We start from the raw sequence: 57,671 nt of genomic DNA on the forward strand, positions 1-57,671 counted from the left end.
GAAAAAAGGTCTTTTGTCTAAAAACTCCTTTGTCTAAAAAGTCCGATTACAGTTGTCTTCCGAAGCGGCTTCCGAAGAAATCACCTGCTTTCCAGCTTGGTCGCTGCGGGTTATTGGCCACCTGGTAACTGATCAGGAAGTTCAGCTGCACGTACTTCTGGCCGGCTTTGAAATCAAAGGTGTCGTTAAAGTTATCCTGTGGCTTGTGGTAGTGTACGGCACGCCATTGCTCCACTTGCTTGTTCAGGTTATTCAGTCCGTCTTTGGTCTTGTTGCCATACTTGATGTGCAGGGCAGGTATACCTTGCATCACGAAGCTGTACTGGTCGCTGCGGATAAAGCGCATCTGCTCCGGCTCCGGGTCTTCCTCTACCGTCAGGCCCAGGTGGTTCGCTGCGGCGGCTACTTCGTTTTCAAGCGAGGAGTGGTTTGCTCCCAGACCTACAACTGACAATAGCGGCGCAATGATGGTCGGCATGTCGGTGTTGATGTTGGCCACAATCTGCTCCACCGGCACAGTTGGGTAGCGAGCGAAATAAGCCGAACCCAGCAGACCCATTTCTTCAGCAGTTACCATCACAAACAGGACAGAGCGCTTCGGCTTTTCAGGCAACCTGGAGTAGATCTTGCCAATCTCGAGTACACTGGCCACACCGGAGGCATTGTCGTGCGCACCGTTGTAGATGGAGTCTCCGTTCACGGCGCGACCTACACCCACGTGGTCGAGGTGGGCGCTGTGCACAACATACTCGTTTTGCAGCTGTGGATCAGAACCGGTGATCTTGCCGATCACATTATGGCTTTCAAAATCCTTATAGGTAGAGGTATAGCTGGTGCGTAGGGTATGGGCGAGTGGGGTAGAGGCGGGCTTGCCTTGCTGCAGTTGCTCGCCTAGTTTGGCCATTTCTATACCTGTGCCTTTGAGAAGCTGCTCGAAGGTGCTGCCGTTGATACTGGCCAGCACCCGGATTTTATCCGATACATAGTTGCGCGAAACAGCCACTTTGCCATTCGGGTCCATCACGCTGTACGTGCCGCCCTGCAAATTTGGCACACCCGCTTTTGGGTTTGTGCTTGCCACAATCACGCCCACGGCGCCTTTCTCAGCAGCGATCTTCAGCACCGTCATCATGTCACGACTGTAGGCCGACACCGTGGAAGGGAAGCTGGCAGGAGCGCCCCGCAGCACCACCACAATCTTGCCTGTCACGTCTATACCTGCGTAGTCGTCGTAGCCCAGGTCAGGTGCGCTGATACCGTAGCCAGCAAACACCAACGGGGCCTCTATACTTACCTTAGGCTCTTCGGCATGCGGGTATACTGAGAAGTCCTTGTTGTAGGTCAGTTGCATCGCTGAGCCCATTGAGTCGGCGATTGTCATGCTCGCCTCTTTGCCGGGGAAAGACTGGCGCAAACGCACCAGTTGCAGGTAGGTGCCGTTCTCACCGCCGGGTTCTATACCTGCCTTCTGGTAATGCTCCACTACATAGTCCACGGCCATTTGGTAGCCTTCGGTGCCGGGCTTGCGACCCAGCAGGCGGTCGTCGGCCAGGTACTTGATGTGGGCTTTTATATCGTTTGGCTTTACTTTTTTGAGCGATTTCTCGACAGGTTTATCAAGTGCCAGCGACTGGGCGGAGGCACTTCCGTGTAGCAGAAGGCCACAGGAAAGGGCCAGGAACAGAAAGCGTTTCATTCAGATCAGATTGGTTGTTTCACCAAATATAAGAGAAATGCGGCACAGCGCCTATGCTATACCTGTCCTAAAGGTATAGTAGGACAGGTATAGCGCTAGTCTCTGCGGCTTTTTCGGCGCTCGATCTTTCTTAAAATGAAGGTCAGCGCGGTCAGGAACATCAGAAACAGAATCAGACTCAGGGTTTCCATACCTTATGCAACTGTTGGTTGAGGTATGCACAGCTGCCTACTCGTCTTTTCTCTCCTCCTGGTGCACGAGGTAGCTGGTGAGCTTGTCCCATTGCAGCCCCTGGAAACCGGCCCAGCCGCCTTCTGCTATCAGGGTGTTCAGCACGGAGCGGTCACCGGATTCCTCTCCCTGGTTATTGATGTATTCATTCTTGCCTATCTCGGAGGCAATGAGTGTGGTGCCCTGCAATTCTACCCGAAACGTACTGCTGGCCTCTTTGGTGAAAAAGTGCTCTGTCACTTCCTCTTCGTCTGCCGGCGGATTGGGTTTCTCGCTGGGATGCACTGTAAACTCAGCCAGGTTATCCTCTGTGCGGATACTGGATATATTCACCCAGTTCTCGACATTGGAAGCAGGCAGCGTAATCTTCACAAAATAGCCAATCTCCGGAATTTCCGCCGTCGTTTTCCGCCCCCGTTCATCGTGCAGCTCAAAAGTGGAATTGATGCCCTCCAGGTTTGACCAAAGGTTCACATTGAAAAGCTTCTTTTTTGATTCTTCAAAAGCTGTCCTCGCAGTGGTCATATCCGGGTAGTTCTGCTCGTTCTGGTAGACTTTGTCCTTGGACTCTTCGCCCTTCAGCACTTTTACTTCTTCTTTTACCTTATCGACTACTTTCTTGATGCCCATAACTTTCGTTCTATTGTTGAATGATTGGATGCTGTTGCAGGTCTCCGGACCCACATGCCCCACATAGGTATACGGGGATTAAAGAATCACCCACTGTTGATCAGGATTGATAAATCCCAAACGCTCTACCTCAGTCGGCCTATACCTTACGCACAAAAGGGCGGGAAGTATAAGCTGTACCTGCACGAGTTTCTACGCTATACCTGAAGCCACAGGTATAGACACAAAAAAACAAGCCCCTCCGCCAGGGGCAGAAGGGCTGTTAGTAAAGGATATATGTATAATGAGCACTTTGCTCGGAGTTCAGCTTTTGGGTATAGCTGAATTTAACTTAAGAACGAACCTGTTTCGCAGTGGCTTCTTCTTCGATCAGCGGTGCCACGTCTTCGTCCTCTTCCAGCGACCAGCCTGTTTTGAGACCGATGATGAACCAGGCCAGGGCCAGCACACCGCCGGCGAAGATCGTATCACCGATCACGCGCAGCCAGCGCAGGATATTCATGGTGTCTGTTTGCATGAACTCCATAGAGCGGGCGTACCACAGACCGTGCTCCACGCTTGCCCAGGTCTGCATCAGACCGATTGGCAGCACACTGATGAGTACCATCAGGATCAGGCCGATGTTGATAGACCAGAAAGCGAAGCTGATCACACCGTCTTTCCAGCGGCGGCGGGCAGACAGACCTTTGAGTACAAACAACATCAGACCGATACCCAGCATACCGTATACCCCGAAAAGGGCGGTATGGGCGTGAACCGGAGTCGTGTTAAGCCCCTGCATGTAGTAGAGTGCAATGGGTGGGTTGATCACGAAACCGAATACACCGGCACCCACCAGGTTCCAGAAAGCCACGGCCACGAAAGAGTAGATCGGCCACTTGTAGGCCTTGATCCACTGCGTAAGCTTGCTGATCTGCAGGTTGTGGTAGGCTTCGAAACCGATGAGCACCAACGGCACCACTTCCAGGGCACTGAAGGTCGCCCCCAGGGCCATTACCGCAGTCGGTGTACCGCTGAAGTACAGGTGGTGGAAGGTACCGATAATACCGCCGAAGAGGAAGATGATGGTCGAGAAGAGCACCGTAGCCGTTGCCATTTTGGTGTCGAGCAGGCCCATGCGCACAAACAGGAAGGCGATCACTACGGTGGCAAACACTTCGAAGAAGCCTTCTACCCACAGGTGCACTACCCACCAGCGCCAGTACTCGGCTATGGCCAGGTTCGTGTGCTGACCCCACATCAGGCCAGAGGCATAGAAGATGGCGATGGCAGCCGAAGAGATTAGGAACATACCCAACAGGTGACGTCCATCTACGTCTTTTTTAAAGGCAGGCAGGATGGCACGCACCATCAGTCCCAGCCACAGGAACAAGCCCACCAGCAGGAAGATCTGCCAGAAACGACCCAGATCCACATATTCGTAGCCCTGGTGACCGAACCAGAAGTTTTCGGTGTAGCCCAGCTTCTGCATGATGCCGTACCACTGTCCGGCCAGTGAACCCGCCACAATGATCAGCAAGCAAACGAAGAGGAAGTTTACACCCAGTTTCTGGAATTTAGGTTCGTGACCCGACACGGCAGGTGCTATATATAGGCCAGTGGCCAGCCAGGAAGTGGCGATCCAGAAGATGGCCAGCTGCACGTGCCAGGTACGGGTAATAGAGTAAGGGAGGTACTCCGCCAGCGGGAAGCCATACAAAGCCTGTCCTTCTACGCCATAGTGCGCCGAGACAACCCCGAGCGTGACCTGAACGAGAATCAGGGCCGTCACTATCCAGAAATACTTCAATGTCGCCTTCATAGAAGGCGTAGCCGTCAAGCCTAATAAGGGGTCCTGCTTCGGCAGTTTGGAGTGGTCGATCTCCTCTTCACGGTTAGAGGCATAGTAATAAGCCAGCATGCCCACACCCGCGATCAGGATGATCACAGAGAACCCGGTCCAGATAATAAGGTCGGAGCTAGGCTCGTTGGCCACCAGTTTCTCGGCGGGCCAGTTGTTGGTGTAGGTGATCTTTTTGCCCGGGCGCTCGGTCACGCAGGCCCACGAAGTCCAGAAGAAGAAGGTGTTGAGCTTCTCCATACGCACCGGGTCTTCCACGGTGTTGTCTTTCATGGCGTAGGCGTCGCGGTGCTTGGCCAGTGCCGGGTCGTTCATGAACAGACCGGTGTAGTGCTTGCCTACTTCCGCAATGGCCTCGGCACGCAGGTCTGATACGGTCAGGATACCTGTTTCCGGGTCGTAGGTGTTAGCACGGATCTGCTTCTGCAGGCGAGCCTCCAGCATGGCCTTTGTCTCTTCGTCCAGGTCTTCATAGAGCACGCCTTTTTCCTGCTGCGCCCAGTAGTCCAGGAAGTACATGGCTTCCTTGTGCAGCCAGTCAGCACTCCAGTCAGGTGCTATATAGGCACCGTGGCCCCAAACCGAGCCCAGCTGCTGACCGCCCGTGGACTGCCATACGTTCTGTCCGTCTTTGATGTCATCCCCGGTAAAAAGGACTTTTCCGGATGTGGTGACCACCTTGTTCGGTATAGGTGGTGCTTCTCTATAAATCTCGATACCGTAGTATCCGAGAACGGCGAAGGAGCCGACGATCACGGCAATAAACCCCAGCCATAGGTTTCTGTATTTCATAAAAGGTAAAGGTTTGAGTGGTTATAGTTGAATTTGAGTTGAAAATCAATAGCTGAGGTTCAAGCCATGAGCCTTAGAACATGTAGGTCAGGTTAACCATGGAGCGTCGGTTGCCTTCAGTATGGTGGTGCGCCTCGGTGCTGCTCACAGGTAACTGTATGGTACCGCCTACCGCGATGTTTTTCACATACACGCTCATGCCCAGGTTGGTGAAGAAAGAGTCGCCACCTTTCTGCAGGTTAGGAGCCCCTTCGTAGCGGTCGCCTTCGGCATGTTCATAATACACACCCGCACTAGGCAGCAGGGAGATACCCTTCACATTTTGCCAGTAAAACAGGTTGGAAGAAGCGCTGACACGGTTGCCGAAGCGGTAGCCGTTGCTGTTCTCGCTATTGAAACGGTAGGTCACATCATTACTCAGGCCCAGTTGCTTGTAGCGGACGGTGTAGATACCATTTGCCAGGTAATCGGTGCTGCCAGTGCCGGGTTGCATGTTTGGGGCCAGCTGCTCACCATGCTCCTGGTTGCGGTAGGCACCTGTGGCAAGTTTCACGCCGCCACCTACCTGTAGCGTGTGCTTCAGGTTCTTGTCCATTCTGTCGCCGGTGTTGATAAGCGAATAGTTGGCCATCAGGGTCACATCCCCAAAGCCTCTGCTTTTGATGGCATGGTGACCACCGCTCTGTTCATTGAGCATGTAGGGCACAAAGGCGAAGATCTGCACGTTCTTGACCGGCACAAAACGGCCCCACAGCTCGGCTGTGGCAAAGCGCTCGTCGGTTACCTGCACATGATGACCATGTGTGGCAGTAGTGGTATAAGAGCGTGTAGTATAGCGCAAACCCACAAAGTTTTTATGGAATTGAGGCAAGATGCCCATATAGCTGCCGCCCATGGTGCAGCCTTTGTCGCAGGCCTGGCTGCTGATGTTGATCGATAAAAGGGCGATGACGATTAATAATATCTTTTTCATGAATAGTTCTCTTTGAAATTTTAAAATAAACAGGAGGGTGCCGGAGTGGCACCGGGATCAGAGACTAAGCGATGAATCGCGGAGGGTGAAAAATGGAAAAATCTGGTGAGGTATAGACACCTGCCCGGTATAGGGAGTGACCGCTGGTTTCTTCTGGTGTCATGGCAGGCGGCGCAGGAAGCAGCTCTGTATCAAAAGCAATCAGGTCGATCACGCTATGCTGCTGGCGCTGCGACTGCTGCTCACGCTCGCTGTCTTTTTTCAGCTCTTTGCGGAGGTGGCATTTTCCATTGCATTCGGAGCCAGGTATAAACCTGTTTTCGCACAGTTCACTGGCGATGTAGGCCTTATTCAGTTGATATACCAACAAGATACCCTGCTTGCTCAAGGGCTGCACCAGCACACAGATCACACACATTATAATAGCAAGCCGTTTCATGGCATCTTCTCTTCAATTCGATTTGAACTGTTGCAAAGGTCATACAGGGGAGTGGCGAGAAAAATGACATAGATCACTAATAAAAGAGATAAAGGTCTTCTATTGTCAGGCCAGGTTGGGATACTTTTGTGCAAGGTCAAGGCGGTAAGACACACCAGACCCTGGCCACTCTTATATAATAGCAGAGACATGAAAGAAGCAGAAAAATCACAGCAATCCGACAACTCCCTTCCCAGGGAGATCGACAAGGCTTTGCTCACCACTGATCTTCCTGCCCTGGCACTTGAACTGAAGGGGGAGGAGAACTGGCAGAAGAGCGGGCGAGGGTCCAGGACGATCTATAAGTCAGAGGCGATGCGCATCCTGCTGAATGTGATGCAGGCGGGCTCCGAGATAAAGCCGCACCAGGCACCCGGTCCCATTAGTGTGCAGGTGATTGAAGGGAGTATCCGATTCAACACAGAAACTGAAACGGTAGTGTTGACCAAAGGACAGCTGCTGACGCTTCAGGAGCATGTTCGACACCGCGTAGAGGCACTCGAAGAAGCAGCTTTTATCCTCACTGTGTCTCCGCTCACATCAAAAAGATGACAAATGTCATTATTAAAAGAGATTAAGGTCTTTTATTTCGGAGAGGGGTGACTATACCTTTGTATTGTAAATGAAAGCCGAATAGTACTGCTTGGCAGGAGATCAAATACTTAAAAAGAGCAGGTAAGCAATCCTGCCAATAAGAGGTCTGACCATCTCCGCTAATCAGGTGAACATCATGAAAATTTAAAATCTAAAACCAACCATCATGAAATCTATTAAATCCGTTGCTTTCCTTTTCCTGGCTGCTATGGCACTCTATAGCTGCTCTTCTGACAACACCACAACTACTGAAACCAAGCAGGAGTCGGGCCTGGCCCATCAGGCACCTGCGGCGCCGGTAGAAGATGACGGAAAAGGTATAGGACCAGTTAAATCAGTTGAAGTGGGAGCAGACATAGACCAGGCATTGGCCTCTGAAGGTCAGTCTATTTTCGAAGGCAAATGCTCTGCCTGTCACCAGTTGTCAGATCAGAAAGTTGTAGGTCCGGGTATGGCAGGTGTCACAGAGCGCCGCAAGCCGGAGTGGGTCATGAACATGATCATTAACCCGGAGGAGATGACTAAAAAAGACCCGACTGCCAAAAAGCTGCTGGCTGAGCACTTAACGCAGATGACCAACCAGAACATCAACGAAACCGACGCCAGAGCCCTGCTGGAGTTCCTGCGTCAGAATGACAAGAATTCTTAATCTGAAACTACACGCAAATCATAATCATCATGAAATCTTTATTCAATAAATTCAAAAATGTCGCCCCTGCAGCCGCCTTCATCATGGCGGTAGGCGGTGGAGCCGTGCTGCAGGGTTGCAGCAGCGGTCCGGGCGAAGGAAGCGCTACTGCTGCAGGCGTCTCCTCTGATGCTGCGCAGGCAGTGTATGTAGCCCCTGGCAAGCACGACGAGTACTACTCTTTCCTGTCAGGCGGTTTCAACGGACAGATGTCCGTGTACGGTCTGCCTTCCGGCCGATTGCTGAAAATTATCCCGGTGTTCACACAGCACGGTGAAAACGGCTACGGCTATAGCGAAGAGTCTAAGGCGATGCTGATGACATCACATGGCTTCGTGCCCTGGGATGACTTGCACCACCCGAAACTGTCACGCACCAACGGTATGACCGACGGTCGCTGGTTGTTCGCCAACGGTAACAACACCCCGCGTGTGGCCCGTGTCGACCTGACTACCTTTGAGACCGTGGAGATCATGGAGATTCCGAACTCTGCCGGTAACCACTGCTCGCCTTATCCAACTGATAACAACGAGTATGTGATCGCAGGTACGCGTTTCTCTGTGCCACTCGACATGAAAGGCGGTACGGCTGACGTGAGCATGAACGAGTATGCCGACAAGTTCCGTGGCTCTATCTCCTTTATCAAGGTAGACAAGGACAAAGGCGACATGGAGCTTGACTTCCAGATCCTGGTACCAGGCTTCGACTATGACCTGGCTAACGGTGGCAAAGGCCCTTCTTCTGACTGGGTATTCTTTACAACCTATAATACGGAGCGTTCTGGTACGCTGAAAGAGCTGGGTGCTTCGCAGAACGACCGCGACTACCTGGCCGCTGTGAACTGGAAGCTGGCTGCTAAATACGCCGCAGAAGGCAAAGCCAAGGAAATGCCAGCTTACTACTATCACAACAAAATGGACAAAGACTCGCATATGGCGAAGTCTACTATCAAGAAGTCTGTTCGCTACCTGCTCCCTGAGGACTGCCCAGGTATGATGTACCTGATCCCGGCTCCTAAGTCTCCGCACGGTATCGACGTGGACCCAAGCGGTGAGCACATGGTGGTAAGCGGCAAACTGGCTGCAACAATCCCAGTGTTCTCTTTCTCTAAAATGCAGAAGGCGATCGAGGACAAGGCGTTTGACGGCGAGATCAACGGCATCCCCGTGTTCAAGTACGAGTCTGTGCTGAAAGCTGAAGTGCCAGAGCCAGGTCTTGGTCCATTGCACACAGAGTTTGACGGCAAAGGCAACGCCTATACCTCTATGTTCGTGTCTTCTGAGATCGTGAAATGGAAATTGAGCGACTTCACAGTAGTGGACAGAATGCCGGTGTACTACTCAGTTGGTCACTTGATGATCCCTGGTGGCGATACGCACACGCCTGACGGCAAGTACCTGGTGGCCATGAACAAGATCACCAAAGACCGCTACCTGCCAACTGGTCCTGAACTGGCGCACTCAGCTCAGTTGATCGACATCAGCGGCGAGAAAATGCGCATGCTCCTGGACTTCCCGACCGTAGCTGAACCGCACTACGCACAGGCTATCAAAGCCGATAGAGTAGCGCCGAACAGTGTGAAATTCTACGACCTGGCCAAGAACACACACCCATACGCGGTGAAGAAAGAGTCTGAGGCCAGCGTGACCCGTGAAGGCAACGTGGTACGTGTGAAAATGACTGCCATCCGAAGCCACATGACACCAGACAACATTGAAGGTGTGCAGGTAGGTGACACAGTATATTTCCACGTGACGAACCTCGAGCAGGACTGGGACGTACCGCACGGCTTCGCAGTGATGGGCGCCAACAACGCCGAGACGCTGATCATGCCAGGTGCTACCCAAACCCTGAAGTGGGTACCGAAGAAAGCCGGTGTGTTCCCATTCTACTGCACAGACTTCTGCTCTGCGCTGCACCAGGAAATGCAAGGTTACATCCGCGTATCTCCTAAGGGATCAAACGTGCCGATTACATTCTCTACAGGCAAGAAGAAGCCTGCTGCTTAACCAACAGGTATAAGCCGGGCATAACACAAGCGGAGGTTGCCCGGGGCAGCCTCCGCTTATTTTTAAAATTTTCACCTTCGAGTAGGCCTTTGCATACTCATAAAATTTAAAAGGATGAAAGCTTACCATAAAGTGCTGATGATGATAGCTTCGCTGTCTCTCGGTTTGTTGTTCCTCTTCCCGATGTGGAAGATCTATTTGAAAGCACCGCAGTATCCGGAAGGACTGGAAATGCACATCTGGATAAATAAGATTGCCGGTAACACGGATGGAGCTATTCAAAACTTTAACATTCTTAACCACTACATCGGAATGGAGCCGATCCATGCCGAATCTTTTGCCGAGCTCAAGATCATGCCTTATATCGTCATCTTTTTTATGGTGACAGGTATACTGGTAGCCTTGCTGGGCAAACGAAAGCTGGTGCTCTCATGGGCAGTGCTGCTGATGATCGGCGGAGCGGTGGGAATACTCGACTTTTACTTGTGGCTGAATAAGTTTGGGACCAACCTCGATCCGACAGCCCCGATCAAAGTGCCGGGCATGACTTATGTGCCACCATTGCTGGGAAATAAGACATTGCTCAACTTCGATGCCCTGTCACTTCCTGCCTGGGGAAGCCTTGGAATTTTCCTGGCGATTACGATTTCTGCACTGGTATACTTCTTAAGCCGTAACAAGGAAGCTAAGTATAAAAATCACAAAGTACTGGTATGAGACGCTTAATCCAAAATATGCTGCTGGTGGCCATGGTGCTGACTTTGCTGACTGCCTGCCAGGTAGAGCCAAAGCCGATAGCCTACGGTGAAGTGAACTGCGCCCACTGTCACATGACCGTGTCGGACAACCGCTACGGAGCCGAACTTGTCAACGATAAAGGCAAAGCGTTTTACTTCGACTCAGCCGAGTGTCTGGCGGCATACCTGCACGAAAACCCTGAGCTGGCCAATGATGCCGCCTATGTGTTGGTAACCGACTTCACCCGACCCAATGAACTGATTGACGCCCGAAGCGCCAATTTTTTACAGAGCAAAGAGCTCCCAAGCCCGATGGGCATGTACCTGACTGCAGTTTCGGATCAGGCCACAGCCACTAAAATGCAACAGGAAGTAGGCGGCCGCCTGCTTAACTGGGAACAGGCCATGACAGCCGTAAAAAACAATGAAAAACCTGAGTAAACATATTACAGTTTGGATGGCCTGCACTTTGGTGTGGTTGCTGGGAAGCCCTGTGGCACTTAGCGACACCCTAAAGGTATGCAACACCTGCGAGTTCCACTCCGTGAAGGAGGCCGTGAACCAGGCGAAAGCCGGTGACGTGGTGCTCGTGGATGGTGGTGTGTACCTGGAGTCAGGTATAGAGATTACCAAGCCTATCAGCCTGATCGGGCGCAACAATCCGGTGATAGACGGCCAGAACAGCGGTCAGATCATCACCATTAAGTCCTCCAACGTGAAAGTGGAAGGCTTCACCGTGCAGAACGTCGCCGTGAGCTACATGCGCGACGATGCCGCCATCCGCGTGGCCGATCATGAAAACATACAGATACTGAATAATACCGTCCTGAACACCTACTTCGGCATATACCTGCAAAACGCCGACAACAGCGTGGTGAAAGGCAATGTGGTGAAGGGAGTCAATACCGGCAAGATAGAATCGGCGCTGGGCAATGCCATACATGTGTGGCGCACTGACGGTGCCGAAGTGAGCGGCAATAAAGTGGAAGGTCACCGTGATGGCATATACTTTGAGTACGTGACCAACAGCCTGATCCACGAGAACATCAGCGAGCGCAACAACCGCTACGGCCTGCACTTTATGTTCTCGGACGGCAACGTGTATACCCGCAACATCTTCCGGAAAAATGGGGCCGGCGTAGCCGTGATGTATACCCGAAACATTCGGATGGAGCACAACACTTTTGAAGATAACTGGGGAGCAGCCGCCTATGGCCTTCTCCTGAAAGACATAACGCAGAGCACGATCCTTAACAATACATTCCGCAGAAACACCACCGGCATTTACATGGAGAGCTCCAGCCGGTTGTACATAGAAAACAACGATTTTGACCGCAATGGCTGGGCGATTCGTCTGCTGGCGAGCTGCATCCAGGATACGTTCAGGCTCAACAACTTCACCGGCAATTCATTTGATGTGAGCACCAATGGCAGCCCGACCATGAACCTGTTTGAGCATAACTACTGGGACAAATACAATGGCTACGACCTGAACAAGAACAGGGTAGGGGATGTGCCTTACCGCCCGGTGAGCCTGTACTCCATGCTGGTTGAGCGGGTGCCGCCTTCAGTCATGTTCATGCGAAGTTTTATGGTCGATCTGATGGACAGCATCGAGCGGGTGCTGCCGAGTTTTATACCTGAGAGTCTGGTCGATGAACGGCCTTTAATGAAGAAAGTGAATCATGATAGCGATAGAAAACTTGTCCAAAACCTACGGTAACCTAACCGTGCTCAAAGACCTGACGGTACGCTTTAGTGGTGGCCGTGTGGTGTCCATTATCGGGCCGAACGGCTCGGGCAAAACCACTATGAGCAAGTGCATACTGGGCATGGTGCTGCCCGACAGCGGCGACATCAAATTCAATGGCGAAAGTGTGATGAAGAAGTTCGCCTACCGCAGCCAGATTGGCTACATGCCCCAGATCGGCAAGTACCCTGAGAACATGAAGATCCGGCAGGTGATTGAGATGGTGCGCGACATCCGCAAAGACGCCGCCGTGATAGACGAAGAATTGATAGGCCTTTATGGCCTCAAGGCTATGTATGAAAAAAGGATGGGCTCCCTGTCGGGCGGCACGAAACAAAAAGTGAGTGCGGCACTGGCTTTCATGTTCGACCCGCAGGTGCTTATCCTCGATGAACCAACCGCTGGGCTAGACCCCATTTCGGCGGAGATCCTGAAGTGCAAAATTCTGAAGGAAAAGAAAAAAGGCAAGCTGATCCTGATCACATCGCACATCATGAGTGAAGTGGAGGAGGTGGCCGACGAGGTAATGTGTCTGGTGGACGGTTCTCTCAAATTCCATGAGACGATCACCAGCATCAAGCAGCACACCAACGAAGAGCGCCTGAGCCGCGCCATTGCCAAAATTATGAACGAGGAGGACTAAGCCATGAACAAGATCATCAAATACGTACTCTACGACATCGTCAGGAACAAGATCATCGTTGCCTATACCTTGTTTCTGCTGTTGCTCTCCATCGGGTTGTTTAACCTGGGGGGCAGTCCTGACAAGGGCCTGCTGAGCCTTTTGAACCTGGTGCTTTTGACAGTGCCTTTGATCAGCATCGTCTTCGGCACGACCCACTTCTACAACTCCTACGAGTTCATGGAGCTACTCGTATCGCAGCCCATCCGGCGCAGCAAGATTTTCATGAGTGAGTACCTGGGCGTGGCCCTGTCCCTATCAGCCGCCTTTTTAATAGGCGTAGGTATACCTGTGCTCTTGTTTGCGCCGGGCGCCACGGGGTTATACCTGGTGCTGACGGGCGTCTTCATCACCTTCATCTTCGTGGCGCTCGCCTTCCTGGCCTCGGTGATCACGCGCGACAAGGCTAAGGGGATAGGCATCGCTTTGATGCTCTGGTTCTACTTCGCCCTGATCTACGACGGCATCGTGCTCTTCATCCTCTACTCCTTCGGCGACTACCCGCTCGAGTACGCCACCCTTGCTTTGACGGCGCTCAACCCCGTGGACTTGGGCCGGGTGATGGTGCTGCTCAACCTGGACGTGTCGGCCATGATGGGCTATACCGGAGCCTTGTACAAGAGCATCTTCGGCAGCCTGTGGGGCATAGGCCTGGCCTTTGCGGTGATGGTGCTCTGGGTGCTGGTGCCGGTGCTGGCCTCCAGAAGAGCTTTCACCAAGAGAGATCTGTAATTAATGTGAAACACCCGCTGCCTGGTTAAGTGATCAGACAGTCTTTTTAACAAAAGAGCGCAGGCCCTGAGGACCTGCGCTCTTTTGTTTTTGGTAACCTGCATTTGTTATCCGTATTGATGAAAGGGGGAAAAGGGATGATACGCTGCTGTTTGCGGTATATACTTACCCAAATTGAACTGAAAAGTAAGGTCTTCGTAAACAAGGGCCAAGAATGTTTAACCATTACTCACCTTAACTATCCAAAACTATGACAAATCAGCTCTCTTCACTAAACAAAACGCTACATGATCTTCTGCCAAAGTCTATCAGGTATAGCGTGGTAGCCCTGTTCTGTGGCTCCCTACTTTTTAGCTGTTCATCAGGTGATAACGAAAATAACGCTGCTGAGTCACAAGAACAAACCGGATTGGCCCACCAGCAGGAGCAGGCTCCTGTAGAGGATGATGGCAAAGGTATAGGCCCTGTTTCTTCCATTGAGGTAAGTGAAAACATTGATGATGCCCTGGCCGCAGAGGGTAAGTCAATTTATGAAAGCAAATGTTCTGCCTGCCATACCCTTACAGACGAAAAAGTAGTGGGTCCGGGCCTGCTGGGTGTGACCGAAAAACGCAAGCCGGAGTGGATCATGAACATGGTGATCAACCCGGAGGAGATGACCAAAAAAGACCCGACCGCCAAAAAGCTGCTGGCTGAGCACTTAACGCAGATGACCAACCAGAACATCAACGAAAAAGATGCCAGAGCCCTACTTGAATTTATGCGACTCAATGACCTGCAGGCACAAGGAAAGTAAACTAAACCCTTATAATTATGGAAGTACTCAACCAGAAATTTAAGATGATAGCATCCAGGCTAGGCTTTTTGTCTATGCTAACTGCGGGTGTGGTACTACAGGGATGTGGAGGAGGTGACGCAAATCAAAAATCAGGCACTGTTGACTCTGATGCCGCCACTGCAGTTTATGTTCCGCCAGGGGAGCACGATGAGTATTACTCTTTCTTGTCGGGAGGTTTCAACGGACAGGTAGCAGTCTATGGTCTTCCTTCGGGCAGGCTGTTGAAGGTGATACCTGTTTTCACGCAGTTCGCCGAAAACGGCTATGGGTATAATGAAGAAACAAAGCCAATGCTGATGACCTCGCACGGTTTTGTGCCCTGGGACGACCTGCATCACCCCAAACTGTCACGCGCCGATGGCATGGCCGATGGCAAATACCTGTACGCAAACGGCAACAACACGCCCCGTGTGGCCAAAGTGGATTTGACCACTTTTGAGACTGTGGAAATCATGGAAATTCCGAACTCAGCCGGTAACCATTGCTCGCCATACCCAACCAACAACAACGAGTATATTCTGGCCGGTACCCGCTTTAGTGTGCCGATAGATACAGAAAAAGGGGGGGTAGGTGATGCCAGTCTGGAAGAGTATAAAGATAAATTCAGAGGTTCTATCTCCTTCATAAAAACAAACGAAGACAACGGCCACATGGAACTGGACTTCCAGATTCTGGTGCCCGGCTTCGACTACGACCTGGCTAATGGAGGCAAGGGACCGTCTGGCGATTGGGTGTTTTTTACAACTTACAACACTGAAAAGTCACGCACGTTGAAAGAACTAGGTGCCTCGCAAAACGACCGCGACTACCTGGCCGCCATCAACTGGAAACTAGCTGCCAAGTATGCCGCCGAGGGCAAGACGCATGAAATGCCAGCCAACTATTACCATAACATAAGAGACCACAACTCGCATATTGCCAAGTCTCATGTGATGAAAAAAGTGCGCTACCTGCTGCCAGAGGAGTGCCCGGGCATGATGTACCTGATCCCAGCGCCTAAGTCGCCGCACGGCATCGACGTGGACCCAAGCGGAGAGTACATGGTGGTGAACGGAAAACTGGCTGCCACACTGCCTGTATTCTCTTTCTCTAAAATGCAGAAAGCGATAGAAAACAAGGACTTTGACGGTGAAGTGAACGGTATACCAGTGTTCAAATATGAGTCGGTGTTGCATGCTGAGGTACAGGAGCCAGGCCTGGGACCATTGCACACCGAGTTCGACGGAAAAGGCAATGCCTACTCCACTATGTTCGTATCGTCGGAGGTGGTGAAATGGAGCCTGGAGGACTTTCAGGTAAAGGACAGAATGCCGGTGTACTACTCACCAGGCCACCTGATGATACCAGGGGGAGACACACGCGATCCGGATGGTAAATATCTGGTTGTGATGAACAAGATCACGAAAGACCGCTACCTGCCTACCGGACCGGAACTGCTGCACTCTGCCCAGTTGATTGATATCAGTGGTGAGAAAATGCGCATGCTCCTCGACTTCCCGACGCTGGCAGAACCACACTATGCACAGGGTGTCCGAGCTGATAAGATAGCACCTAACAGCGTTAAGTTCTACAAGCTGGACGAGAATACACACCCAGAAGCTGTGAAGAAAGAGTCTGACGTGAGTGTAACGCGGCAGGGCAGAAAAGTGAAGATAAACATGACCTCTATCCGAAGCCACTTCACCCCGGATAACATTGAAGGCGTGCAGGTAGGTGACACGGTGATTTTCCATGTCACGAACTTGGAGCAAGACTGGGATGTGCCGCATGGTTTTGCCATCATGGGGGCCAATAATGCCGAAACCCTGATAATGCCAGGCGCCACCCAGTCGCTGAGGTGGGTGCCGAAGCAGCCCGGTATTTATCCGTTCTACTGTACGGACTTCTGTTCGGCCCTGCACCAGGAAATGCAAGGCTACGTGCGGGTATCGCCAAGGGGATCTAATGTTCCTATCAAGTTCTCGACAGGAGAAAAGAAACCGGTTCCTCCGGCTCAGGCAAGCGTGAATTAAGATTAGCTGATTGTGTAAGACAGCGGAGTTTGTTAAAACCAGGCTTCGCTGTCTTTTTATACCTCCACCTTAAACAGGAAAGTATGCACACATACCTGAGAACACTGATGGTAATAGCCGCTTTGTCGCTGGGCACCCTGTTTTTCTTCCCGATGTGGAAGATCTACCTGGAAGCGCCGCAGTACCCCGAGGGGCTGGAGCTGCACATCTGGATAAACAAGCTGGGCGGCAGCTCTGACCACGTGCTGCAGAATTTCAACATCCTGAATCACTACATCGGCATGGAGGCCATTCACCCGGACTCTTTTGCCGAACTCAAGTACATGCCTTACATCGTCATCTTCTTTATGGTGACGGGCGTGCTGGCAGGGATTCTCGGGAAAAGAAAACTGGTGCTGTACTGGGTGATTCTGCTGGCCATAGCTGGTGCAGCTGGCATTGCAGATTTTTACCTCTGGCTGCATAAGTTCGGCACCAACCTCGACCCGACTGCTCCCATCAAAGTGCCGGGCATGACCTATATCCCGCCGTTGCTGGGCCACAAGACGTTGCTCAACTTCAATGCGCTTTCGCTGCCCGCCTGGGGGAGTCTGGGCATCTTCCTGGCTATCGTCATAGGCGGACTCGTATACCTTTTAAGCAGGGGCAAAACTTATTCCACTTAAACCGTAAATCTTCGACATGCTACACAAAACCACCCTTTACACACTGAGCCTCCTACTCCTGCTAATAGGAGCCGCGGGTTGCTCGGTGGAGCCAAAACCTGTGCCATATGGTGAGGCTAACTGCGTCCATTGCCAAATGACCGTGTCTGACAACCGGTATGGCGCTGAGCTGGTAAACGACAAGGGCAAAGCTTTTTTCTTTGATTCGGCGGAGTGCCTGGCCGCTTACGCACTGGAGCAGCCGGAACTGAGCGACGCTGCAGCTTACCTGCTGGTAACGGACTTCACCAATCCTGATAACCTGGTTGAGGTAGACAAAGCACACTTTCTGCAAAGCCGGGAGCTGCCCAGCCCCATGGGCATGTACCTGACAGCCGTGGCGGACGAGGCCACAGCCAACAGACTGCAACAGGAGTATGGAGGCCGCCTGCTGAACTGGGAGGGGGCAAAAGAAGCCGTTAGAAATAATGAAAAACCCGAGTAAAAAGATAGTAGTTTGGACAGCATGTACTTTAGTGTTGCTGCTAACGAGCCTGCAGGCGGTTGGCGGCACACTAAAGGTATGCACCAACTGTGCCTATACCTCCGTGAAACAGGCCGTGAGCCAGGCGAAGGCCGGCGACGTGGTGCTGGTGGACGGCGGCGTATACCTGGAGTCAGGTATAGAGATCACCCAACCCATCCGCCTGATCGGACAGAACAACCCGGTGATTGACAGTAACAACAGCGGTCAGATCATCACGGTGTCGTCTGACAACGTCACCATTCAGGGTTTCACGCTGCAGAACGTGGCCACCAGCTATACCCGCGACGATGCTGCCATCCGGGTCAGGCAGCAAAACAACATCCAGATCCTCGACAATACCATCCTGAAAACCTATTACGGGATATACCTGCAGTATTCGGACGGCATCGTTGTGAAAGGCAATGTGGTGAAAGGGGAAAACGTGGGTAGAACAGAGTCCTCGCTGGGCAATGCCATCCATGTGTACTACACAGACGATGTGCAGATAATAGGGAACGAGGTGCAAGGCCACCGGGACGGCATCTACCTGGAGACAGTGAAGAATAGCACCGTGGAGCGTAACCTGAGCCACCAGAACAGCCGCTACGGCCTGCACTTTATGTTCTCGGATGGGAACGCCTATACCTATAACATCTTTCGGAAAAACGGGGCAGGTGTGGCGGTGATGTATACCACCAACGTCCGGATGGAGCACAACGTGTTTGAGGATAACTGGGGCGCAGCTTCGTACGGTCTGCTTCTGAAAGAAATAAACAACAGCGTTATTTACAACAACACATTCCGGCGCAACACCACAGGTATACACATGGAAAGCTCGAGCCGCCTCGATTTCAAAAACAACGATTTTAAGCGCAACGGCTGGGCCATTAAACTGATGACTACCTGTATACAGGACACCTTCCGGCTCAACAACTTCACCGGAAACTCCTTTGACATCAGTACGAACGGAAATGCGCAGCACAACTACTTTGAGCATAACTACTGGGAGAAGTATAGCGGCTACGACCTAGACAAAGACGGGGTGGGCGATGTGCCCTACCGGCCGGTGAGTCTGTACTCCATGCTGATCGAGCGGGTACCGCCCTCCGTGATGCTGATGCGTAGCTTTATGGTAGACCTGCTCGATAACATGGAAAGAGTGCTGCCGAGTATCATTCCTCAAAACCTGGTGGACGAGCGCCCCTTGATGAAGAAAGTGAATCATGATAACAATAGAGAATTTGTACAAGTCCTACGGAAAACTGCAAGTGCTCCGTAACGTGAGCGTTGAGCTGGACAAGGGCAATGTCATATCCATTATCGGGCCGAACGGCTCGGGCAAAACTACTATGAGCAAGTGCATACTGGGCATGGTGCTTCCTGACAGCGGCGATATCAGATTCAATGGCGAGAGTGTGCTGAAGAAGTACGCCTACCGCAGCCAGATCGGGTACATGCCCCAGATCGGGAAGTACCCCGAGAACATGAAGATCCGGCAGGTGATCGAGATGATCCGTGACATCCGAAAGGATGCTGCCGTTGATGATGAACTGATTGGTTTGTACCGGCTGGAAGAGATGTATGAAAAGCGGATGGGAGCGCTGTCGGGCGGTACGAAGCAGAAAGTGAGCGCGGCACTTGCCTTCCTGTTCGACCCGCAGGTGCTGATTTTGGATGAACCAACCGCTGGTTTGGACCCCTTTGCCGCTGAAATTCTGAAAGGCAAAATCCTGAAAGAGAAAAAGAAAGGTAAGTTGATTCTGATCACCTCACATGTGATGAGCGAGATTGAAGAAGTGGCCGATGAGGTGCTGTGCCTGGTGGATGGCAGTGTAATGTTCTACGAAACGATCTCTGACTTAAAAGAGCAAACACAAGAAACCAGATTAAGCCGTGCCGTTGCCAAAATCATGAACGAAGGATACAAACCATGAACAAAATCATCAAATACGTACTCTACGACATCGTCAGGAACAAGATCATCGTTGCCTATACCTTGTTTCTGCTGCTGCTCTCGATCGGTTTGTTCAACCTGGGCGGCAGCCCGGACAAGGGCCTGCTGAGCCTGCTCAACCTGGTGCTGCTCACCGTGCCGCTGATCAGCATCGTCTTCGGCACCACGCACTTCTACAACTCCTACGAGTTCATGGAGCTGCTGGTCTCCCAGCCCATCCGACGCAGCAAGATCTTCATGAGTGAGTACCTGGGCGTGTCCCTCTCACTGTCTGCCGCTTTTATGATCGGGGTGGGCGTGCCGGTGCTGCTTTTCGCGCCCGGTGCCACGGGGCTGTACCTGGTGCTGACAGGCATGTTCATCACCTTCATCTTTGTGGCCCTGGCTTTCCTGGCCTCCGTTATCACCCGCGACAAGGCAAAGGGGATAGGCATCGCGCTGCTGCTCTGGTTCTACTTCGCCCTGATCTATGATGGCATCGTGCTCTTCATCCTCTACTCCTTCGGCGACTACCCATTGGAGTATGCCACCCTGGTACTGACGGCGCTCAACCCGGTGGATCTGGGCCGTGTGATGGTGCTGCTCAACCTGGACGTGTCGGCCATGATGGGCTACACCGGTGCGCTGTACAAGAGCATCTTCGGCAGTCTTTGGGGTATAGGCATCGCCTTTGTGGTGATGGTGCTCTGGGTGCTGGTGCCGGTGCTGGCTTCCAGGAGGATATTCAAACGAAGGGATATGTAAATCAGGCTGCTATACCTGACGCAACTATACTAAGGTAACAAGACCCGGTATAGCTGGCATAAGCTTGAGCACTCTCTCCCTGCGCAAAGTCACTACCTTGCCAGCAAACGGGCAGCGAAAGCAAACCAGATTTTACTGATTACTCCGTCTTGGGGTCGTCACCGTATCTACTTCAAATGCGGCTGTGTCGTCCTGCATTTCCAGTTGTGGGTTGATCTCTTCGCCAGAACCAATCTCTACACTTTCATCTATACTTTCAGTACCGCGTGTATCAGTAGCGGTGTCATGTGTGGTATTGTCCGAGCTGCAGGAGAAGAAGAAAATGCCGATAAAAATTATAAATACCTTTTTCATAATCATGTTCATTGGTAACAGACTTTACAACGGATATCAGGCGGCTTCGTTTCAAGGTATGGCTTTGAAAATCAGGTAATACTATTTTAAAACACATAAAACAAACCGCCCTGTCCGTTGCTTTTGGCCTAACGAACAGGGCGGTTTAGCAGGAGCTAAGATTTACTTACAGGTTATCCGAAGCGTACCATTCTGCAAAGGACTTCTCCGTTTCCCAGAGCTTGAGGCTGTGCAGTTCCACATAAGGCGGAAGCAAATGCCTGATCTTTTGCTTGAAATCGATCAGCATATTCTCGCAAGTAGGCTGAAAGGGCGTGAGCACCAGTTTGTGACTGAGGTGTCGCAGCGCCTCCACCAGCTCATGCGGCGCATCCTGCCGCAGCAGGAGCGCATGGTCGATCGGCTCGATAATCGTTTCCTGCACCAGCTTTTTCAGCTCCCTGAAGTCCATCACCATACCATCGTTCGGGTGCGTCTCGCTCACGATGGGTTTGCCGATGATGGTCAACTCCAGTTTGTAAGAATGCCCGTGTATGTTGCGGCAGCCACCTTTGTAATTTTGTAATGCATGTGCTGCCTCGAATGTGAACAGGCGGGTTAATCGTATGCTACTCATGTTCGTTTATATCTTCTGATTCGCCAACTGTAATTGGTCTTCTGCGTCCAGTAATTCATCCAGCATGAGCACGCGCTTTTCCAATTGGTCCTTGAACAGAACAGGCAGTTGCTCTTTGTAATAGCTTATACCTTGCTGCAGGTTCTGCCAGAAGTTCTGGAGGTATTTCTCCTGCTTGTCGGTCATGCTCTCCTGCAACTCTGCCTTCTTGTTCTTCCAGTAGTCCACATACATCCGCAGCTCGTTGACGAACACGTGCGGGCGGTAGGTATTGTTGAGCACGTTCATGCGGCCGTAAATATGGTCCACCATTTCCTGCAGCTTAAAGATGTTGGAGAAGTAGGCCAGGTTCGGTCCCGGGCAAATAGCTACCGGTCTGGACGCAACGGCTTTACGTGCTATACCTAGTTTTACGAGAGCCGTGTTGGCCAGTCCTTCACAGAGGCACTCTTTCTCCAGTACTTTGGCTTCCTGCGCTTTGTATTCAGCTTCCGGCAAACCTAAACCCTGTAGCTGCACGAGCTTGTTGCGCTGGTACTTACGGGAGGCGGTGCAGATTGGCTCTTTTGTGAAGTCTGTGTTTGAGACAAGGTGCTTCTTCTCGCATGGGCTACCTGGCTTGCCTTTTTCAATGCGCGCCAGTGTGAGGGCTTCGGAGCTGGTACCGCGAAGGGAGTTGAACGGTACGCCAAGCGGGGAGATCGGGCTCAGGTATAAGTCTTCTTTTTTGGCGCGGGCCAGCTTCTCCATTGTTTCTACGTCTACCGTAGTGGCTTCGGGTACAAGCAAAAACGGCGTGCCCCAACCGGCGGCGTCCATGCCGTAGTGCTCCAGCAGGAAGTTGTGCTCTTCGGATGTGCCAATGCCGCCCTGCATCGTAATGTGCATGGTTGGTGCCGTGGCTGGCACAGGGTAGCCTTTGGCTGTAAGTGCGTTGCTGAACAAGGTATAGAGCTCCTCCTGCATGGCCTGCCGGTTTTGCTTGAACTCCTCCAGGATCGGGCCGATCAGGTAACCGTCTGTGGCAAAAGCGTGACCGCCACAGTTCAGGCCCGACTCGATGCGGAACTCCGATACCCAGATGCCTTTCTTGGCCAGAATCTTACCCTGCACAAAGGCCGAGCGGTAATCACTTACTTTAATCACCACCTGCTTCTGCAGGTAGCCATTTTCATCAGGGAAGAAGCAAGGAAACTGCTCGAGGTAACTGTAGAGACGCATGTTCATACCTGCCGAAAAAATCACCGAAGCATGCACCGTGCTCCTGGCAAAACCACGCAGTGCGGCCAGTGCGTCGGAGTACTCCGATGGCAGCGGATTGCCGTCTTTGTCGTAATTGGTTTTGTCGAGCTTGGTCATGATGTTCACATCGATACTTCCCGGTACCACTGCCTGGCGCAGCTCATCCTGCATGATCTTTTTCAGCTCCGGATTGTTGGTCTGCACCATCTTCTGATAAAGAACTTTGAACGGCGCCTGATCAGGCAGCAGCAGATAGTACTTGGTCAGGCGCGACTCTGCATCAAAGGACTCCTGTTTCAGGCTCTCCACTTGCTGCTTCACAATGCGGTCTGCCAGGTTAAGGTACTCTGTGATGCGGCGGGCGCGGTAGTCTTCGTCTTTGAGTGTGATGGGCGTAAAGCGCTCCTGGTATACCTGACTGTAATGCTGTCGCATCTGCTCGATCAGCGTATCGTCGCTCAGCGAAATGACAGAGGAAATACCATACTGCGCCACTTTCATGGGCGAGTCAATGGAAAAAGCCAGTCCCATAACCGGGATGTGGAAGGTGTGCGGTGTGTTTTTGATCATGAATGAAAATGTGGTATCGTTTTTACTGATTTTTTACTTTGTTTATCTCTTGCCCCTTCTTTGTCTGAATCTCTATAGGTAACCTACCCCAAGGATTTACAGGATTCTCATGCACGATTAACCCACCCCTGCCCCTCCCAAGAGGGGAATTTTCGAGTAGAAAGTCCCCCTTGGGGGTAGGGGCCCTCGACAAAGAAGGGGGTAGGGGGATGTTAATCGTTCCCAAAATCCCCTCCTCGGAGGGGTTAGGGGTGGGTTAATCGTTCCCAAACTTCTCCTTATATTTTAGGGGTCGGGGTGGAGTGCTACAACCCCCTCCGCTTCATCTCCGCCTCCAGCAAACTCAACTCCCTGCCCATTTGTCCGGCAATGGACGTATTCTCTTCTGCCCGCCTGATCATGTAAGGCAGCGTAGTGGCCACATCGCCGTAAGGCAGGTATCTGGAAGCGTTGAAGCCGGCGCTGGCCAGGTTGTAGGTCAGGTTGTCGCTCATGCCGTAGAGCTGCGAGAAGTAAATACACTTGCGGTGATCAGCTATACCCCGACGGTTGATCTGGTTGACAAGGTAGCGGGTGCTGGCTTCGTTGTGCGTGGCGGCACAAAGTTCTACTCTATGTAGATTCTGCAGACAGATGTCGATGGCTTTGTCGAAGCTATGATCGGTGTCGGCTTTGATGCTGAATACCGGGCTCGGATACCCATACTCAGCGGCTCGTTCCTGCTCTTTCTCGATGTATGCGCCCCGCACGATCTTTATACCCAGCACCACATCATAGCCTTCGCTTCTTTTGAGCAGATCGGTGAGGTAAGCGATGCGGTCCGTGCGGTACATCTGCAGGGTGTTGAAGACCACGGCACGGTGCTCGTTATAGCGGAGCATCATCTTTTCGGCCAGCTCGTCCATGGCTTGCTGCAGCCAGCTTTCTTCTGCATCAATGTATACCGTAATGTTGGCTTCGAAGGCGGCTTTGCAGATCAGGTTCAGGCGGTTTTCAGTGCGTTGAAAGGCTGCAGTTTCCTCGGCTGTAAGTGACTCGCCCTCCTGCAGTTTCTGAAAAATTTCACGGGAGCCTATACCTGTCAGTTTCACACTGATATAAGGAATTTCCCCAGTGACTTTTGCCAGCCGGATGTTGCGCATGATCTCGTCGAGCACGTAGTCAAAACCGGCTTCGTCTTCCTTAGCTTCAGCGGCGTAATCGAGCACGGTGTATACCTTGGCATTGGCCATGCGACGGATGGCCCGCTGTGCCTGCTGCGCCGTTTCTCCCCCGCAAAAGTGACGGTAGATCGTATTCTTCACCAGACCTTTGATCGGCAGCCCAAGCTTGAGCGCCCAGACTGTGGCGATGCCGCCCAGTTTGACTAGCGTAGGCTTACCCATCATCCTGAATAGGAAGTGGGCAAGTTTAAGTTCTTCATCCGTTTTATTACTAAAAGCGACCTTAAGATCGTCCGGATCGAATAATGTGGTTGGTTGTATGGTAGTGACGCCCATGTGTGTAATTTGATAAGATAGATACCGTCTTAATAGGATAGATGGCATGACAAGGTAGGCTAATTTCAAGCCCTCAGAAATGAGCATCGTTAGTCAAAATAATGACATAGGTCATTTTCTATGTATTTATTTTTACATCCGGTTATAGGTTTGTTAATTATTGTATGTGAGTGACTTAAGTCATTTTATAAACAGGCGTGGATGGGTAGACTTGCAGTATAATTTAACCCAAATGTCTCATGAACACCCCCGATATATTGACCCCCGAACTCATCAACCCGCTTACCTACCAGAGCTTCAAGAAATTGGTAGACGAACTGGTAGCCAACAACCAAACCACAGGCCCCGAGCAAACCGAAGAACGCATTGGCTATACCAGGCTGAACCAGCAACGCATGAAGCGCGTCGAGAAGCAATTCTCCATCAACCCTGACTTACTCGCAGCCCTGCAGCAGCCGCGCCCTGAGTGGCATTGGGTGGTGCTGGTGGAGTCGTGGTGCGGCGACGGAGCGCAGCAACTGCCTGCCCTTGCCGCTATCGCCGACGCCGTGCCAACCATCGAGCTCACCGTGATTCTGCGCGACGAAAATCCCGCTTGGATGGACACCTGCCTCACCAACGGCAGCCGTGCTATACCGAAGCTGATCTGCCTGAACGCGGAGACGAACGAGCGCCTGTTCACCTGGGGGCCGCGGCCGCTGGCGATACTCGAGCAAGTGCTGCACTTCAAGGAGGAAAACCCGAATGCGACGAAAGAGGAGATCGGTACGCTGGTGCATACGCTGTATGCGAAAGACCGCAGTCAGTCGCTGCAGCAGGACTTACTGCGCCTGGTGCTGAGCGCTATACCTGTGGCGGAAGAAGCGGAAGGGGGTGTATTATGAAACTGATCATTATCGCTATTTTTCTGGCCAGCCTGACTTCCATGTGCGGACACGAGCGCGATCTGGAAACGGAGCATACTGAGGTGATCCATGAAGAGCAAACCCTGGCCCTGAACGGCACCGAGCGTTGGAAAGCCGACGAACCAACCAACCGCCACATTGCCCAGTTGCAAGGTATGCTGCAGGAGTTCAAGATGCAGGCCGAGAACAATTCAGCGGAGGCTTACAACGATCTGGGGACTTCGATGAAAGCTGAAATGCAACAGCTCTTCAAGGACTGCCGCATGAAAGGCCCTGCCCACGACATGCTGCACGTATACCTGATGCCGCTGGTGGAGGACGTGAATATATTGGCGGAAAAAGACGAGCACCAGTCCGAACAGGCGCTGGCGCGGGTAAGTGCGCGGCTGAAAGAATACAACCAGTACTTTGAGTAAGCGATGACAGAGGTTAGAGAAAGGCGACAGCAAAACACACAAACAGGACAGGATACCCTGATGCGGGCACGGCTTGCGCTGGGGTATTTTGTGCTGGTGGCAGTGCTGGGCCTTTTTCTACGCTGGCTGATGGTGTCGCCTGTAGATGGCGTCAACTACAAAAACTTCCTGCATGCGCACTCGCATGTGGCCTTGCTGGGCTGGCTTTACTGCGCTTTTTTTGCCGCCTTGCTTTACATTTTTCCGGCCGTAACAAGCGCGGCACGCAAGTCTTTCCGAAGGCAGTTTTTCCTGACGCAGGTATCGGTGCTGGGCATGTTGTTTACTTTCCCGGTGCAGGGCTATGCGTTGTTTTCCATCATCTTCTCGACCCTGCACATTTTGCTCAGCTACTGGTTTGCCCGCAGCTACTGGCAGCATGTGCAGTGCCAAGTCGACACCGGTGCGCACGCCATTTCCCTGAAATACATCGGGGCTGCTTTGCTGTTTATGGTGGTATCTTCCATCGGTCCCTGGGCGATGGGGCCGATTATGGCGAAGGGCACTATTGGCGGTGAACTCTACTACTCGGCCATCTATTTCTACCTGCATTTCCAGTACAACGGCTGGTTTACCTTTGCCGTGCTCGGGCTTTTGTTCTGGTTTCTGGAGCACCACCAGGTATACGTCAACCGACGCTGGGCCATGCGGGCTTTCTGGTTGCTGGCACTGGCCTGTCTGCCTGCCTATGCGCTTTCGGTGCTGTGGACCAAACCGGCGGACTGGGTATACGCCATCGGCTATGTGTCGGTGGCCATGCAACTGGCGGGACTGTACTACTTGCTTAAAATTTCAAGACAGGTATGGGCGGAGGTTGTGGCTTTGCTCAAACCGTGGGTGCGTGCGCTGGTAGGTATGGCGCTGGTGTTCTTCGTGCTGAAACTGGTACTGCAAACCGCTTCTGCTTTCCCGTATATGGCGGACTTGGCCTACAAACTGCGCTATTTCATCATCGGCTACCTGCACCTGTCGCTGCTCGGTTTTGTGTCGCTGTTCGTGCTCGGCTTCCTGTTGAAGCAAGGGCTCTACCGACTCGGCAGGTATGGCGGTATCGGACTGTCGCTTTTCCTGGCAGGTTTCTTCGCTACGGAATTGCTTATGTTCGGGCAAGGCACCTTGCTCTGGCTCGGGCTGACGGCTTTGCCGAGTTTTAATTGGCTGATGTTCTGGGCGAGTGTGCCGATGCCGCTGGGATTAGGGCTGTTGTTTTTGGGGCAGCGGGGGGTGAAAGTGAAGATTGTCTGAATCAGGATTTGCAGGATTTTAGGATTGGCAGGATTTGGTATGCAAATCATGTCGCAGATCAACAGGTAGCAATAATAGCAAGTTTGGCGTAAACCAAAACTTAACTTCATGAAGCTATTCTGTAGATACTCTTTACTTGCATCAGTTTTGCAGCGTATGCCAAGCAAGCGAGAAAATCTTCTTGCTCTAAATCAGGATAATCTTTGAGAAGTTCTTTTATGGTCATACCCGAAGCTAAAAGCTCCAGCATGTTGTGAACAGGATACCGCAAACCACGAATAGTGGGTTTCCCATGACAAATATTGGGGTCTATCGTTATTCTGTTTATTAGTTCTTCTTGCATACCCTATTTTACTTTTACCACTCTAGAATAGCTGACAAATTAATTATTATTATGTTTAAGAGGTTAGGATAGGCTGGGGCTGACGGTTTTTGCCGGGTTTGAGCTGGCTTAGGAAATAAATTCTACCAAAGCACTTCAATAGGATATTTCGCGATGTTGCCATCCTTTGAAATAATTGCCATCTGGTCCACGATGCCTTGTGCGACTAGTATTCTGTCGAAAGGGTCACCGTGTATATAATCTAGTTCGGCCACCTTTAAGGTATGCTCGAAAGTGATGGGCAGTATTTCGAATCCGTTTTCAGAAATCATGTTTGCGATAGCAGGAAAGTTCGCGAACTCAAGCTTTTTCAGGCTAATCTTTATCGCCATTTCCCACAAGCTGGCAACGCTCACATACTTGTCGTTTGCTTCCTTTTCAATGGCTGCCCTTGCAGTTTTAGAGAGCTGCTCGTCTCCGTTCAGAAACCAAATCAAGGTATGGGTATCAAGTATAAAACTCGTCGGCATAGTGTGTCGTGACAATTCTAAAGGAGGCTACTTAGGTGGTGATTGGTGAGTTGTGATTAAGGCATGTACTCCTTGAAATCGTCAAGTGGAGCATCAAAGTCGGGAGACATTTTGAATTGTCCTTTGGCATAGCCGAATGTAGGCTTATTCGCTTTCACAGCTTTCTTTTTCTTGCTTAAAAGGAAGTCTACAAAATCACTCACTTCTGCCTTAAGCGCAGGGGGGAGCGTACTTAGCTTGGTATATAGTTGTATTTCTGACATGGCTAATGCAATAGGGTGCTGCTCTAAATTTACGAATTATTTGTTTTTCCGATATGCTTATTTGCTTTGCCTAACCATCATCGGCTACCTGCACCTGTCGCTACTCGGCTTTGTGTCGCTCTTAGTGTTGGGCTTCCAGTTGCAGCAAGGCCTCTACCGGCTCGGCAGGTATGGCGGTATCGGGCTGTCGCTTTTTCTGGCAGGCTTCTTCGCTACGGAATTAATGCTGTTCGGGCAAGGTACTTTGCTCTGGCTCGGGCTGACAGCATTGCCGAGTTTCAACTGGCTGATGTTCTGGGCGAGTGTGCCCATGCCGCTGGGGTTGGGGTTGTTTTTTCTGGGGCAGCGGGGGGTAAAAGTTAAAATTGTCTGAATCAGGATTTACAGGATTTTTTAGGATTGGCAGGATTGAGAACATACTGGCCTATGCGGTGGCATAGCTACAGTATAGGTGTGGTTAGCAGTAGTAATGTTATTTTATTGTATTCCTGCGCCTAAATTCTTCAAACCGTTTTTCTTCTTTGAGGGCGACGGTATAGCCTAGACAAAAAACATCAATTAGATTACAATTTATATACTTTAATTCTGCGATGTCTTGTCCGTCATCATCATAAACATTTAATACTTGAAAATCACTTCCAAATTCATTATTGAATTCTTGTACTGATATTGAAATCAGGTCAGGAAAATTTAAACTCGTTTCAAAAGTAATGTCTTCTTTTTGCAGTGTATTTTGTAAAATATTACCTTGGATTACATTTTTAACAAATGATTCAAAATAATCAATTGGAAATTTTACCAATTGTTGTCGGTTGAAGTTATTACTTTCCACTTTTTCATCTTCCGTGCCTACAAAGTACTTCTGGCCCCAAAGCGTTAGTTTGTCTCTATCCTTAATTCTTTCCTGTATTTTCCTATTCCAATTATAGCTTACATGACAATAGAGAGCTCCTAAAAAGAATACATTCTCTGGAGATAAATTAATGCCTGAGACTACTATGTTAGCTTTATCTATTTTATAATTAATTAAACCATAACTTTTATTAAAGATATCAGCTACACGATGAAAAGGCTGGCTGGCATTTATACCTAAAATCAAATTAAACTTTTCCATCGTAGGTAATATTATTGTTACAAAATTGCTACAAATTCTATTTATATGTCATCATGACGTTTATATGCCTTATATGCCGAAACTTCATGCAGAATATACAGCAGCTATACCACACAACCCATAAACTATCACTCTTGCAACTGAATGCTTTCTGCCCCATAGCAAGGAGAGATGCAAAGCTAATACAGGCAAGATGTGAAGTACTAAATAAGAGCGCCAAAATGTAGGGAAAAAGAAAGACGATTGCGCATAGACTGCACCACATAAGCCCACTAGTAGCAAAAGGGTTAAAACAGGTCGCTTCATTTGTTCTTTCAGTTTGGTTTTAGTTGCATATTTTTAGTTTTGATTACTGATTAAGCAAGGGAATTATTCAGCCTAAGTACAAGTATAGGGAGGGTTTTAGGTGAGCTGTGATTTTATTCATTGTCATTTTTAGGGTTAATAGCTCTCACAAATATTAGGATGTAAGGCATTATTATCGATAGCCGCCAGCAATACAAAATTAGACCATCAAAAGACCTAAAATCTTGACTAAGGAAGTCTATAAGCGCGAGTAGTAAGCCTATAACGCATAGAGTGCAAACAATTCCTCTCCAAAAAGGATGGTCTCTGTCATTTAGGATTAGTATTACAAAAGCAACTGAACTAATAGCATAATATGGAATCAAACTCATTACAAGTAGAATAATTAGCATTATTGAGTCCTTTTCCCCAAATGCAAGCAATAGCATGGCAGAAATGCAAATGGCGTAGAGAATTATCGCGTATCTCATATGAAAATTAATAACTTCCTACTCTTCGTATTTGTAGGAAATTTTTTGAAAGTCATTTACATCTCCCCCAACTACCTCGAAAGTGTGAAAATATAGTTGCTGTGTACAAAAGGATGGGTTTTCTGGATTAGGGATTTTTCTAAGTATCTCAAAACATACCATCTGCACTTACTAAAGCTAATATAGCCCTTTTTCTATAGTACCCAACTCACCCCCAAAGCAAAAAAAAACAGGAGCGCCTATTTCCAGACGCTCCTGTTTCATTTCCACTCAACTCCCTCAACTACACCCCAAACTATTCCCACAGTTCAGGCATTTGTAGCACGTGCCGGAGCGGATGGTAATGTGGCCGCAGACGTTGCAGATGGGGGCGTCGCCCATCATGCTTGCCAGCACTTGCTGGGTCTGTTCCATCAGCACGGTGCGGCTCTGTGTCACCAAGGTATAGCCATTGGCTTTCACGTCGCTTGCCAGCTCGGGCTGGGCCGCTGGCGTGGCGAGGGCAGGTATACCCGGGGCGACTGGCGGGGTCGGTTCTGTATTCTTCTCACTCGGTACATGCACGAGGTCTTCGCGCTTCAGGTACTCGTAGCCGAGGAGGCGGAAGAGGTAGTCGAAAACCGATGTGGCCGACTTGATGTTGGGGTGCTCCACGCGGCCCGCTGGCTCGAAACGGGTAAACGTGAATCGGCTCACAAACTCTTCCAGTGGCACGCCATACTGCAGGCCCAGCGACACCGCGATGGCGAAACAGTTTAGGATGGAGCGGAACGAGGCGCCTTCCTTGTACATGTCGATGAACACTTCGCCGAGCTCTCCGTTCGGGTACTCGCCCGTGCGGATGTACACGGTATGGCCGTCAATCTTAGCTTTCTGGGTGAAACCATTGCGCTTGTCCGGCAGCTTGCGGCGCTCCACCATGTGGGCCAGTTGCTTGCGAAAAGGCTCGTTGGCGGCGTCTTCCAGAATGGCCTTGGCCGCCTGCAGCACCTGTTCGGCGCTTATGCTGTTGTCGGTCTGCGGCGCTTCCGCGTCGGGTGCTGTGTCGGTTTCGGCTTTCTTGCTACTCGACGAGAGTGGCTGCGAAAGCTTGCTGCCGTCGCGGTAAATCGAACAGGCTTTCAGGCCCAGTTCCCACGACAGGAGGTAGCAACGGGCCACTTCTTCGCGGGTGGTTTCGTTGGGCAGGTTGATGGTCTTGGAGATGGCTCCCGAAATGAACGGCTGCACGGCGGCCATCATCTGGATGTGGCCTTCGGGCTTGATGAAACGCTTGCCCTTGTGCCCGCACTTGTTGGCGCAGTCAAACACTGGGTAATGTTCTTCGCGCAGGTAGGGTGCGCCTTCGGTGGTCATGGTGCCGCAGATGTAGTCGCTGGCTTCTTCTTGCTGGGCATAGGTATAGCCGAGCGCGGTTAACAGGTTGAAGTCCGGCTGGTGGTACTGTTCCGGTGTAAAGCCGAGTCGCTGCAAGGTGGCGTCGCCCAAGGTATAGGCACTGAAGAGCGAGGCCACATCATACGCCGTCGGCAGGGCCGCTTCCAGTTTCTGAATCTCTTCGGGCGTGAATCCTTTGGCCGTGAGTGAGTCTTCGTTGATGTGCGGAGCGCCCTTGAAGGTCGCGTGGCCTTTGGCGTAGTTCACGATGGCCTGCAGCTCGGCTTCGGTATAGCCCAGTTTGCGCAGCGCGGCAGGTATAGACTGGTTGATGATCTTGAAATAACCGCCACCCGCCAGTTTCTTATACTTCACCAGCGCAAAGTCAGGCTCCACACCCGTGGTGTCGCAGTCCATCAGCAAACCGATGGTGCCCGTTGGGGCGATGACCGTGGCCTGCGCATTGCGGTAGCCGTGCTTCTGGCCTAGTTCCAGGGCTTCGTCCCACGCAGCGCAGGCGGCCTGGTGCAGGTAGTCGGGGCAAAGGGCAGGGTCGAGCGGAACGGCAGGTATAGACAAGCCTTCGTACGCTTTGGGTTGGTTGTGCGCGGCCGCCCGGTGGTTGCGTATGACGCGCAGCATGGCTTCTTCGTTGAGCTTATACTTCGGAAATGCACCCAGCTCGGCGGCCATCTCGGCAGAAGTCGCATAAGAAGTACCCGTCATAATCGCGGTGAGTGCGGCGGCTACGGTGCGGGCTTCGTCGCTGTCGTAGGCCAAGCCCTGCACCATCAGCAAAGCGCCGAGGTTGGCGTAACCCAGCCCAATGGTACGGTAATCGTAAGAACGCCGGGCCACTTCTTCGGAGGGGAACTGCGCCATCAGCACCGAAATCTCCAGCACCATGGTCCAGAGGCGGCAGGCGTGGCGGTAAGCGGCTACATCAAATGTCTGCGTGGCTTCATCGAAAAAGCGAATCAGGTTGAGCGAGGCAAGGTTGCAGGCCGTGTTGTCAAGGAACATGTACTCCGAGCACGGGTTTGAGGCGCGGATAGGCCCTTCAGCGGGACAGGTATGCCACTCGTTAATAGTCGTGTCGAACTGCAGTCCCGGGTCGGCGCAGGACCATGCCGCGTCGGCAATGGTGTCCCACAAGTCTTGCGCAGGTATAGCCTGCATCACCTTGCCCGTTGAGCGGGCCCGGAGGTGCCACGGTTCGTCGTGTTGCAGCGCCTTGAAAAAGGCGTTCGGCACCCGCACGGAGTTGTTCGAGTTCTGTCCCGACACAGTCTGGTAGGCTTCGCCGTTGTAGTCCGCCGAGTAGCCCGCCGCAATCAGGGCCGCCACTTTTTTCTCTTCTTCTTTTTTCCAGTTGATGAACTCTACAATTTCGGGGTGGTCGAGGTCGAGGCATACCATTTTGGCCGCCCGCCGTGTCGTGCCCCCCGATTTGATAGCCCCTGCCGCCCGGTCGCCAATCTTCAGGAACGACATCAAACCAGAGGAGCTGCCGCCACCGCCCAGCGCTTCCTCTTTGCCCCGGATGTTCGAGAAATTGGTGCCCACACCCGAGCCATATTTGAATATGCGGGCTTCCTGCACCCACAGGTCCATAATACCGCCTTTGTTCACGAGGTCATCATCTACGGCCAGTATAAAACAGGCATGCGGCTGCGGACGCTCGTAGGCCGAAGTCGACTCCTGCAGCTTTTCAGTTTCGGGGTCTACATAATAGTGTCCCTGCGCCTTGCCCTTTAACTTATAAGAGTTGTAGAGGCCCGTGTTGAACCACTGCGGCGAATTGGGTGCGGCATACTGCCCGAGGAGCATGTACACCAGTTCGTCATAAAAAGCCTGCGCGTCTTCGGGTGTCTTAAAATAACCATGCCCTTCGCCCCAAGTTTTCCAGCAATCGGCTAGCCGGTGCACCACTTGTTTCACCGATTTTTCCGCGCCTTTGCTGCCATCCGGCTGCGGCACACCCGCCCTGCGCAGGTACTTCTGGGCGAGTATGTCCGTGGCAATTTGCGACCACTTTGCAGGCACTTCCACATCCTTTATCTCGGCCACAATACTGCCTGTGGGGTCACGGATGGTGGAGGACCTTTTTTCGTAGTCGAACAAGGCATACGGGCTCTCACCGTGTCGGGTGAAGAAGCGGGAAACAGCCAGACCGCTGGCTCGGGGACTTCCTTTTTTCATAAGGCTTGTTTTAATGTTTTATATTGATTTTGAATAAGTTATGGTGTATCGTAAATGTCTATATAGAGTGGAGTAAATGTAGAAATTAAATAATTAAGAAAAAAAGACCTTTTTATCTTTTATTTAATTTTTTTCGTACATACTTTTACATCGGCAATCATTTACAACCCATTATTCATTTAAAACAACACCATGGAAACCATAGAAAAATTAGACGTAACGGTACTGGAGCCACGCATGAAGCACCCGACCATTTTTAACTGGTTCGACAACCTGAATGGCGGCGAAGCTTTCGTGATTCACAACGACCACGACCCGAAGCCGCTGTACTACCAGTTGCTGGGCGAGCGCGGCAATACCTTTAAGTGGGAGTACCTGTTGCAGGGCCCGGAAATCTGGGAAGTAAAGATTTCGAAACTGACACCTGAAGAAGGAGAGACCGTGGGCGAGCTGGTGGCCAAAGACTACCGCAAGGCGCAGGTGTTCAAAAAATACGGCATCGACTTTTGCTGCGGCGGCAAAAAATCGCTGAAGCAGGTGTGCGAAGAAAAAGGCATTAACCCTGAAGTGGTAGAGAACGAACTGAACGCTATACCTGATACAGGCAGCGCCACCACCCGCGGCAACGAATACGAAAAATGGACGTTGAGTTTCCTGGGCGACTACATCGTGAACATGCACCACAGCTACGTGCGTGAGTCTATCCCTACGCTCTACGAATACACCACCAAAGTTGCCCGTGTGCACGGCGGCCGTCACCCGGAAGTGGTGGAAGTTGCCAAGCACTTTGTGAACATCGCTAACGAACTGGAGGCCCACATGCCGAAAGAAGAGCGCGTGCTGTTCCCGTTCATCAAGCAACTGGAAGAAGCCAAAAAGAACGGCGTGAAACTGGACCGTCCCGCTTTCGGCAGCATTCAGAACCCAATCAACATGATGGAGATGGAGCACGAAGCCGCCGGCGACGAACTGGCCGCCATCCGCAAACTAACGGACGACTACACCCTGCCAGCCGACGCCTGCGCGACTTACCGTGTGATGTTCTCGAAACTACAGGAGTTCGAAGAAGACCTGCACCGCCACATCCACCTGGAGAACAATGTGCTGTTCCCTAAGGCTGTGGAGCTGGAGAAAGAGGTGCTGAAGTAAATTGTCTGAATCAGGATTTTCAGGATTAGAGGATTAACAGGATTTATTTAGCCTAATTTAAATGCTGCTCCATTTGAAGAGAGTCTCCTTTTAAGGTCACTTAGGATTAATTGTCATTCTGTTAAGAAACTTGGTTGAAGGGAGGTTAAGCCTATGCTACTTGTAACTAAGATCCTTTCAGGATGACAAAAGGGTTGGAGAAAGTCCCCCTTTGAAGGGGGTAGGGGGATGACAATCATTCCCAATTCCCCTCTTGAGAGGGGCAGGGGTGGGTTTACAACAGTGAGCAAACCCCTACTTCCCACTCTTTTCCTGAAAACCCATCAGCAAATATTAACCGCAACGGGCAAAGCCCACCACAACTATGACAACTGCAACCAAACAAAAACCCCTGAAACGTGACAAAAACCTGGTTCCGCTCTCACGGGAGCACCACTTCGGACTGCTGTTCTGCTGGAAACTGAAGCAAGGGATGGCAAACGGCACTTCGCTGGAGATCATGCGCCAGTACATCCAGTACTTCTGGACGAACATCCTCAAAGCGCACTGCCGCGAAGAGGAGGTGATCCTGAAAAGACTCTTACCAAAAGACGATGTGAACTCTGTCAGACTGCACGAAGAGCACCAGTTGATTGAGGCCATCATCGGACTGATTAACAAACAAAAAACGGTGAACACCTCACTGGTAGCTACCCTGCAGCAGGATCTGACGGACCACATCCGTTGGGAGGAACGCGAGCTGTTCCCCTACCTGCAAACTGTGGCCGATCCGGAGGAACTAGCCGATGTAGGCAGGTTGCTGGAGCATGACCTGCAGGAGCCGAAAGACGAGTTTTTGCCTGCTTTCTGGGAGAACAAAAAGGTAGCCTAACCATGGATCTTTCTGCCACTACCCGGATCTCGACTATCCTGCGGGAGAACCCTGCGGCGTTAGAGGCCATCGTGTCGATAAACAGGCACTTTGAAAAGCTGCGGAACCCCGTGCTGCGCAAAGTGCTGGCGTCGCGGGTCACCATCGCCGCCGCCGCCCGCATAGGCAAGTGCCGGGTGGAGGATTTTTATGAAAAGCTGCAGCCGCTGGGCTTCAGCATCGCGTCAACACCAACTCACAACAAAAGGGCAATACCCATGGAAACCGATGTTTTGGAAAGACCCGCCTTCATGACAAATCTGAAGGCAACAGACACCCTCGTGCTGGACGTGCGCGATACCATCTCCAAAGGCGACGACCCCTTCCTGCAGATCATGGATGCGGTGAACAAGCTGAGTCCCGAACAGGTGCTGTGCATTGTGAATACCTTCGAACCGATTCCGCTCATCGCGATCGTGCGCCCCAAAGGCTTCGAGTACTATACCGAAACGCTGGGCCCGAATCTGGTGAAGACCTATTTTAAGAGGCAGCGTGTAGGAGAGAAATTGGAGGTTGCTGATTCCAAAACTGAAGAGAATTTCGATGACGTTTTGGCCAGGTATAGCGGCAGGTTGCAGCACATCGATGTGCGCCAGATGGAAATGCCGCAACCGATGGTGTCTATACTCAGTGCATTGGAAACACTGTCTGAAAATGAGGCGCTGTATGTGCATCACCGCAAAGTACCGCAGTTTCTGCTGCCGCAACTGACAGAGCGGGGCTTTACAGTGAGTATAAAAGAGGTGGGGCCGAATGAAGTGCATTTGTTGATATATCGATAGGCTCTATACCTAACCAATGCTGTCTTTTCAAGTGACTTTTGTCATTTCGATTGGCGGGAGAAATCTGAAATTTTACTATTGTTATAAAATATTCCAGATCTCTCATTTCATTCGAGATGACAATGGAAGATATAAACAAGTTAGAGCAAACAATCAACAATCAACAACCAACAATTAACAATTTACACACCCATGAGCGCCGCAACTATTTCCAATTCACCATCTAAATGGCTTGTGCTACCGCACTACGCCTTCGCGGCGGTGTCCTTTGTGGTGCTGTGCCTGCTGCTGGTTTTCTCAACCGATGCCTTTAGCGGACACTACTTCCATCCGAAGCTGCTCACAATGACACACGTGGCGGCGCTGGGCTGGGCGACCATGATCATCTTTGGCTCCGTCTACCAACTGCTGCCGGTGGTGCTGGAGGTGCGGCTTTATAATGAAAAACTAGGTATAGCGGCCTTTGTACTGCTGTCAACTGGTACAGTCATGCTCTCCATCTCCTTCTGGAATTTCTGGGTGGGCACCATCATGCACATAGCGGCCTGCCTGCTCTTTCTCGCCTTTCTGCTTTTTGCCTATAACGTGGTGCAGACCGCCCGACAGGTGAAAAAGTGGGGGATAGAGGCCGACTTTATGGTGACTTCAGTTGTGTGGTTGGTAGCCACTGGACTGGTGGGCGTATTGATGGTCTTCAACTTTCAATTTCCGTTTTTACCGCAGGACCATGTGCATTATTTACAGTTGCATGCGCACTTAGGTATGGCAGGCTGGTTCCTGTTGCTGATCGTGGGGGTAGGCTCTAAACTGATCCCGATGTTCCTGCTGGCACACCCTGAAGATACACGGAGTCTGACCTGGAGTTATTACCTGATCAACGGTGGATTGGTGCTCTTTGCAGCAGATCATATTTTTCTCCATACGGGTTACAATGTGCTGTACGCGGCCATGGTAGTAGCTGGCATAGGCAGCTTTCTCTTTTTCCTCTACCAGGCCAAATGCCTTGGCAAACGTCCCGACATGGACCTGGGCATGAAACAGACTTTCGTGGCGCTAACCCTGCTCATCCTGCCGATTGTGCTGGTGCTTGTGGTGACGCTGCAATTTGGCTTGCCGCAACGCCTGCTTTCGGCGCTATACCTGGTGTACGGACTCTCGATCTTCTTCGGCTTCGTGTCGGCTTTGATACTGGGTCAAACCTTCAAGACGCTCCCTTTCATCGTCTGGATGCACAGCTACGAAGACTATGTGGGCCGTTTCAAAACGCCCATGCCAAAGGATTTGTACAGCGTAAGCTTGCTGCGCTGGCAGAATATAACTTACATCGTAGGACTGGTGGCTTTGCTGGGAGGCGTGCTGCTAGCAGAGCAAACGGTGATCTTGCTGGGGGCCGTGTTGCTAAGCATAACGGCTGTGCTGTATGCGGGCAACGTGTTTAAGGTGCTGCTGCACAAGGTGAAAGATTTAAAACCATTTGGATATGAAAACGCAGGAACAGGAGCTCGTCAACGAAGCGTATGAAGCGCTCAAATACATCATCGACCCTGAAATAGGTATAAACATTGTCGACCTCGGGCTTGTATATAAAGTAGTGGTCGACGAAGACAAGGAGACACTACGGGTGGAGTTGACGCTGACAACGCCGGGGTGCCCCATGAGTGGTACCATTACCACGGCAGCCGAGCAGATGCTGCACAAGCGTTTTCCGAATCTGGAGATAAAGGTGGAGCTGGTATGGCTCCCGCAGTGGACACCCGAGATGATAAGTGAGGAAGGAATGCGATTACTGGGAAATACCTGATAAATTTGTGATCCGAGCCAAAGGATTTAAAGACAAGGTTATGCTTTCGAAAACAACAGAATACGCCCTGAGGTCCATTGTATACATCGCGATGGCTGACGATGAAGGCAAGCGGGTAGGTATAAAGGAAATAGCGAACGAGCTGGAACTGCCTGCCCATTTTATGGGCAAGATTCTGCAGGACATGGTGCGCAAAGGCGTGATCGCTTCTATCAAAGGACCACACGGTGGTTTCTTCTTACACCGTCCGGCCAACGAGATCAGCATTCTGGAAGTGGTACGCCTGATCGATGGGCTGGAAGCATTTAAGAAATGCGGCATGGGCATGAAGCAATGCTCTGACAAGCATCCTTGTCCGCTCCACGATGAAATCAAAGTTTACCGCGATCACCTCTTGCAGGTGTTCCGCGACAAGACTATACAGAGCCTGGTAGACGACGTGAAAACCGGAAAATATTTCATCAAAAACCAACCAGAACAAGTGCTGAATGGCTAAGTCCGCAGCACAGCTTACTATAATCTAACACATACAATGACAGCGACCCTGACACAGGGTGCCTTCTCTGAAAAATTCAGAGCCATGCACCCTTTTGCCCAAACCGAAGAGATTGCCGCCCTGCAGGAGGCGGTGGAAGAGATACGGGAACTGAAGCGTGAGAAGAATGCGGTGATCTTGTCCCACTTCTACATGTCGCCCGAGTTGCAGGTGCCCCACGCTGATGGCGGTATAGCCGATTTCGTGGGTGACTCGCTCGGACTGAGTGTGGCCGCTAAAAGCGTGGAGGCCGACAACATCATTTTCTGTGGTGTAAAGTTCATGGCCGAAACTGCTAAAATCCTGAACCCAGCCAAGCAAGTGCTGCTGCCGAGTTTTGAGGCAGGCTGTTCGCTGGCCGAAAGTATCACCGGTGCAGATGTACGAAAGCTCAAGGCGCAGTATCCGGGCGTACCGGTAGTAGCCTACATCAACACCTATGCCGAGACCAAAGCCGAAGCGGACATCTGCTGCACCTCCCGTAATGCGCTGGACATCGCCCGTTCTTTCGACTCTGACCGACTGATTTTCCTGCCGGACCTGTTCATGGGCCGCAATCTGCAGACCCGCATCAAAGCTGAGACAGGCAAGGAACTGATCCTTTGGGAAGGCAAGTGCGAGGTGCACGAGCAGTTCACGCCGCAGCGCATCAACGGCCTCAAAATGATGTACCCTGAGGCGCAAGTGCTGGTGCATTGGGAGGTGCCGGATGACACCGTAGCCGCTGCCCTGACAGGTGCCGGTGGCGTGGTGGGCAGCACATCGGATATTCTACGCTTTGTAGGCGAGAGCAAATCACGGCAGTTCATCCTGGGTTCGGAATGTGACCTGGGTGCGACCTTGCGCGGCATGTATCCGGAGAAAGAGTTTATCGTGCCTTGCATCAAATGTCCGCACATGAAACAGATCACCATTCAGCGCACGCTGCAGGCTTTGCGAGCCATCGGTACGGAAGCAGAACGAATGTATACCGTGGATCTGGCAGCGGATATTCGTGAACGGGCTTTGCTGCCAATTGAGCGCATGCTGGCTTTTTCTTAGAAATGCGACTGTGGTCGACCTATTTAATTTGTAGGGAAGGTATCCCCTTGAGGGAATTATAGGGGTGTTTACTATTGCCGCATTAACCTGTTTAGCTATGTTTTTGCAAGCTCCAAAGCCTTTAACACCCCTGTAGTCCCCTCAAGGGGACAATCTCGCATGTATCTTATCTTTCTAAGAATTAGGTTAGAAAAACACTAAGTATAGATATGGGAAAACTACAAGAAAGAGCAAGTTTCAATAAGAAGACCGTCCTTTGTTCAGCAGTCTTTTGCCCCATCAAAAATGAAAGTGCCAGAATTTGATTTCGTGGTGTTGGGCAGTGGTATTGCAGGGCTTACGTTTGCCCTGCAGTCCGCTGCCCATTCCCGCGTGCTGGTGCTTTGCAAAGCCACCCTTTCCGAAACCAACACAGCCATGGCGCAGGGAGGTATAGCCGCCGTGCTCGATCCCACCGATTCCTTCGGGCAACACGTGCAGGACACGCTCGAGGCGGGCGCTGGTCTTTGCGACGAAGCGGCAGTGCGCTATATGGTGCAGGAGGCTCCAGCCGCTATTAAGTGGCTGCAAGGTATGGCCGTGGGCTTCGACAAAATTGAATCTGGCGATATGGCCCTCGGGCTGGAAGGCGGCCACAGCCATCACCGCATTGTGCATGTAAAAGACCATACGGGCCGCAGCATACAGCAGGCCCTGGAGGAGGCGGTGCGGACTCACCCGAACATTTCGGTGCAGGAACATCAGATGGGTATAGAACTACTCACGGATACCAGCGACACAGGTACGTTTTGCTATGGCGTACAGGTGCTGGATCTGCACACCAACGAGGTTCGGTCTGTACCTGCACAAGTGGTGGTGCTGGCTACCGGCGGCTCCGGACAGGTATACCAATACACTACCAACCCAGGTATAGCCACCGGCGATGGGCTGGCCATGGCTGCACGTGCGGGGGCCGAAATCCAAAACATGGAGTTCTTCCAGTTTCACCCGACAGCTTTGTACCAAGCCAATGGAGAGGTCTTCCTGATCAGCGAGGCGTTGCGGGGTGCGGGGGCGGAGCTGGTCCTGCCCGACGGAAGCCGCTTCATGCATGGGTATCACCAACTGGGCTCGCTGGCACCCCGCGATATCGTGGCCCGGGCGGTGCTCACCGAAATGCAGCGCCACAACAGTCCTTGTCTATACCTGGATGTGCGCCATCTTCCGGCCGGAAAGGTGCGACAGAACTTCCCTTCTATTTATCATAAGTGTGCTACTATTGGCATTGATGTCGAAAAGCAGCTTATACCTATCGTGCCGGCAGCACATTACCAGTGCGGCGGCGTGAAAACGGATCTGAGCGGAAAAACTTCCATCGATAGGCTGTACGCTATCGGGGAGGTGGCCTGCACGGGTGTGCATGGGGCGAACCGGTTGGCGAGCAATTCGCTGCTGGAGGGGGTGGTGTTTGCCAGAAGTGCGGCGGAGCATGTGACGGGTATAGTCGCGAATCAGGAAGGAGCTATACCTGCTGGGGCTGTAGAAAAAGAGTATGTGGGTGCTTTATGGTTGGGTATGCGGACCGAGGTTGCACACAGCCGTGAGAAACTACAAAAGCTACTCTGGGAGCAGGCCGGTATTGTCCGCTCAGGCCATGGACTGCTGCGCTGTCAATCCGAAATCGAAGCGCTGCAGCGGAAGGTGAAAGGTATACGGGATCTGACAAGTATACAGCAGGAAGTGCTGGAGCTTCAAAACCTGATTACAGTGGCCGAGCTGATCACAACTGCTGCCTTGCAAAGGCGGGAAAATGTGGGCGGGCATTTCGTAAAGGAAAACTTATCAGAAATATGCGCTGTATAAGACCAGAACCAAATAAAGCTTTGTCAAAATCTGATACTCTGCGCTTCCTTTGACATTAAGGCCGTAGTGCGTATATTTAGCAAAAGAATTCCGTGTGAAAGAACAAGACCATTCCGGTAACCACCAAATAGACAGCGAGTCACGCTTAAAAGCCATCATTGAAACGGCTATTGACGGCATCATCACCATTGACCGCAGAGGCGTTGTAGAAACTGTAAATCCGGCGGCTGCCCATATTTTTGGCTATCAGCCGGAGGAGATTATCGGTAACAATGTGAGCATGCTGATGCCGGAGCCCGACCATAGTCTGCACGATACCTACATCGAGAACTATCACCGTACAGGCGTAGGGCAGATCATCGGAAAAGGCCGTGAAGTGCTTGGTAAAAAGAAGGACGGTACTGTGTTCCCATTTCTGCTCAGCATCAGTGAAGTGAACCTGCACGACAAGCAGATCTTCACAGGTGTGATCCACGACATTTCGGAACTCAAAAAAACGGAGGCTGCCCTGCGCGAAAGCGAGAGCCGTATCAATTCCATCATTCAGACCGCAGTAGACGGCATCATCACCATCGACACGCGCGGTGTTATCGAGATGGTCAATCCATCGGCCTGCAGGCTATTTGGCTATGACGCCTCGGAGGTGTTGGGTCGTAAGATCAATATGCTGATGCCGGAGCCGGATAAGAGTCTGCATGACAACTATATGCACCACTACCACGAGACGGGTGAGAAGCGCATTATCGGTATAGGGCGTGAAGTGTCGGGCCTGAAAAAAGACGGCACGATCTTTCCGCTATACCTGAGCATTAGTGAGGTGCAGCTGTCGGACCGCAAGGTATACACCGGCTTCATCCACGACATCACCCGGCAAAAGGTAACAGAAGAGCGCCTGCGCCGCTACGCTGCCGAACTGGAACGCAGCAACCGCGAACTGCAGGACTTTGCCTACGTGTCGTCGCACGACCTGCAGGAGCCGCTGCGCAAAATCCAGGCTTTTGGTGACCGGCTCAAGATGAAGGAGTATGAGAACCTGAGCGAGCAGGGCAAGGACTATGTGGACCGGATGCTCAACGCCGCCAACCGCATGCAGAACCTGATCAACGACCTGCTCACGTTCTCCAGAGTTACTTCCAAAGCCAAGCCATTTGTAAAAACGGACCTGAACCAGATAGCACAGGAAGTGCTCTCGGATCTGGAAATTGCCATCGAACGTTCACATGCCAAAGTGGAGGTAGGACCGCTGCCGGTTATCCAGGCTGAGCCTACCCAGATGCGCCAACTGCTGCAGAACCTGATCAGCAATGCCATTAAGTTCCGCAAAGACGAAGCAGACCCCTTGGTGAAGGTTTATGCGAAGGAGTTGCAGCTGAAAGCACACATGACCTCCACGCCGGGCGACGAACTGGTGGAGCTGCACATCGAAGACAATGGGATCGGCTTCGACGAAAAATATCTGGACCGGATCTTCAACATCTTCCAGCGACTGGAAGGACAGAAGTATGAGGGATCTGGCATTGGACTGGCCATCTGCCGTAAAATTGCCATTCGCCATGGCGGTGATATTACGGCCAAAAGCAAGCCTGGAGAGGGTACGCATTTTATTGTTACTTTAGCGAAAACACACCTGAAGGAATAAACGCCTATGAAATCGAATAGACCAATCGTGATACTGATAGCCGACGACGACGCCGAGGACCGCATGCTCATTAAAGAAGCGCTTGACGAGAACCGGCTGAGTAATGCGATTCAGTTTGTGGAGAACGGCGAGGAGCTGATGGACTACCTGCACAACCGCGGAAAGTTTATTGACAAAGACAAGTACCAGACCCCGGGTCTGATCCTGCTCGACCTTAACATGCCGAAAAAAGACGGACGTGAGGCGCTGAAAGAGATCAAGGCCGACGATCACCTGCGCGTGCTGCCGGTGGTGGTGCTGACTACTTCAAAAGCCGAAGAGGACATCCTGCGCACCTACGATCTGGGCGTGAGCTCCTTCATTACCAAGCCGGTTACTTTTACAGCCTTGGTAGACGTAATGAAAACCCTGAGCAAGTACTGGTTCGAAATAGTAGAACTGCCGAAACCCTAGCAAGTTTAAGAGTTGGGGAGTTTGAGAGTTTAGGAGTTGGGAATGATGAATTTTTAGTCAGTGAAGGAGTGAGGCTTCATCACTTAGTTAAAACTAATCAATATTATAAGCTTGTTACCCTAACTCTAAATCTCCTAAACTCTCAAACTCCCAAATTCCCAAACTCAAAATATGCCTGACAGAATTCGTGTTTTGCTGGTAGATGATGATGAAGATGATTTCATCATTGCGCGGGATATCATGGACGATATACCCGGGCGCAACTATGTGCTCGATTGGGCGCCATCCTTCAACGAGGCCATCAGCATTATCAGGGAGCAGCGACACCATGTATACCTGGTTGATTTCAGGCTGGGGGCGCATGACGGACTGGAGCTGATCACGCAGGCTGTCAACGAAGGTATAACTGCTCCGTTCATTCTACTCACTGGTCAGAGCGACCGCGAAACGGACGAGAAAGCCATGCGGGCAGGTGCGCAGGACTATCTGGTGAAAGGCACTTTCAATCCATACGACCTGGAGCGCTCTATCAGGTATAGCATAGAGCACGCCAAGAGTCTGGCCGAAATTCAAAAGCTGAACACAGAGCTGGAGCAACGGGTAGAGGACCGCACACAGGAGCTTGCAGCAGCCATACAGAATCTGGAGAAGGCAAATAAAACGCTGAAGAAGGCCCAGCAGGAGATCTATAAAGCCCTGCAAAAGGAAAAGGAACTGCATGAACTGAAGTCGCGCTTCGTGACCATCGCCTCACACGAGTTCCGGACGCCCCTCAGCACCGTGCTGTCGTCGGCCTCGCTTATCACCAAGTATAAAACTGCCGAAGACGATGAAAAGCGCCTGAAGCACGTAGGTCGTATTAAGTCCGCTGTTCACAACCTGACTAATATCCTGAACGATTTTCTGTCGATCAGCAGGATGGAGGAAGGTAAGATTCACAATATGCCGAGCACATTTGATTTGCAGAGTTTCGCAGCAGAGGTTGTCGACGAAATGCAGGGCTTCCTGAAAGAGGGGCAGCGCATAAACTACCAGCATGAAGGTGCTCAGCACACGGTATACCTGGATAAGCAGCTTATGCGTAACGTGATCATTAACCTGCTCTCCAACGGCAGCAAATACTCAGGAGAGGACAGCACGATCTGGTTTACAACTGACGTAAAAGGAGACACGATCAGGCTGGTTGTGCGTGATGAGGGGATCGGTATACCTGACGAAGACAAAGCACACTTGTTTACACCCTTTTTCAGAGCGCAGAACGTAACTAATATACAAGGAACGGGTCTGGGTCTTAATATTGTAAAAAAATATGTAGAGATAATGGGAGGCGAGCTGCACTACGAAAGCGAACTGGGTAGCGGCACCACTTTCACCATCACTTTGCCATATACCCCACAGATATGAAAAAGATATTACTGATTGAAGATAACCAGGAAATCCGGGAGAACACCGCCGAGATCCTGTCGCTGGCCAACTACCAGGTCCTCGAAGCGCCTAACGGAAAGATAGGCGTTGACCTGGCCAAGAAGGAGCACCCGGATCTGATCATTTGTGATATCATGATGCCACAGCTCGACGGCTACGGTGTGCTTCACATGCTCAGCAAAAATCCGGAAACTGCCAGTATCCCCTTTGTTTTCCTGACGGCCAAGTCGGAGAAAGACGACTTCCGCAAAGGCATGAACCTGGGCGCTGACGACTACCTGACCAAGCCTTTCGACGATGTAGAGCTACTCGATGTGGTGGAAATGCGCCTGAAGAAAAACGAGATACTGAAAGCCGAGTTTCAGCGCGACGTGCAGGGTATCGACAACTTTATACAGGAGGCGAAAGGGTATGAAGAGCTCAATAAGCTGATCTCTGAAAACCGCCGTGTGACAGTGTTCCGCAAGAAGCAGCACCTGTTCTCAGAGGGCAATTACCCTAGCAACCTGTACTTCCTCAACAAAGGCAAGATCAAGACTTACAAGTCGAATGAAGAGGGCCGGGAGTACATTACCAGTCTGTACAAGGACGGTGATTTTATTGGCTACCTCGATCTGCTGGAGGAGAAGACCTACCGCGAATCGGCTATGGCGCTGGAGGACTCTGAGGTATACATCATCCCGCGTGAGGACTTCTATACCTTGCTCTACCAGAACCGCGACGTAGCAGGCAAGTTCATCAAGATCCTATCAGATAACCTGGCCGACCGGGAAGAGCGGCTGCTGAAACTGGCATACAACTCAGTACGCAAACGTGTGGCAGAGGCGCTGCTGTTTGTGGAAAAGCAGTACAAAGAAGACCCGAACTACAAGTCAGAGGTATCGATCACCCGCGAAGACCTGGCCAGCATTGTAGGGGCTTCCAAAGAGACCGTAATTCGCACCCTGGCGGATTTCAAAGATGAAAACCTCATCGACACCCGCGGCAGCAAGATCACGATTCTGAACTCGCAGAAACTGGAGCGAATGCGGAATTAAGCATGCGAAGCACCAGTTGCATTCACCACGTTCATCTTACCGCTTGGTGGCAAGTATTGCCTAATCTCTGCATCTTTGTGGAGATTAGCGCATTTATTCTCCGCAAACCTTTTGGCTTCACGTCTCCAAACATTGACATTTCTCCTACACGAAAGTGACAATTGTCATACTTTCCGACCCCAGCTTTTAAGAAATTTGCATTGTATCTGAGAGAAAGACATGCAAAATCAGTTTAAAGCCCTTACATTATCTTACAAGCAAGCACCTATCGCCGTGCGTGAAGCAGTTTCGCTGAACGAGATCGGCTGCCGTAACCTGCTCGATAAGATCAGCGAATTCACCAATGCGCAGGATGTCATGGTGCTTTCTACCTGCAACCGCACGGAGGTATACTATTCCGCTGCGCAAGACCTGTCACGCGAGATCATGAAGCTGATCGCGATTGAGAAAGGCTTTATCGCAACAAAAGAGATTGCGTCTTATTTCCAGAACATCGCCCATCACCAGCAGGCGGTACAGCATCTGTTTTATGTGTCGCTGGGGCTGGAGTCGCAGGTAGTGGGCGATATGCAAATACTCAACCAGGTGAAAAAAGCCTACCAGTGGGCTGCTGATGCCGACATGGCGGGGCCCTTCCTGCACAGGCTGATGCACACGATCTTCTTTACGAACAAGCAGGTATTCAACCAAACCGCCTTTTTTGACGGTGCTGCCTCAGTATCGTATGCTACGGTGGAGCTGGTAGAGGAGCTGACCAAAGGTATGGCCGATCCGCGTGTGCTGATGATCGGGGTAGGGGAGATCGGCGCGAATGTGTGCGATAACTTTGGCAAATCGAAGATCAGCAACATCACCATCGCCAATCGCACACACCATAAGGCACTGGAGCTGGCTCAGAAGACCAACGCCCGCGCTATTTACTGGGAGAACGTGTGGGAAGAGATGGCCCAGGCAGATGTTGTGATCTCTTCTGTACCGGGTGACTGCTTCTTTATCGGACAGGCTGATATTGTGCAGCTAGGTGAAAACGCACCTCAGTTCTTCGTGGACCTATCTATGCCGCGCAGCATCGACGCTGCCATTGAAACTTTGCCAAACGCCAGAGTATACAATGTAGACAATATCCGTAACCGTGCCACAGAGGCGCTGACCATGCGCATGGCCGCTATACCTCAGGTAAAGGAAATCATAGCAGAAGCAATGACTGAATTCAACGCTTGGACCCGCGAAATGGCCATGTCACCTGCCTTGCAGCAGTTCAAGAGCCGACTGGAGGAGATCCGTCAGCAGGAGCTGGCCCGCTATACCAGGAAGCTGGATGATAATCAAAAAGAGCTGGTAGAAGCCATTACCAAAAGCATCCTCAACAAGATCGTGAAACTGCCTGCTCTGGAGCTGAAAGCAGCTTGCCAGCGCGGTGAGTCAGAGGCACTGCTCGAAGGACTGAGTGCGCTGTTCAACCTCGAGAAGCAGGAAGCATAGGCTATACCTGACAGGACTTAGCGCTAGCGTATCGGGATCGAGAAGATCTTCAGAATATCCGGTACTCTGTGCCGTGATTCCCGCTGTCCCTTCAATATTCCCTGACCATACCTGAAGTTTGCATTAGCGTCCATCGCCGGCATATCCGTGATCGATTTGTATACAACGGGAGGAGGTATAGGGGGCAAGCGGTCAGTCGCTTCTGCTGGTAGCTTCGTTCTTAAAACGGCCTGTTTCAGGTCATATTCTGTTGCCCAGGGCATTACATCGACGGTAGGCAAGGTATTGCTTTTTTCTTCCAGCCTGATGCGCAGTGTAATGCTGCTTTCCTTGCTGTCGGCAGGTATGGTCAGGTGTAGCTTTTCGAATCCCAAGGCCGCAAATACTATGGTATCGCCTACTACGACCGGCATCGAAAAATAGCCACTTTTACGGGTATGTGTGCTCCGTGTGGTGCCCGGCACATACACAGCTACGCCTTCTAAAGCTGTCAGGCTATCCGCTGCATACACCATACCGGAGAGCTGGATCACCTGTTTAGGTGCAGCAGGCAGCTGCTGCGCCCAGGTATCCCTGCCAGGTAGCAGACCAAGCAGAAGAAGAACAGAGAATAGAACTGCGTTGCTTTTCATACAGTGCGGGCCCGGTGCGTTATTGCCTTACCGTCACATAAGCTGCCAGCCGGCCTCCCACTCCTTTTTCCCAGTCACCCAGGCTGGCTTTTCTAGAGTAGAAGCTACCGCCCAGTGCAGCACCGTAAATGAAAATGTACTTTTCGTGATTGCTGTATTCCGGCAGGTATTCTATCCCTAAAAAGAAATCCTCGTCCACCACCAGGCCATATTGTTCCAGGGGTATAGTGACCCAGCCCTGGGTTAGCGGAAGCCGCCTGATGATGCTTTTCTCAACCAGTCGCTCACCCGGCAAGCCATTTTCATTTTTATACAGGTTGATGCGAAAGCTGGCAGAATCGCGTTTGATGCTGCGCAGGTATACCGTGGCAGACAGAATCTCAGAAGTTTTGTTGTTGAGGTTAATGTATTTGCCCAGCTCTGAAATATCCTCCGAGTGCACTGTTTCTGCTGAGCCATACAGGAATGGGTTGCGTGATGTGGTGCCAAATTTCTTGATCTTAGGCGCCTTGCTGCTGATCACGACTTCGCGCAGTGCCGTGGTTTTCTCAGTGAGTTCGAAGGAACTGATACCGCCGGAGAGGATGGCGGAAACAGGCAGCGAAAGTTCGTTATACCCAATGGCGGAGAAGGTGAGCGTGTCTTGTCGGTTCTCTTCCTTCAGGCTGATCCTGAAGCTGCCGTCCGGTCTCGTAGCAGTACCGATGTTCTTCTTTTTGATGCCGATGTTGACGTAAGGTATAGCCTCCTGCTGTGCTGCACTTACCACGGTGCCTGTTATGCTGTGGGTTTGGCAGAAAGAGGCGGTGGCTATGAAAAGGAAAAGAAAGGTGGTAGCCAGGCGGCTTAGGTTGTGTTTTGGCATAGCTTGAATCTTTCGTGGTAGTGGTGAGGCTATACCTTGTTTAGGTATAGTTGCTATCAGGAAGATTCAATATTTATAACATAGGTTGCAAGCGCCGTAGCTAATTTTGCGAGCATTGCTTGGTAAGGTGTTTCTTGCTGCTGAGCAACAATGCTTTAAAGCTGTTGCTGTCCGTTCAGGATTTTAAATTTCGTCAGCAGGGTATGGCCAACGATTCTCTTTGCTGCCACCGCTACCAGCGACAGCTCAGGTATAAACGCATCTGACTGGCGGAGACCCTACACCTGGCAGTGCTCGTTATGTTCCCTTATCTTCAGACCGCTGAAAGCCTTCTCCAAGAGCGCAAATACAGCCGGGTAATCAGTGGGTTGTCCTTGCCTGATGTGGATGACCGTGGTGCAAATTGTGACCTTAAAAAGTGAAATGTCCCATCGCAATATGAAGTGTCCTCTTATTTAGATCGAAGGTCGAACAAGTAGGCCGCCGTGATAGTGATGTTAGTGTTGGTGGCAGAAACAACTTGTTGTCTTTTGGTCATAATGCTGTTCAGGCTTTGTGTGATTCTTGCTTCCAGTTGAAAGGTGCCTAGTGAGGTGCTGCGCTGCAGACCTGCTCCCAAAGTGAGGCCCAATAGCCAGGGATTCTCAATCTCTTTCTGGTAATAGCCATCATGCTTGGTGTCTACGATAGCTTGTACACTGTCACGGTTCGACACAAGATAGCTGATGGAGGGGCCGAGATTAGCTAGTAATTTGGTGTTTTTGCGTCCCCAAACAGCTTGCGTCATAAAAGGAAGTTCTACATAATGTAGTGATCGGGTATAAGTAGTCGTAGAATCGACTTTATCTGACCACCCACGTTGTACCAAGTTTAGCTCTACCTGTATCCCCATCATGGGTTCGTTCTCGTTTACACGCACAGTATGTTTCAGTAGTAGGCCTGCAGTGTAACCAGTTGCCCAGCCTTGGTTCTGAGAAGGGTCGAAACTGAACCAGGAGGAACTGGACCCACCCTTTATACCGAAACCTGTGTAAGTGTCAGCGAGTTTTCTTTCCTGGGCAGTACAGAAACTGATCGTTATAAAATTGAAGATGAGTGAGAGTAAGAGTAGCCTCATAACCTGATTTCGTAGTGGTATTTATTATTCCAACCCCGCCCCTCCAAGCACTTCCAGTTCCTGGCCTTTCTCCGGTCTGCCAGCCAGCAGCGGCATGGCCTTACTGATCAGCTCTTTCACGCCTGGCACCTGCAGGGAGTTGTCGTGGTCTTCTTTGCTGTCCCATACCTCCGTTACCCATACGTCATCAGGGGTGTTGCTCTCCTTACTTACCAGGTATAACCGGCAACCTTTCGCGGTGGACACCAGTCGGGAAGCCTCTAAGAGAATTTGGGCAAGTTGCGCTCCGTTGCCAGCTGTTGCCTGTAATTTGCCGTGCAGACCGTATTTGCTCATGGATGAGGTTTGAAGGTGAAGGTATGATTCAGTTGCTGCTATACCTTAGATTATTATTGGGGAGGTATAGTGCTACAATATAGTAATTATCTATGTATTTGGCACCCTGTAGTATAGGAAGAGAAGACCAAAACTCCTTTTCTGAGAACAAGGCTTATTTTATACCTGAAATATAGGACAAACCGGGAAAAGCTGCTTATTTTAAACCATGATCCGATCACTGCCTGCCATGAAAAACACGCCTCTTAAGCCAATGCGCAAGTTGGCGCTATACCTGAGTCTGGTCGGAGGTATAACCCTGGCTTCCTGCGCTGGCAACAGGCAGGGGGCAAGCACAAAAACCAACATGATCGAAAAAATACTTGCCTCGAAGCCTGAGCAATTCCAAAACATACTCGACAACCCGGACCAGTACAGGGTGCAGATCCTTTATACCCAGATAGACCGTGACGAAAACAACCAGCCGCACTTCAGGTCCTATACCTATCGGGTCAATCCGGAGGAGTACTTTTACCCGGCGAGTACCGTAAAACTACCCGGTGCGGTGGTGGCGCTGGAGAAGCTCAACGAACTGGGTATAGAAGGACTGGACAAGTACACGCCGCTGCAGGTTGATAGCGCCTACGCCGGCCAAAGTCCAGTAAGTGGTGACAGTACCTCGGCAGACGGACAGGCTACCATTGCGCACTACATCAAAAAGCTGTTCCTGGTAAGCGACAATGATGCCTATAACCGCCTCTACGAGTTTGTGGGGCAGCAGCGGCTGAATCAGTCCTTGCACGAAAAGGGCTTCCAGGATGTGCAGCTTGTGCATCGCCTCAGCATTTTTCTGAGCCCCGACGAGAACCGCCATACCAATCCGTTCCGGTTTTATAAAGACGGCCAGGTGATCTACGAGCAGCCATTGGTCAACAATCCGACTCCTTTCACGCAGGCTAAGTTTGAAGGGGTTCTGGGCAAAGGGCACATAGTAGACGACAAGCTGGTGGACGGCCCCATGGACTTTACGGTCAAAAACTATATCTCCTTAGAAAACCTGCAAGGTATACTCAAGACTGTGCTGTTTCCGGAGGCAGTGCCATCGGAGCAGCGCTTCAACCTGACAGAAGAGGACTACACTTTCCTTTATAAGTATATGTCCATGCTGCCCCGGGAGAGCGATTACCCGACTTATGACCCAAAAGAGTACCCGGATGGCTACGTGAAATTCCTGATGTACGGCAACTCGAAAGAGCGCATACCTGAAAACATCCGCATCTTCAATAAGATCGGCAACGCCTACGGCTTCCTGATCGACAACGCCTACATCGTGGACTTCGACAAGCAGGTGGAGTTCATACTCACGGCAGTTATTCTGGTAAATGAAAACGGGATATTCAACGACGGCAAGTACGAGTACGAAACCGTAGGCTATCCCTTTATGCAAAACCTCGGCCGCGCCTTCTACGAACACGAACTAAAGCGCAAAAAGCAACGCCTCCCTAACCTGAATAAATTCAGGCTGTCGTATTGATAGGCTATACCTGGTCCCAGGTAATAAAAAAACAGCAGCCAATCCACCCCAGATCAACTGCTGTTTTTTTTCCAAAATCGAAGAATTTAAGTCACTCTTAAATTCCAAATTCTCAGACTTCTACTGGTCCCACCAGAGCGGTTCTGACAGTACAGGCGAGTCCGGTGTGTTAGGGTTCTTGCTGGCTTCGCCTTGCGGGTAGGCAATTCTGCGTATAAAGGTCGGCAGATCGGCGTTGGCAGGCAGGTCGAAGTCAGCGTACTGGTAATCGTATCGTCTGGCATCATTCCAGGCCTCCGGGTTGAGGTAGGTCACCACATACTTTTCCTTAAAGATCAGATCCAGCGTCAGGTTGGCGGCGCCTACACCTACAGCCGGGTTGTTCAGGTAGGCATCCCGCTCACCGGCAGGCACGCCCAGCTTGTCCATGTGCGCGCGTATACCTTCCAGGTAGGCCGTATAGGCCCGTTGTCGGTCCCCGGCTCTGAAGGCGGCTTCGGCCTCCACAAATTTCATCTCGGCATATGAAACGATAGTAAGAGGAGAAAGATCTCCGGTTAAAGGGGAGTTTCGGGAGATGTAAACCTCGTCACGGACCGTGTTGTTCCGCGGACCCAAGTTGCCCACACCGTTTGGTGTGCCGATGTAGGGGGCTATGGGAAGAGTAGGGTCAGTCCGGTCAGTGATGAGAGGCAGACGAGGGTCAACCACACCATAGGTGGTGCCGTTCAGGTGGTCAACGAATTGCTCTGAAAGCCAGCCGCCCAACACGAGGTTTGTATTATTCAGCGCTATCTGTGCCCATGGGTTGCGAATGGCAAACACTTCCATCTCCGCATCGTCTGCATTGGACTGATAAGAGTTGTCAACAGCGGTTAGCACGGCGGTAGGGTCGTAGCTGGGAAGCTTGCTTACTTTGTTGAGCATGCGGGCCTTAAAGGCATAAGCCGTGCGAATCCACTGGGTCTTATCACCACCGTGTATCAGGTCGTCTTCGGCCCTTAAGGCAATGCGTGAATCTGTTTTGTTGAGCTCAGCTATACCTTCGTCAAGCAGGCGCAGCGCTTCGGCATACAGGTCCTGAGCTGAATCAAAACCTGGAGTCAGCGTACTGTTGTCGAAAGCCTCTGAGTAAGGAGCGTCGCCCCAGTGGTCAATCACCAGGTTGAGGTGATAGGCCATCAGGATGTTGGCTACGCCAACATAGTCCGTTGCGCCTTCTTCTATGCCCTTCTGTTTCATGTCGTAAATGTCAGCCATCGCCAGATAGATCGCATCCCAGGTGCTGGTAAGGTCGGTTACCTGGTAGGTGTCGGTGGCATTGCCAGCTACCGGGCTGGCCACATACTGCACATAAAAAGCAGTGTTGGCGGCTATGCGCTGGCTGTTTAGGCCTGTTTTCTGGGTGGTGGTGGAAAGCATAGCGTTCAGCGGCGGATTCGACACTAAATTAGGGTTCTCGTGCAGGTCAAAATAATCCTCGCAGCTTTGCAGGCCGAGCGATGCCCCGATTATCATAAAGGCAAGCGCAAATCTATATATCTTTCTCATTTTAGTTCTTGATTTAGAATCCGACATTCAGCGTGATCAGGTAGCTTCTCACAGCCGGGTAAGTGAATCCGGCGAAACCAGTGACGTTGCTGCCGCTTGGTGTGGAGCTGTTCTCGGGATCAAAACCAGAGTATCTGGTCCAGAGCCACAAGTTGTTGCCAGTGAGTGAGACAGAGGCGTTCCGGATAAAAATGTTTTCAAAGAGCGTGCTAGGCAGAGAATAACTAAGGGTCAGGGACCGCAAACGCACCCAAGAGGCATCCTCCACAAATTCCTCAGACACCCCTCTGTGGAAGCGACGGTAGAAACCATCCCCATAATCTACACCGTCAGGTCCCACACCCTGTCCGAGCCATACCTGTTTCGTGTTTGGTGTCCCGTCGGATAGCACCCCCTCAAACACTCTGAACTCGTTTCGGTCTTCGGTGTAGTCAGCTATGCCAAAGGCGGAGAAGAAGTTACCCATCTGGTTGTATTTCTCATGACCCCATTGGGCATCCAACAGGCCGGTCAGGCTCAGGCCTTTGTATGTGAAGGTATTGGTGAAACCACCAATCCAGTCAGGCATTGAGTTACCCAATATCTTCTGACTCGAAAGCGGTGCGCGTACCGGGAACCCATCAGCACCAATTACGATTGGCCGATTCTCGTCAATAAACAGCGGGTCTTCTTCAGCACCACCATAGTAGCGCTGCCAGTGTGAGCCGTAGATGTTACCGTATGGCTGGCCTGGTATCAATTTCATGGTCACAGTGGAGCCCACATAACCAAACTGAGAGGCGTACGGGATCTCCTCCAAGCCTTCCCTAATGCTCAGGATCTTGTTTCGGTTAGCAGAGAAGATCAGTCTGGTATCCCAGGTGAAATTCTCAGACTGCACAGGCACCGCGTTCAGAACGATCTCCACCCCTTTGTTGCGCATTTCGCCGGAGTTCACCGCGGCCCGTACGTAGCCTGTCGAGGCTGCCACATTAATTGGAATGATTTGATCTTTGCTTAACGAGTAATAATAAGTGAAGTCAAAACCCAGACGATTGTTCAGGAAGGACATCTCCAGCCCGGCCTCGTAGGTATCCGTAAACTCGGGACGCAGGTTGATATCACCTAGTAATTCTGCACGGGTGAAGCCTGTGAAACCTGTTGGAAATCCAGAATAAGGGGAATAACCAAATGAGGTAGCGTAGCGGGGAGCATCCTTAGCAGTCTGTGCATAAGAAAAGCGCAGTTTACTCTGGTTGATGAAAGAAGGCAGTTCGAAGTGCTCAGAAAATAAATAACTCAGACTTGCAGAAGGATAAAAGAAGGAGTTGTTGGCTTTTCTGAGTGTCGAAGTGATGTCGTTCCGGCCGGTTAGCGTCAGGAAGAGGAAATCCTGGTAATCAATGGTGGCCTCTCCGAAAAAGCCCATCAGACGGTACTCTGACTGATCCTGTCTGGATGTAAGCAGGCGGGCATTGCGCAGATCAAAGTAGTCAAACACGGTGAGTTCATCACCTTCCACACCAAAACTTTTGACAGTTTCATCATATAGCTCATGCCCTAAGCGAAACGTGGCATTGAAGTTCTCTCCTATACCTGTATTGGCAGTCGCCACAAAAGTGGAGTTAATGCTACGGAACTTAGTAGTGTACTCGTAAACAAAACCTTGGTCGTTGTCCTCATAGACACGCTCATCAGCCAAACCACGTGGGCCAGGTGCTGTGCGGGTTCTGTCGTCGGTATAAGTGTCCAATCCGATACGATAGCTCAGGTCCAGCCACTTAACCGGCGCGTATCCAAAATGCACATTTCCTATGAATCTGTTCACATCATCTTCCATACGGTTAGTTGCCGCCCCATAAATCGGGTTGTTATTGCCATAAGAATTCATCGTGCCGTCCGGCTTTCTGAAATCCGTCACATCCCAGCGAGGTGACCAGTAGCTCAAACTTTCGTTAAAACGGTCTGCATTATAGCGATGCCCACCTGAGTTTGAGTAGTTAAAATTGGCTCCCGTTCTAAACTTTTCGCTTAATTTAACATCCGTGTTCAATCGGGCCGAGAAATTCTCGAAATCTGTAAATGGCAGCACACCCTCGTGCTTGAGGTGTGATAGGGAAGAGAGGAAGGTAATAGTTTCATTGCCGCCAGAAAAGGAAAGGGAATTTCTGAACTGATGGCCGGTTTCGTATGCCTCTCTGAAGTGATTATAGAGTCTGTCAGGGTGGGTGGGGTCTAGTTGTCGGGCTTCTTCAACCGTCGGCCCCCAGGATGGCCAGAAGCTTGTGGGGTCGTACTCGCCTCTGTAGCCTTGCGTGTAGGTATCCTGCACGTCTGGGAATTTATTTACCTCTTCCAAACCGGCTGTACTTGTAAAATTCACACTAAGTGCCCCTGCCTGGCCTCTTTTGGTCGTAATTACTACTACGCCGTTAGCACCCCGAAGACCGTAGAGTGCTGTGGCCGCACCACCCCGAAGTACATTTATACTCGCAATATCGTCTGGGTTAATATCAGCCAGTCGGTTGCTCATACCTCTTAGCTCGGCGCTCTGTCCGAAGGTAGAAGTAGAATTGTCCATCAGCACACCGTCAATTACAAAAAGCGGCTGATTATTGCGGGTCACATCAATCGAGTTGATGCCCCTGATCTGGATATTGGTGCCTTGACCAGGCGCACCGCCTGTGCTCGATATAGTAGCGCCGGCCACCTTGCCCTGCAGGGCATTCAGCACGTTGGGCTGGCGGTGCTGTGTTATCTCAGCAGACTCGACAGATTGCGCTGCGTAGCCCAAGGCTTTCTTTTCGCGTGTAATGCCCAGTGCGGTTACCATCACCTCGCCGAGCTGCTGCGCGTCGGTGTTGAGCGTCACATTGATCGTCGACTGACTGCCTACTGTCACCTCCCTTGTCTGGTAGCCCAGAAAGCGAAAGACGAGCGTCGCATTGTTGTCAGGCACCTGTATCTGGTAGCTGCCATCGGAGTCGGTGGCTACACCGGTGGTGGTGCCTTTTACAGCCACACTTACCCCTGGCATACCCTGGCCTGTGTCGGCGGCGGTTACACGGCCGCTGACTTGCCGCTGCTGTGCCCAGGCACCTGTGGCGCCAAGCACAAATAGCATTAACAAAATGAGTGTAAAGGTGTTCTTCATAAGTTTCTCATTTATTGCATCCTAATATTTATTTAAAGCGCATCATCTCTGTCAGTTTTTCAGCATAACGGGTGGTCTAAGTCATGATGCAGCAGGTTTGCTCATGAACTACAACATGTTGCCTCGTGTGACGTGAACCTGCTGTTGCTATGATCTGGCTAGGTGTCATCTGGTGGAGTGAAGTAGATTAACGGTTAATATATGTTATATGAATAAATTGTAAAAAAGTTGTCTTATCTGCGTGAAATCCGCAGATATAGGAATAGCTAATACTCGAAACATGCTGCTAGCTGCAAGATTTGAGTCTAATCCGATAGAGTTTGGCAGCTAAGATGGAAGGTGCGTGCTACTGGAGGTATAGGAAAGAGGATATTTGCAGAGTACCAATTATAAAAAGCCTCGTACTAA

General features: G+C 51.2%; 53 protein-coding genes. 33 read left to right on the forward strand and 20 right to left on the reverse strand.

Annotated elements, in window-relative coordinates:
- Positions 1–46: 46 nt before the first annotated feature.
- From AC5FXQ_RS19575 to AC5FXQ_RS19595, 5 genes are all read right to left on the reverse strand, one after another.
- Positions 47–1,696 (reverse strand): M28 family metallopeptidase, encoded by a 1,650-nt coding sequence (locus tag AC5FXQ_RS19575; protein ID WP_493604099.1) that lies wholly within the window; start codon positions 1,694–1,696, stop codon positions 47–49.
- A 228-nt stretch (positions 1,697–1,924) separates the two neighbouring features.
- Positions 1,925–2,557, reverse strand: a complete 633-nt coding sequence (locus AC5FXQ_RS19580; RefSeq protein ID WP_493604100.1) for a hypothetical protein — start codon at positions 2,555–2,557, stop codon at positions 1,925–1,927.
- Positions 2,558–2,888: 331 nt separating this feature from the next.
- Positions 2,889–5,189 carry a nitric-oxide reductase large subunit gene (locus AC5FXQ_RS19585; protein WP_493604101.1) on the reverse strand — a complete coding sequence of 767 codons (2,301 nt, stop codon included), beginning with the start codon at positions 5,187–5,189 and terminating at the stop codon, positions 2,889–2,891.
- Between the two features lie 73 nt (positions 5,190–5,262).
- Entirely contained in the window at positions 5,263–6,162 is a 900-nt protein-coding gene (locus tag AC5FXQ_RS19590; RefSeq protein ID WP_493604102.1) for a hypothetical protein, read from the reverse strand.
- Between the two features lie 64 nt (positions 6,163–6,226).
- On the reverse strand, positions 6,227–6,601 hold the full coding sequence (locus AC5FXQ_RS19595) for a hypothetical protein (protein WP_493604103.1): 375 nt from the start codon (positions 6,599–6,601) through the stop codon (positions 6,227–6,229).
- A gap of 189 nt (positions 6,602–6,790) precedes the next feature.
- Here AC5FXQ_RS19595 and AC5FXQ_RS19600 point away from each other — a divergent pair, with 189 nt between their 5' ends.
- From AC5FXQ_RS19600 to AC5FXQ_RS19670, 15 genes are all read left to right on the forward strand, one after another.
- Entirely contained in the window at positions 6,791–7,192 is a 402-nt protein-coding gene (locus AC5FXQ_RS19600; protein ID WP_493604104.1) for a cupin domain-containing protein, read from the forward strand.
- Between the two features lie 208 nt (positions 7,193–7,400).
- The gene (locus AC5FXQ_RS19605; protein WP_493604105.1) at positions 7,401–7,883 is read left to right on the forward strand and encodes a c-type cytochrome; all 483 of its coding nucleotides are present in this window, start codon (positions 7,401–7,403) and stop codon (positions 7,881–7,883) included.
- A gap of 29 nt (positions 7,884–7,912) precedes the next feature.
- A complete protein-coding gene (gene nosZ / locus AC5FXQ_RS19610; RefSeq protein WP_493604106.1) occupies positions 7,913–9,931 on the forward strand; it encodes a Sec-dependent nitrous-oxide reductase in 2,019 nt (672 codons plus the stop codon).
- A 114-nt stretch (positions 9,932–10,045) separates the two neighbouring features.
- Positions 10,046–10,648 (forward strand): hypothetical protein, encoded by a 603-nt coding sequence (locus AC5FXQ_RS19615; RefSeq protein WP_493604107.1) that lies wholly within the window; start codon positions 10,046–10,048, stop codon positions 10,646–10,648.
- On the forward strand, positions 10,645–11,109 hold the full coding sequence (locus AC5FXQ_RS19620; protein WP_493604108.1) for a nitrous oxide reductase accessory protein NosL: 465 nt from the start codon (positions 10,645–10,647) through the stop codon (positions 11,107–11,109). The genes AC5FXQ_RS19615 and AC5FXQ_RS19620 overlap by 4 nt, the downstream gene beginning before the upstream one ends.
- Positions 11,093–12,391 (forward strand): nitrous oxide reductase family maturation protein NosD, encoded by a 1,299-nt coding sequence (gene nosD, locus AC5FXQ_RS19625; RefSeq protein WP_493604109.1) that lies wholly within the window; start codon positions 11,093–11,095, stop codon positions 12,389–12,391. The genes AC5FXQ_RS19620 and nosD (AC5FXQ_RS19625) overlap by 17 nt, the downstream gene beginning before the upstream one ends.
- Positions 12,354–13,061, forward strand: coding sequence for an ABC transporter ATP-binding protein (locus tag AC5FXQ_RS19630; protein WP_493604110.1), 708 nt, complete (start codon positions 12,354–12,356; stop codon positions 13,059–13,061). The genes nosD (AC5FXQ_RS19625) and AC5FXQ_RS19630 overlap by 38 nt, the downstream gene beginning before the upstream one ends.
- 3 nt (positions 13,062–13,064) lie before the next feature.
- Positions 13,065–13,832: an ABC transporter permease subunit gene (locus AC5FXQ_RS19635; protein WP_493604111.1), complete on the forward strand. Its 768-nt coding sequence runs from the start codon at positions 13,065–13,067 to the stop codon at positions 13,830–13,832.
- 250 nt (positions 13,833–14,082) lie between these two features.
- Positions 14,083–14,628, forward strand: a complete 546-nt coding sequence (locus tag AC5FXQ_RS19640; RefSeq protein WP_493604112.1) for a c-type cytochrome — start codon at positions 14,083–14,085, stop codon at positions 14,626–14,628.
- 17 nt (positions 14,629–14,645) lie between these two features.
- Positions 14,646–16,682, forward strand: coding sequence for a Sec-dependent nitrous-oxide reductase (gene nosZ, locus AC5FXQ_RS19645; protein ID WP_493604113.1), 2,037 nt, complete (start codon positions 14,646–14,648; stop codon positions 16,680–16,682).
- Positions 16,683–16,765: 83 nt separating this feature from the next.
- Positions 16,766–17,347, forward strand: coding sequence for a hypothetical protein (locus AC5FXQ_RS19650; protein WP_493604114.1), 582 nt, complete (start codon positions 16,766–16,768; stop codon positions 17,345–17,347).
- Positions 17,348–17,363: 16 nt separating this feature from the next.
- Positions 17,364–17,831 carry a nitrous oxide reductase accessory protein NosL gene (locus tag AC5FXQ_RS19655; RefSeq protein WP_493604115.1) on the forward strand — a complete coding sequence of 156 codons (468 nt, stop codon included), beginning with the start codon at positions 17,364–17,366 and terminating at the stop codon, positions 17,829–17,831.
- A 31-nt stretch (positions 17,832–17,862) separates the two neighbouring features.
- Positions 17,863–19,131, forward strand: a complete 1,269-nt coding sequence (gene nosD, locus AC5FXQ_RS19660) for a nitrous oxide reductase family maturation protein NosD (protein WP_493604116.1) — start codon at positions 17,863–17,865, stop codon at positions 19,129–19,131.
- Positions 19,076–19,786 (forward strand): ABC transporter ATP-binding protein, encoded by a 711-nt coding sequence (locus tag AC5FXQ_RS19665; protein WP_493604117.1) that lies wholly within the window; start codon positions 19,076–19,078, stop codon positions 19,784–19,786. The genes nosD (AC5FXQ_RS19660) and AC5FXQ_RS19665 overlap by 56 nt, the downstream gene beginning before the upstream one ends.
- Positions 19,783–20,550, forward strand: a complete 768-nt coding sequence (locus AC5FXQ_RS19670; protein WP_493604118.1) for an ABC transporter permease subunit — start codon at positions 19,783–19,785, stop codon at positions 20,548–20,550. The genes AC5FXQ_RS19665 and AC5FXQ_RS19670 overlap by 4 nt, the downstream gene beginning before the upstream one ends.
- A gap of 132 nt (positions 20,551–20,682) precedes the next feature.
- On the opposite strand, the gene AC5FXQ_RS19675 is transcribed toward AC5FXQ_RS19670, so the two are convergent.
- The 4 genes from AC5FXQ_RS19675 to AC5FXQ_RS19690 form a co-directional block, all read right to left on the reverse strand.
- Complete coding sequence (locus AC5FXQ_RS19675) at positions 20,683–20,904, reverse strand: hypothetical protein (protein WP_493604119.1); 222 nt, start codon at positions 20,902–20,904, stop codon at positions 20,683–20,685.
- A gap of 166 nt (positions 20,905–21,070) precedes the next feature.
- On the reverse strand, positions 21,071–21,520 hold the full coding sequence (locus tag AC5FXQ_RS19680) for a 6-pyruvoyl trahydropterin synthase family protein (RefSeq protein ID WP_493604120.1): 450 nt from the start codon (positions 21,518–21,520) through the stop codon (positions 21,071–21,073).
- Positions 21,521–21,526: 6 nt separating this feature from the next.
- On the reverse strand, positions 21,527–23,332 hold the full coding sequence (locus tag AC5FXQ_RS19685; RefSeq protein ID WP_493604121.1) for a hypothetical protein: 1,806 nt from the start codon (positions 23,330–23,332) through the stop codon (positions 21,527–21,529).
- Positions 23,333–23,637: 305 nt separating this feature from the next.
- Complete coding sequence (locus tag AC5FXQ_RS19690; protein ID WP_493604122.1) at positions 23,638–24,831, reverse strand: proline dehydrogenase family protein; 1,194 nt, start codon at positions 24,829–24,831, stop codon at positions 23,638–23,640.
- Between the two features lie 239 nt (positions 24,832–25,070).
- Between AC5FXQ_RS19690 and AC5FXQ_RS19695 the strand changes: the two genes are divergently transcribed.
- From AC5FXQ_RS19695 to AC5FXQ_RS19705, 3 genes are read left to right on the forward strand one after another with little or no spacing between them, the layout of a single operon-like run.
- Positions 25,071–25,715: a thioredoxin family protein gene (locus AC5FXQ_RS19695; RefSeq protein ID WP_493604123.1), complete on the forward strand. Its 645-nt coding sequence runs from the start codon at positions 25,071–25,073 to the stop codon at positions 25,713–25,715.
- Positions 25,712–26,152 (forward strand): hypothetical protein, encoded by a 441-nt coding sequence (locus tag AC5FXQ_RS19700; RefSeq protein WP_493604124.1) that lies wholly within the window; start codon positions 25,712–25,714, stop codon positions 26,150–26,152. The genes AC5FXQ_RS19695 and AC5FXQ_RS19700 overlap by 4 nt, the downstream gene beginning before the upstream one ends.
- A gap of 3 nt (positions 26,153–26,155) precedes the next feature.
- Entirely contained in the window at positions 26,156–27,436 is a 1,281-nt protein-coding gene (locus AC5FXQ_RS19705) for a hypothetical protein (RefSeq protein WP_493604125.1), read from the forward strand.
- A gap of 106 nt (positions 27,437–27,542) precedes the next feature.
- Here the strand turns inward: AC5FXQ_RS19705 and AC5FXQ_RS19710 are convergent, their stop codons facing one another.
- The 3 genes from AC5FXQ_RS19710 to vapB all read right to left on the reverse strand — a co-directional run bounded on the left by AC5FXQ_RS19710 (position 27,543) and on the right by vapB (position 28,551).
- Complete coding sequence (locus AC5FXQ_RS19710; protein ID WP_493604126.1) at positions 27,543–27,779, reverse strand: DUF433 domain-containing protein; 237 nt, start codon at positions 27,777–27,779, stop codon at positions 27,543–27,545.
- A 122-nt stretch (positions 27,780–27,901) separates the two neighbouring features.
- The gene (locus AC5FXQ_RS19715; RefSeq protein ID WP_493604127.1) at positions 27,902–28,288 is read right to left on the reverse strand and encodes a type II toxin-antitoxin system VapC family toxin; all 387 of its coding nucleotides are present in this window, start codon (positions 28,286–28,288) and stop codon (positions 27,902–27,904) included.
- Between the two features lie 56 nt (positions 28,289–28,344).
- Entirely contained in the window at positions 28,345–28,551 is a 207-nt protein-coding gene (vapB, locus tag AC5FXQ_RS19720) for a type II toxin-antitoxin system VapB family antitoxin (protein WP_493604128.1), read from the reverse strand.
- A gap of 61 nt (positions 28,552–28,612) precedes the next feature.
- Between vapB and AC5FXQ_RS19725 the strand changes: the two genes are divergently transcribed.
- A complete protein-coding gene (locus AC5FXQ_RS19725) occupies positions 28,613–28,924 on the forward strand; it encodes a hypothetical protein (RefSeq protein ID WP_493604129.1) in 312 nt (103 codons plus the stop codon).
- A gap of 99 nt (positions 28,925–29,023) precedes the next feature.
- Here AC5FXQ_RS19725 and AC5FXQ_RS19730 read toward each other — a convergent pair whose 3' ends face one another.
- Both AC5FXQ_RS19730 and AC5FXQ_RS19735 read right to left on the reverse strand, forming a co-directional pair.
- Positions 29,024–29,665 (reverse strand): hypothetical protein, encoded by a 642-nt coding sequence (locus AC5FXQ_RS19730; RefSeq protein ID WP_493604130.1) that lies wholly within the window; start codon positions 29,663–29,665, stop codon positions 29,024–29,026.
- Between the two features lie 1,055 nt (positions 29,666–30,720).
- Positions 30,721–34,020, reverse strand: a complete 3,300-nt coding sequence (locus AC5FXQ_RS19735; protein ID WP_493604131.1) for a vitamin B12-dependent ribonucleotide reductase — start codon at positions 34,018–34,020, stop codon at positions 30,721–30,723.
- Between the two features lie 192 nt (positions 34,021–34,212).
- Between AC5FXQ_RS19735 and ric the strand changes: the two genes are divergently transcribed.
- The 13 genes from ric to hemA all read left to right on the forward strand — a co-directional run bounded on the left by ric (position 34,213) and on the right by hemA (position 48,116).
- Positions 34,213–35,169, forward strand: a complete 957-nt coding sequence (gene ric, locus AC5FXQ_RS19740) for an iron-sulfur cluster repair di-iron protein (RefSeq protein ID WP_493604132.1) — start codon at positions 34,213–34,215, stop codon at positions 35,167–35,169.
- A gap of 364 nt (positions 35,170–35,533) precedes the next feature.
- Positions 35,534–36,040 carry a hemerythrin domain-containing protein gene (locus tag AC5FXQ_RS19745; protein WP_493604133.1) on the forward strand — a complete coding sequence of 169 codons (507 nt, stop codon included), beginning with the start codon at positions 35,534–35,536 and terminating at the stop codon, positions 36,038–36,040.
- A 2-nt stretch (positions 36,041–36,042) separates the two neighbouring features.
- Positions 36,043–36,861 (forward strand): DUF2249 domain-containing protein, encoded by an 819-nt coding sequence (locus AC5FXQ_RS19750; RefSeq protein ID WP_493604134.1) that lies wholly within the window; start codon positions 36,043–36,045, stop codon positions 36,859–36,861.
- A 192-nt stretch (positions 36,862–37,053) separates the two neighbouring features.
- Positions 37,054–38,382 (forward strand): hypothetical protein, encoded by a 1,329-nt coding sequence (locus AC5FXQ_RS19755; protein WP_493604135.1) that lies wholly within the window; start codon positions 37,054–37,056, stop codon positions 38,380–38,382.
- Positions 38,342–38,662, forward strand: coding sequence for a metal-sulfur cluster assembly factor (locus AC5FXQ_RS19760; RefSeq protein ID WP_493604136.1), 321 nt, complete (start codon positions 38,342–38,344; stop codon positions 38,660–38,662). Before AC5FXQ_RS19755 ends, AC5FXQ_RS19760 begins: the two co-directional genes overlap by 41 nt.
- Positions 38,663–38,702: 40 nt before the next feature.
- Complete coding sequence (locus AC5FXQ_RS19765) at positions 38,703–39,158, forward strand: RrF2 family transcriptional regulator (RefSeq protein ID WP_493604137.1); 456 nt, start codon at positions 38,703–38,705, stop codon at positions 39,156–39,158.
- A 36-nt stretch (positions 39,159–39,194) separates the two neighbouring features.
- Positions 39,195–40,238, forward strand: coding sequence for a quinolinate synthase NadA (nadA, locus tag AC5FXQ_RS19770; RefSeq protein WP_493604138.1), 1,044 nt, complete (start codon positions 39,195–39,197; stop codon positions 40,236–40,238).
- 285 nt (positions 40,239–40,523) lie between these two features.
- Positions 40,524–42,080, forward strand: coding sequence for an L-aspartate oxidase (gene nadB / locus AC5FXQ_RS19775; protein ID WP_493604139.1), 1,557 nt, complete (start codon positions 40,524–40,526; stop codon positions 42,078–42,080).
- A 94-nt stretch (positions 42,081–42,174) separates the two neighbouring features.
- Positions 42,175–43,719: a sensor histidine kinase gene (locus tag AC5FXQ_RS19780; RefSeq protein WP_493604140.1), complete on the forward strand. Its 1,545-nt coding sequence runs from the start codon at positions 42,175–42,177 to the stop codon at positions 43,717–43,719.
- Between the two features lie 6 nt (positions 43,720–43,725).
- Positions 43,726–44,172, forward strand: a complete 447-nt coding sequence (locus AC5FXQ_RS19785; protein ID WP_493604141.1) for a response regulator — start codon at positions 43,726–43,728, stop codon at positions 44,170–44,172.
- Positions 44,173–44,343: 171 nt separating this feature from the next.
- On the forward strand, positions 44,344–45,576 hold the full coding sequence (locus AC5FXQ_RS19790) for a sensor histidine kinase (protein WP_493604142.1): 1,233 nt from the start codon (positions 44,344–44,346) through the stop codon (positions 45,574–45,576).
- Positions 45,573–46,634, forward strand: a complete 1,062-nt coding sequence (locus AC5FXQ_RS19795) for a response regulator (RefSeq protein WP_493604143.1) — start codon at positions 45,573–45,575, stop codon at positions 46,632–46,634. Before AC5FXQ_RS19790 ends, AC5FXQ_RS19795 begins: the two co-directional genes overlap by 4 nt.
- A gap of 219 nt (positions 46,635–46,853) precedes the next feature.
- Complete coding sequence (hemA, locus tag AC5FXQ_RS19800) at positions 46,854–48,116, forward strand: glutamyl-tRNA reductase (RefSeq protein WP_493604144.1); 1,263 nt, start codon at positions 46,854–46,856, stop codon at positions 48,114–48,116.
- 23 nt (positions 48,117–48,139) lie between these two features.
- Here the strand turns inward: hemA and AC5FXQ_RS19805 are convergent, their stop codons facing one another.
- From AC5FXQ_RS19805 to AC5FXQ_RS19820, 4 genes are all read right to left on the reverse strand, one after another.
- Complete coding sequence (locus tag AC5FXQ_RS19805) at positions 48,140–48,748, reverse strand: carboxypeptidase-like regulatory domain-containing protein (RefSeq protein ID WP_493604145.1); 609 nt, start codon at positions 48,746–48,748, stop codon at positions 48,140–48,142.
- A gap of 19 nt (positions 48,749–48,767) precedes the next feature.
- Positions 48,768–49,613, reverse strand: a complete 846-nt coding sequence (locus tag AC5FXQ_RS19810) for a carboxypeptidase-like regulatory domain-containing protein (RefSeq protein ID WP_493604146.1) — start codon at positions 49,611–49,613, stop codon at positions 48,768–48,770.
- A 451-nt stretch (positions 49,614–50,064) separates the two neighbouring features.
- Positions 50,065–50,730, reverse strand: coding sequence for a porin family protein (locus AC5FXQ_RS19815; RefSeq protein WP_493604147.1), 666 nt, complete (start codon positions 50,728–50,730; stop codon positions 50,065–50,067).
- A 24-nt stretch (positions 50,731–50,754) separates the two neighbouring features.
- Positions 50,755–51,066, reverse strand: a complete 312-nt coding sequence (locus AC5FXQ_RS19820; protein WP_493604148.1) for a putative quinol monooxygenase — start codon at positions 51,064–51,066, stop codon at positions 50,755–50,757.
- Positions 51,067–51,274: 208 nt separating this feature from the next.
- Here AC5FXQ_RS19820 and AC5FXQ_RS19825 point away from each other — a divergent pair, with 208 nt between their 5' ends.
- Positions 51,275–52,579: a serine hydrolase gene (locus AC5FXQ_RS19825; protein ID WP_493604149.1), complete on the forward strand. Its 1,305-nt coding sequence runs from the start codon at positions 51,275–51,277 to the stop codon at positions 52,577–52,579.
- A gap of 120 nt (positions 52,580–52,699) precedes the next feature.
- On the opposite strand, the gene AC5FXQ_RS19830 is transcribed toward AC5FXQ_RS19825, so the two are convergent.
- Both AC5FXQ_RS19830 and AC5FXQ_RS19835 read right to left on the reverse strand, forming a co-directional pair.
- On the reverse strand, positions 52,700–54,130 hold the full coding sequence (locus AC5FXQ_RS19830; protein WP_493604150.1) for a SusD/RagB family nutrient-binding outer membrane lipoprotein: 1,431 nt from the start codon (positions 54,128–54,130) through the stop codon (positions 52,700–52,702).
- A gap of 13 nt (positions 54,131–54,143) precedes the next feature.
- A complete protein-coding gene (locus AC5FXQ_RS19835) occupies positions 54,144–57,263 on the reverse strand; it encodes a SusC/RagA family TonB-linked outer membrane protein (RefSeq protein WP_493604151.1) in 3,120 nt (1,039 codons plus the stop codon).
- Between the last annotated feature and the right edge of the window lie 408 nt (positions 57,264–57,671).

This window comes from Pontibacter sp. LHS1, from assembly GCF_058932855.1.

Bases quoted from the DNA above. Each gene is read 5' to 3' on its own strand.
- AC5FXQ_RS19575 (WP_493604099.1), bottom strand. From the start codon at position 1,696: ATGAAACGCTTTCTGTTCCTGGCCCTTTCCTGTGGCCTTCTGCTACAC.
- AC5FXQ_RS19580 (WP_493604100.1), bottom strand. From the start codon at position 2,557: ATGGGCATCAAGAAAGTAGTCGATAAGGTAAAAGAAGAAGTAAAAGTG.
- AC5FXQ_RS19585 (WP_493604101.1), bottom strand. From the start codon at position 5,189: ATGAAATACAGAAACCTATGGCTGGGGTTTATTGCCGTGATCGTCGGC.
- AC5FXQ_RS19590 (WP_493604102.1), bottom strand. From the start codon at position 6,162: ATGAAAAAGATATTATTAATCGTCATCGCCCTTTTATCGATCAACATC.
- AC5FXQ_RS19595 (WP_493604103.1), bottom strand. From the start codon at position 6,601: ATGAAACGGCTTGCTATTATAATGTGTGTGATCTGTGTGCTGGTGCAG.
- AC5FXQ_RS19600 (WP_493604104.1), top strand. From the start codon at position 6,791: ATGAAAGAAGCAGAAAAATCACAGCAATCCGACAACTCCCTTCCCAGG.
- AC5FXQ_RS19605 (WP_493604105.1), top strand. From the start codon at position 7,401: ATGAAATCTATTAAATCCGTTGCTTTCCTTTTCCTGGCTGCTATGGCA.
- nosZ (WP_493604106.1), top strand. From the start codon at position 7,913: ATGAAATCTTTATTCAATAAATTCAAAAATGTCGCCCCTGCAGCCGCC.
- AC5FXQ_RS19615 (WP_493604107.1), top strand. From the start codon at position 10,046: ATGAAAGCTTACCATAAAGTGCTGATGATGATAGCTTCGCTGTCTCTC.
- AC5FXQ_RS19620 (WP_493604108.1), top strand. From the start codon at position 10,645: ATGAGACGCTTAATCCAAAATATGCTGCTGGTGGCCATGGTGCTGACT.
- nosD (WP_493604109.1), top strand. From the start codon at position 11,093: ATGAAAAACCTGAGTAAACATATTACAGTTTGGATGGCCTGCACTTTG.
- AC5FXQ_RS19630 (WP_493604110.1), top strand. From the start codon at position 12,354: ATGATAGCGATAGAAAACTTGTCCAAAACCTACGGTAACCTAACCGTG.
- AC5FXQ_RS19635 (WP_493604111.1), top strand. From the start codon at position 13,065: ATGAACAAGATCATCAAATACGTACTCTACGACATCGTCAGGAACAAG.
- AC5FXQ_RS19640 (WP_493604112.1), top strand. From the start codon at position 14,083: ATGACAAATCAGCTCTCTTCACTAAACAAAACGCTACATGATCTTCTG.
- nosZ (WP_493604113.1), top strand. From the start codon at position 14,646: ATGGAAGTACTCAACCAGAAATTTAAGATGATAGCATCCAGGCTAGGC.
- AC5FXQ_RS19650 (WP_493604114.1), top strand. From the start codon at position 16,766: ATGCACACATACCTGAGAACACTGATGGTAATAGCCGCTTTGTCGCTG.
- AC5FXQ_RS19655 (WP_493604115.1), top strand. From the start codon at position 17,364: ATGCTACACAAAACCACCCTTTACACACTGAGCCTCCTACTCCTGCTA.
- AC5FXQ_RS19665 (WP_493604117.1), top strand. From the start codon at position 19,076: ATGATAACAATAGAGAATTTGTACAAGTCCTACGGAAAACTGCAAGTG.
- AC5FXQ_RS19670 (WP_493604118.1), top strand. From the start codon at position 19,783: ATGAACAAAATCATCAAATACGTACTCTACGACATCGTCAGGAACAAG.
- AC5FXQ_RS19675 (WP_493604119.1), bottom strand. From the start codon at position 20,904: ATGAAAAAGGTATTTATAATTTTTATCGGCATTTTCTTCTTCTCCTGC.
- AC5FXQ_RS19680 (WP_493604120.1), bottom strand. From the start codon at position 21,520: ATGAGTAGCATACGATTAACCCGCCTGTTCACATTCGAGGCAGCACAT.
- AC5FXQ_RS19685 (WP_493604121.1), bottom strand. From the start codon at position 23,332: ATGATCAAAAACACACCGCACACCTTCCACATCCCGGTTATGGGACTG.
- AC5FXQ_RS19690 (WP_493604122.1), bottom strand. From the start codon at position 24,831: ATGGGCGTCACTACCATACAACCAACCACATTATTCGATCCGGACGAT.
- AC5FXQ_RS19695 (WP_493604123.1), top strand. From the start codon at position 25,071: ATGAACACCCCCGATATATTGACCCCCGAACTCATCAACCCGCTTACC.
- AC5FXQ_RS19700 (WP_493604124.1), top strand. From the start codon at position 25,712: ATGAAACTGATCATTATCGCTATTTTTCTGGCCAGCCTGACTTCCATG.
- AC5FXQ_RS19705 (WP_493604125.1), top strand. From the start codon at position 26,156: ATGACAGAGGTTAGAGAAAGGCGACAGCAAAACACACAAACAGGACAG.
- AC5FXQ_RS19710 (WP_493604126.1), bottom strand. From the start codon at position 27,779: ATGCAAGAAGAACTAATAAACAGAATAACGATAGACCCCAATATTTGT.
- AC5FXQ_RS19715 (WP_493604127.1), bottom strand. From the start codon at position 28,288: ATGCCGACGAGTTTTATACTTGATACCCATACCTTGATTTGGTTTCTG.
- vapB (WP_493604128.1), bottom strand. From the start codon at position 28,551: ATGTCAGAAATACAACTATATACCAAGCTAAGTACGCTCCCCCCTGCG.
- AC5FXQ_RS19730 (WP_493604130.1), bottom strand. From the start codon at position 29,665: ATGGAAAAGTTTAATTTGATTTTAGGTATAAATGCCAGCCAGCCTTTT.
- AC5FXQ_RS19735 (WP_493604131.1), bottom strand. From the start codon at position 34,020: ATGAAAAAAGGAAGTCCCCGAGCCAGCGGTCTGGCTGTTTCCCGCTTC.
- ric (WP_493604132.1), top strand. From the start codon at position 34,213: ATGGAAACCATAGAAAAATTAGACGTAACGGTACTGGAGCCACGCATG.
- AC5FXQ_RS19745 (WP_493604133.1), top strand. From the start codon at position 35,534: ATGACAACTGCAACCAAACAAAAACCCCTGAAACGTGACAAAAACCTG.
- AC5FXQ_RS19750 (WP_493604134.1), top strand. From the start codon at position 36,043: ATGGATCTTTCTGCCACTACCCGGATCTCGACTATCCTGCGGGAGAAC.
- AC5FXQ_RS19755 (WP_493604135.1), top strand. From the start codon at position 37,054: ATGAGCGCCGCAACTATTTCCAATTCACCATCTAAATGGCTTGTGCTA.
- AC5FXQ_RS19760 (WP_493604136.1), top strand. From the start codon at position 38,342: ATGAAAACGCAGGAACAGGAGCTCGTCAACGAAGCGTATGAAGCGCTC.
- AC5FXQ_RS19765 (WP_493604137.1), top strand. From the start codon at position 38,703: ATGCTTTCGAAAACAACAGAATACGCCCTGAGGTCCATTGTATACATC.
- nadA (WP_493604138.1), top strand. From the start codon at position 39,195: ATGACAGCGACCCTGACACAGGGTGCCTTCTCTGAAAAATTCAGAGCC.
- nadB (WP_493604139.1), top strand. From the start codon at position 40,524: ATGAAAGTGCCAGAATTTGATTTCGTGGTGTTGGGCAGTGGTATTGCA.
- AC5FXQ_RS19785 (WP_493604141.1), top strand. From the start codon at position 43,726: ATGAAATCGAATAGACCAATCGTGATACTGATAGCCGACGACGACGCC.
- AC5FXQ_RS19790 (WP_493604142.1), top strand. From the start codon at position 44,344: ATGCCTGACAGAATTCGTGTTTTGCTGGTAGATGATGATGAAGATGAT.
- AC5FXQ_RS19795 (WP_493604143.1), top strand. From the start codon at position 45,573: ATGAAAAAGATATTACTGATTGAAGATAACCAGGAAATCCGGGAGAAC.
- hemA (WP_493604144.1), top strand. From the start codon at position 46,854: ATGCAAAATCAGTTTAAAGCCCTTACATTATCTTACAAGCAAGCACCT.
- AC5FXQ_RS19805 (WP_493604145.1), bottom strand. From the start codon at position 48,748: ATGAAAAGCAACGCAGTTCTATTCTCTGTTCTTCTTCTGCTTGGTCTG.
- AC5FXQ_RS19810 (WP_493604146.1), bottom strand. From the start codon at position 49,613: ATGCCAAAACACAACCTAAGCCGCCTGGCTACCACCTTTCTTTTCCTT.
- AC5FXQ_RS19815 (WP_493604147.1), bottom strand. From the start codon at position 50,730: ATGAGGCTACTCTTACTCTCACTCATCTTCAATTTTATAACGATCAGT.
- AC5FXQ_RS19820 (WP_493604148.1), bottom strand. From the start codon at position 51,066: ATGAGCAAATACGGTCTGCACGGCAAATTACAGGCAACAGCTGGCAAC.
- AC5FXQ_RS19825 (WP_493604149.1), top strand. From the start codon at position 51,275: ATGATCCGATCACTGCCTGCCATGAAAAACACGCCTCTTAAGCCAATG.
- AC5FXQ_RS19830 (WP_493604150.1), bottom strand. From the start codon at position 54,130: ATGAGAAAGATATATAGATTTGCGCTTGCCTTTATGATAATCGGGGCA.
- AC5FXQ_RS19835 (WP_493604151.1), bottom strand. From the start codon at position 57,263: ATGAAGAACACCTTTACACTCATTTTGTTAATGCTATTTGTGCTTGGC.